Raw genomic sequence first — 57671 nt, forward strand, 5'->3', positions numbered from 1 at the left:
CTTTTTCCTTCTTAATTCTTTCCCACTTCACCTACTCCAATAAATGGAATCGCGCCAGCACCTGTAACTTCAGGTAAAATGCCGTTCCATTTTTCTATGGCTTTTAGGTTGGCTTCGATCTTTCTCAGCTCAATAAGGTCAGGTGAAATATTCATTTTCTGTAACCTTAGCGCCTCAGCTTCTGCTGTGGCAGCAGCGATGGTCTGCTCTGCTTCTACTTTTATCCTGTCCAGGTCTCTCTTTGCCTTCAAGGCATTTTGCTCGGCAGTTTGCTTCGCTTCAATTGCATCTGTGAAGGTCTGGGAAAAGCTAAAATCCATAATCGAAAATGCATCTACTGCGATGTTTGACTCAATTAAGCGAGCTTTTATTGCTTCCTTCATTTCAGAACTGACTGCAGGTCTTTTGGTAATCAATTCTTCAGCCGTATATCGTGCTGATACAGCTTTCATAACTTCTTGAATGGCAGGATCAATGATTCGCTCTTTATATTGTAAGCCAATTGTTTGATAGACCAGATTTGCTTCATCCGGTATCACATGATAGTTGAGGGCTACTGACATAGCTACATCCTGAAGGTCAGAGGATGAGGAAGCTGCCTCGGTGATTACTTTTTGAATTTTCACGTCCATTAGAATTACCGTTTGGACGATAGGTATTTTAAAGTGAATTCCCTCACTTAAAACTTTGTCCTGGACAGCTCCGAAATTCTGAACAATACCTCTTTCCCCTGCCCCAATCTGAACCCATGGTTTAAGGACAAATATCAATACCACTACAGCACCAAAAATTATCAAATTCCTCATGGGACCTTTTTCAAATACATTCCTTATATCACTCATATTTTGATCAGCCATAGTTGTTGTTTGTGTTTTTCTTAAAATATGGGATTCCCCATACTTCTTTTTGTCTCAAAGTATCAAACCATTCTTACACATCATAGTTCCATGTGACAAGATTCATATTTCATTATCCCGGTTTAAACCAAATTGACGTTTTTAATTAGTTTATTCTGCCCAATTAGCACTTGATTTGCAAATTGACGGTGACGTATTGAGCTCTAGATCCGTTGTCATGCAAGTACTTCAAATCCTACCATAGTAAAGTCATCGTTAAAAGTCTTTTTCCCGCTGTAACTAAGACCAAATAATTTTATTTTTTCCAAAAGATCTTGAATTGGAAGATGGGAATTAGCAATCAAAAATGAGGTGAAATTATCTCTGTTCATCATGACACCTTCACTGTCCCAGATTTCAAGTATTGCATCTGTATATAATAGAAATTTGTCGCCTACTTCCAACTGAATTCTTGACTCAGAATAGTTAACCAATTCACTGCTAAATGCCCCGACAAGTTGACCTTCGGATTTTAAAGCGATAACTTCCTTTGCACCAGGTCTGATCACAAATCCTTCTGGGTGACCTGCTTGCGTGTAGGTCAGAGTTTTATCATTCGAATCATACACGGCATAAAACATCGTAACAAAAGAACCTCTAGGCATTTTATTATAAAGCTTCTCATTTGTTGCGGTGACTACTTTGGCGCTGGAGAAAGTTTGAAGAGCTAAGTTTTTAAAGGCGAAGGATGTCATGAAGGTCAGCAAAGCCGCCTGTATTCCATGACCAGTTACATCAGCGATTAGAATACCATAGACTCCTTTGTCAATTTCAATAACATCATAAAAGTCTCCCCCGATTTGATCCATGGGTTCAAAAACTGAGGAAAATCTAATCTTAGAAGATTGGGGTAATAGTGATGGAAGAATAAAATTCTGAACCCTTCTCGCCTGATCAAGCTCAAAGTTGATTTTTTCCTGAAACAAGGCTAAATCCTTATTGGCCGCCTGCAGATCTTTTTGTGTTTCTCTTAATTCAGTAATGTCTGACTGTACTCCCACATAATGGGTGGTTAGTCCATTTTTATCCTTGAGCGGAGTAATCGATAATCTGTTCCAAAATGCAGTACCATCCTTTTTGTAATTCAGTAGTTCTACCGTGGTCTGCTGTCCTTTTTTGACAGATTTTCGAAGAGCTTCCACTGGTTCATTTTCCGTTTCTTTACCCTGCAGGAATCGACAATTCTTCCCTAGCACATCTTCTTTTGAGTAGCCAGTCAACCTTTCAAAACCTTCATTCACAAAAACAAGGGGTCGATCAGGCTGATCCATTGCGCTAATAGTTATTCCTTCATTCGCTGTATTTGTTGCTTTAATCAACAAATCTTCAAACTCTTTAAATGAAACAATTTCGTCAGACCCGATCCTCATATGCGTACCAAAATACGTATAATATCTAAACTGCTAAACTTCTTATTAAAAATTTAATTAGGCTCCTGTGAGTGAAGAACTTCAATAGTAGCAATTGTTTTATGTTTGCCGCCCTCAGGTAGATTCGGAGAATAACAAAATCCCCATTAAACCTAGCTTCCAAACCACATTTGGGTTCTATACCCAAGTACAGCTACAGGAAAATTCACTTTGAAAAAGGATTTATTGAGTCTCAATCATCTCAACAATTTCATTGGCCAAATCCACAATAATTTCATTTCCTCGATTGAGAACCTCATAAGGAGCCATATAGCCCAAAAATGAAAATCGATTGGTATGATTAATTCCCTCTGCTTCTAAAGCTACTATCAATTTTTGCTTGTATTCTTCTGTTTTTTCATCCGAAGTCCAACCGTCAAAGGTGATTGCAGCAACAGTTTTTGCAGGTTCTTCCCGAAATTCGATCTGGGATTGGTTTGGCTGAGGAAGCTCTTCTTTTGTGAATTTCTTTGGCACCATAAACATCATCGTCATGGAATCTTCCAATGAATTATCCACTGGAGAAGTCATCGCTATTTTTTCATTCTCTTCATTTCCTCCGAAAATATATCCGGCTAAAATGGAAAATCCTTTATTAGTGACATCTATATATTTATTTCCCGAGAGTTTGACAGAGGTAAACAAGCTTGCTTTCATAGCTCCGTATTTCAAATGAGTCATGTTCCTTCATGACTTCATAAGGTTAGGTTTCACTATTTTTATGTCCACTCATAGCGAAAAGCTGTATGATAATAAATGCAATAATGATTACGGAATTTGAAATTCCGATCCGGAAAAGCCGGCAATATTAAGGTCAAGTAAAACTCCTACTCTCTGAATCTCCCTATCTCTTATCTCCCAATCCTACCGCCGGTAAGCAAGCTCTGAACCTCAAGTCTCTCAATCATTCTACTGTTAACTGCTTGGATCTGAATAATTCCGGACTGCTTTTTGAATAAGCGGCTCGCAACATAACTGTGGAAGTATAAAGAATAACAACGATCACAAGCCATTTGAGAATATCCAAAGGCAAAGACTTTATAATAAATGCAGCGATCAACACAGCCACCACACCCGGAATTGCCATGGCTATTGCCGCTTTTTTGTTATAGGCACCTTCACGAATAAACCGAATTGAGGCTGGTGGCATCAAAAAAGCACAAGAGCCCATCATAATTGGAAAGGCAACTTGTGGGGACATGCCCAGTGCAAATACCAATGCCATGCATGGGGCATACAAACCAATTCCTGCAGTCATTAATGCACCTAAGAAAAAGTTGCCAACTATCGCAATTATAAGCTTGCCACCTTGGAGTCCAATCGCATCGCCTCCTCCTTGGATCCACTCCATGTTGCGGGCAACCATGAAACTCGCTGTAATCAGTAAAGCATATCCCATCGTCAATCTGATCCTCCTCTCAGAAAGTTTTGAAACAACGCCCGCACCAATAATAGCACCGATAGCAGCTGAGACTAGCATTAGAATGAGCGTTAATGGATCTACTTCAATGATAGTGATGAAGATCAGCGCCTGTAATAAAACAGGAAGTGTATTCGCAACATTCATTGTCCCTGGAATAAGCTTATCCTCGGTTTGTTTTGTGAATTTTAACAAGGCTGTTTGAGGAGCAAACGCCCCGATGCCCAGCACATCAAAAAAGTTGACCACAAATCCGATGATGGAAGTTTTTATCCAGCTGCTTTCTTCTAAACTGTTTTTATGTTTTAGAAAATCTCTCGTTAAGACAATACCAAACCACAGGGTAAGAATGGCAAGTGAAATCCAAATAAAAGTAATCATTGAAAGTGGTACGTTAGAGAAAAGGTAGGATAAAACATCGAGTGGATTGGTTTGTTAGAAATATATAGATTTAGAAAAAGATAAGTGATTTTGTTATAATTCAGACATAAAACGTTGTTATGGTAAGCATAGTTATCCAAAATTTCTTGTCTGCCGTACAGGCCCCCAAAAAAATCTTCGGGGTGTACTCCCTTACCTCACTCAGGAATTTCTAATTCCAATCCAGTAAGACTTGCTGTTTGAGAGGACCAAAAGTCACAGAGAAAATAGCAATGTATAGTCAGTATTTGGATTAATTTACCAACCAATCCCCCCTCCAGCTGTAATTAATAATTACAGCTTTTACCTTTATTTTTCTTTTTCTTTTGCCTTGATCCAAAAGGACGACTGAGCTTTAATAAAATACCCTTTGGGCATTTGTAGCGAAGAACCAGAAAGTCGGGCGGGCAGTATCAAGAGCCCGCAAAGCTCCCATCCTCTGAATCTCATTTCTCCAATCTTTATTTTCCAATCTCTGAATCTCCATTCTCCAATCTCTGAATTTCAATATCTCCTAATCCCAAGATTTCAACGGTGGTATGTTCTTTGTCTAGTATAGCACAATGCAACACAAACACAAACTTATTGCGGGGGTATTAGTTCTCACAGTTCTAGTAGTGATTTCTTTTAAATTTCTTCAGACTGCTTCACCACCTAAAAAATCTCCATCCTTCTCTGCGGGTATGAATGAGAAAATGAGGGAAGCTTTCCTTGAGGTGTGGCAGCATTACACCTCACTTCATCGGTACGGGTTTGAAGTCGTACAAAAAGACTTGACTACTTCGACGATGCAAGCTAGACCAGTGATTGATCTAGGCGATGTTTTTGGTAAAAAACGCCAGTACAGATTAGATGTGGCTGAGAAAGTCCTAGACTCTGGAGAAATTAATGTAGCCGATTTACCAGAGGAAGTATTGAGAGGATGGTTTGCTCATGAATTAGGACATATTGTAGATTATGAGAACCATTCAAATGCAGGCATGATCGCGTACGGAATACGCTATTCCCTCTCTGATGAATACAAGCGCGAACGTGAACATGAAGCAGATAGCATCGCTATCAGGCATGGCTTTAGAGAGGAGATTATAGTGGCCAAAAAATACCTGCTGGAAAACGACTTTATTTCCCCGGCTTATCAGAGTCAGATCAAGAAGTACTACATGTCTGTACGAGGAGCTGAGCTTTGCCCTGATGGCCGCATCCCAATACAACCTAAGCTCGATCTATAAACTCCAGAAGCGATTTCATTTTATCAGCATTCATTACTTTGGGCGTTTTTGTCTGTCCGCCTTTCTTATTGTTTTGGGCTAAATAATCGGTGTACTGATCTTTAGAGATGACTTTTACTGAAATATCTTTTAGTGCTTGTGATCTGGCAACGCTGTAATTCTTATTAGCTGACTTAAGTAGCTCATCTAGTTTCTCAGCTAAACCATCAGAAGCTACGTCGGAGACTAGGACCCACTGATGGATATAATCCCCATTCTCATTCTTTACAGCCGCCACCATGTATTCATTAATGCTAGTTCCGTTAACTTCGGCTAATTCTAAAATAGCTTTGTCCATCTTCTCCTCTGAAAGCTGAGAGCCGACCACATTTAGGAAGAATTTGGTACGTCCTGTGATTTTAATCTGCGGTGGATTCAGACTTTCAAAACGTATCACATCGCCAATGGTATAGCGCCAGGCACCTGCACAGGAGCTCAGCAAGAGAACATATTCCTCCCCTACTTCCACTTCATTTATTCCAAATACCAGCGGGTCGCTTAATAACTCTCCCGATTCGTTGATCCCTCGCTTATCAAAGGGGATAAACTCGAAAAAGTAACCATGATTCAATGCCAACTTCATAGCCATCGTATCTGGTTTACTTGTGTATGCAATAAATCCTTCCGAAGCCAAGTAGGTATCCAAAATCGTAATGGGAGTTTTGCAAATTGCTTCGAAATCTTCCCGGTAGGTTTCAAAGGCTACTCCTCCTGAAGCAAACACCTGAAAGTTCGGCCAGATTTCATGGATGTTATTCAGTTGGTGGCGTGCTATAATTCGCTGTAGCATGAGAAGCACCCAAGAAGGGATTCCGGCTATGGCTCCGATATTCCAATCAGGCGCCTGCTCTGCGATGGCCTCTACGCGTTCATCCCAGTCCTTGATAGCAGCAATTTCCTTTCCCGGTCTGTAGAAAATGTCGTACCAGTCGGGGAAATTACTCACGTTAATTCCTGAGATCTCGCCTTCCTCAAAGCCCTGCTCGTTTTTATCTAGAGTGGATGAACTGCTCAACATTAAAACTTCAGACTCAAAAAGAGTTTCAGGGAAATTGAACTCACGAAGCGAATTTATCAAGGAGCTGCCTACTGATTGCATGGTTGCCATAAACTCATTCGTAATAGGAATTCGCTTACTGCTTTTGCCGGTAGTACCGCTGCTTCTGGCAAAGAAATCCGGTCTGCCTGGCCAAGTGATATCTTCCAAACGTTCCTGCCTGGCCCACCATTGCTCATGCATTTCCTCGTAATTGAATATTGGAACCTCTTTTCTAAAAGCTGAAATCAGATCAGTAGATTTCAATATTTCTTCAAAACCGTAATACTTCCCAAAGGCCGTATTTTTGGCTTGGTTTAACAGTTCTCTAAGTTGATTTTCTTGAGAACTTTGTGGGCTGTCTTCTACTGATTGGAATTTTGCAGTTATGTCTATACCGGCTTTTACGAGCTTTCCTATAATGGCCATATATTTCTATTTGCCATCCAAAAGAACAAACGCCATGCCTTAGGACTGAAACTGGTGTAAGCTGTTATCGGATTCAAATAAGACGAGGTGAGAATAGCCAACCTATTTCAATACTAAACACCCCAATCTCTACTCTCTATTCTCTATTCTCCCAATCTCTAATCTCTTTTCTCTACTCTCCCAATCTATCATCAGCCTGATGTGAACCTATTGTCCACAAATTCCAGAGACTAAGCTTGTTTAGTATTTCATTTTATCGAAGCCATGAATTCATTTTTTTTAAAAAGTTAAGATTTCTTAAATCCAACAATAAGTCCCACTTCGTAGTTAATAAAGAAACCAATCAAATTGGCAGCTTTTATTATGTTCTACCTAACCTCAAGAAAATGAATTACTCAAAACATCTCTTTGGAGGAATTTTAATTTTGTTCTCATCAATTCTTATCAGTTGTAAAGATGATCCAGATCCAATCTTAATTCCGACAGGCAATACGGAAACATTTGACCTAGCATCTGTAGCAGACCCAAGTATTTCCGGAACTGCTGAGTTTATCGAAAATAAGGATAACTCTACAACCATCAATTTACAACTTTCCGGAACTCCGTCTGGTGGGATGCATCCAGCACACATCCATCTAAATACTGCTGCTGAAGGCGGTGATATTGTCTTAACCTTAGGTACAGTGATGGGTGGTAAGGGAACGAGTAGCGTAACAGTTAGCAAATTGGACGATGGTACTCCTATCTCTTATACCCAATTGATAAATTTCGATGGGTATATCAATGTCCACCTTTCAGCTTCAGATCTTGGAACCTTGGTTGCTCAAGGTGATATAGGAGAAAATGCCTTGACTGGTGAAACAAAAACTTATGCTCTAGGAACCGTGGCTGTCCCAGGAATCAGCGGATCGGCTACTTTTAGTCAGCGTGTGAATGATGAGACTTTGGTTAAGATCATGCTTGATGGAACACCTGATGGTGGGATGCATCCAAGTCATATTCACTTAAATACTGCTGCTGAAGGTGGTGCTATTGCTGTTTCTTTTACTCCGATCGATGGCACTACTGGAATGAGTGTCACTAATATTTCAGTCTTGGATGATGACACCCCAATTACCTACGAAGAATTGTTGGATTTTGACGGGTATGTCAATGTTCACCTTTCCGCTGCTGAGCTGGGAACCTTAGTCGCCCAAGGTGATATAGGCCAAAATGAGTTGACTGGAGTGGAAAAAATCTACGAATTAGGAGAAAAAGCCGTAGATGGGATTAGCGGAACAGCTACGTTTAAACAGCGTATGAATGGTGAAGCATTGGCCGTTCTTGAACTGATGAATACTCCTGAAGATGGAATGCACCCTGCTCACATTCACTCGAATACAGCGCTTCAAGGCGGTGGAATAGTATTCACTTTTAATGCAGTGAATGGAGCTATTGGAATGAGTAAAACAAATGTATCTATGCTAGACGATGGGTCCATGATTGGATACGATGATATTTTGGATTTCAACGGATACATCAATGTACACCTTTCATCTGCAGAGCTAGGAACCATAGTTGCCCAAGGTGATATAGGACAAAATGAGTTGACTGGAGAATCTAAGTCCTATGTCTTGGGAGAAAAAGATGTACCGGGGATCAATGGTACAGCCACACTAAGAGAAAGAGCTAATGGCACTACACTGGCAATTTTAGAAGTTCAAAATACTATACCTGACAGTTCTCATCCAGCCCATATCCACGCAAATTCAGCTGCAGTTGGAGGAGGGATTGTTATTAGTTTCACTCCAGTAAATGGTACCACAGGAATGAGCATGACCAATATTGTTGCTTTGGATGATATGACTGCTATTACCTATGATCAATTATTGACTTATAATGGTTATATCAATGTCCACCTTTCCATGGCTCAACTTGGTGTGGTAGTGGCTCAGGGAAATATTGGAAGTAATTCAAATTAGAAATTACTGTCGTCCGACATATTTATGAGAGCACGAATATTAGGCCTCTAATGTGCAATTAGGGGCTTTTTTTCTATTTTTCAAAAAGTACCCCCTATCCTGAGAACAGCAGTTCTGTTTGTGTTTTATTGAGTTCGGTTTGAAATATTCTTTTACTATATGCCTCGCTATTGAGCAGAAACTTCTCCAGACTCACGTAGGAGCACAGATTTTTTGCAGCTACCATCACCATGGTGGAAAAGTCTTCAGCTTCTTTTATTCTCTTGTGTAGTACGGTAAACAGCAGATTTAGAATCAGAGCAACCCATATTTGGATTTTGATTCCGTTCTCACTGTCCGATAAAAAATATTTCAGTTCAAAATTCTGCTTGATCTGCTTGAAAAGCACTTCTATGATCCATCTGTTCTTATAAAGCTGGGCTATCGTCAGCGCCTCATGGCCCATCAGATTGCTGATAAACTCCAATCTTTCACCGCTTTGGGGATCTATATAACTCACCAACCTTACTTCAACTGTCCGAGAAACTCCGTTCTCCCTGTATTTCAGCTGGATAACCTGATCTTTCTCAACGTCTGGGGCATGGGAACAATCAAAATCTCTGATCACCTCATACCGCGCATTGTCTTTTTTGCGGGTCACAAAATACCTGTTGGAGCGGCTCCACTTTTCAAAACAGGAATACCGGTTATACCCTTTGTCAAACACGGCTATGCTGAATTCTTGAAGTTGCATTACTTTTAGAAACACATTTTCATTCGTTGCCGCGGAGCGGATACAGATGAAATTGGGAACGCCTTCTGCCAGATTCATCTGGGTAAATACCTTGGCGCCACCCTTTTTCTTTCCTTCCAGAGGATTTCGGCCAGCCCCCTTTAACACTGCTTTGAAAAGCGTGATGGTCGTAGAGTCAAACACTTCCACTTTTTCTGGGTCAACCTCTCCGCCGATATCCAGCCAGTTGCCCTTCAGACTTATTCTATAATGCACATATAGACGCAGATAAAGCTGCTGAAAAAAGGTATGGCTACGTTTTCGGTTCGCATCGGACAACGTACTTCTGGCAGGCAATTGCTTGATTCCAAAAGGAATAAGACTCTTGGCGATAAAGGAAATATTCTTGCAGACTTCTCTTAAACTGCCGTTTCGCGTCAGCACAGCATAAAACATGTAGATAAAATGGTCCGTTGATTTAAGCTTTTTGTAGTACCTGTCCGAACCTTCCTGTTCAATTACTTCTTTAAAAATCTCTTTCGGAATCAGCGACAAAAGCTGCGCGATAATTGTATGTCCGGAGGAAAAATTATCTTTACTTTGCTTCATGTTGTTATTTCTTGGTAGAAACAACAATATAAAAAAGATGGGACAGCTTTTTAGCTTCCCATCTTTCATTTTGTACTATTCCTAGAGTAAATTGTTAAAGCAATTTTTGTTCTCGGACGACAGTAATTAGAAATAGTAGACAAATAGTTTTGAAAAGCTCAAGTTTGATTACTTGAGCTTTTTTTATGGTAAAATAGCGATGAATTCTTCCAATAATTACCGATTCAGATTGCATATTGCTGCATTTAGTTGCGCAAGCTGCATGGGACTTGAGATGCAAAACTTTTATCCTAGGAATTTCCAATTCCAACTGGATGTACCACTTGTCTCATAGATGCTAACTATCGATAGAAAAATGATGCAATAGGTAGGTGCTGCTGTTCCTTTAGATACAGCTCTATCCCAAGTGCCGTACATAAAGGGACGCCAGCTTTTTTAGATTTGTGGAACAAGGATCATAATATCATATTCCAATATATCCTTAGAGATTTTCTTCGTGGCTATTGGGCGTCCCGATAGCTATAGGAAGCGGTATTATAAACTTTTGGATAAAAATCGAAAAAACCCCACTAACTACCTTTCTAAATGGGAGTCGATCAAGGTCAGTTCGGAATTACTGGTTCCTAATCCAACCTCCCGTAAGCAAGCTCCTTTTTTCTCTAATCTCCATTCTCCTAATCTTTAATCTCCTATTTCACCGATCCAATAGCAACCGCTTCCCCTCCCCTTCGTTTGCTTTCATCCGCCGCTTCCATAAAGGCATAGATCTCCAGTGTTTCAGCTGAATCCACTGGCGATACTCCCGATTTAAAGAATTCAGCAATTTTCACAGCCAAGGGTTCATAGCCCTCATATTTTCCCAGAACCAAGTTTCCATCCGAGCCGAAAGCAGTTCCTCCATATTCATGTTTTCCTGTTCTCGTTCCTCGAAAGGTCCCTATTCTTCCATCTTTCCATTTTCCGATCACCACATCGGCATCCGGTGTATTCACACGGCTCACTGATTCGCATCCCGGCCCCATCACGGTAAAAAGGATTTCCACTCCATGAATTCCATACCAAAACAAATCTGGATGTCCAGCTTCTATGGTGGCTGGACTGAAAGCATCACAACCAAGTACTTTTCCAATTTTCCCATCATACCGCACTGCCTGCGCATTGCTCATATATCGCAGCGAGGAAGCCGAGAATATCGGAACTCCAGCAGCTGCCGCTTCTTGGTAGATCAATTGGGTATCTGCAAAACTCGCCGCTACAGGTTTATCGATGAAAAAGGGCTTTTTTGCCTGAATCACTTTTCTGGCTTGGGCAAGTCTCGGTTTTCCATCATTGGTTTCCAAGAGCACTACATCGACTTTTTCCAGCATCGCTTCAATAGAATCCGTGATCTCCACGCCCAATTCTTTGACTTGCGCGATGTAGTCAGGGATCCGATCCATAGATGATTTGATATCTCTGCTACCATAAGGATAGGCCGCTGTCACTTTAAAACCTGCCAATTCTGGACTTGGATTTTCTCCGTTAAAAAGCTTGGTAAATGCAGGGGAATGGGAAGTGTCCAGTCCAATGATTCCGATTTTGATGTTATCAGCTTTGGAATTTGCTAAGAGCGAAAAGGGCAAAGTACTGAGACTTGCTGCGGCTCCCAGCACAGATGACTTCTTGATAAATGATCTACGGGATGATTTCATAAGTAACTGTTTTTTAATAGAATATTGTTAATCATATAAAGCTTTGATTTTAAAATCCCTCTTATTAATAAACCCTCGAGGTCTTTTCTCGAATCTTTGATTTTGAAATAAAGCTGATCGACCTCGAAGGTTTTGAGTACTGACTGCTTTTTCAATATAAATCACCCTCTGAACAAAAACCTTCGAGGTTGAAAAAAAACCTCAAAGGTTAGCAACTACTACCTGCCAAAAAACAAACCTTTGAGGCCTTTTCTCGAATCTTTGATTTTAGAACAAATCTGATCGACCTCGAAGGTTTTGAATACTGACTGTTTTTTCAATATGAACCACCCTCTGAACAAAAACCTTCGAGGTTGAAAAAAACCTCAAAGGTTAGCACTGCCAACTGCCAACTGAACCCTGCCTACTGACCTACACTTTAAAGAAAATCTTTTTCCGATATAGAAAATATAGAAACAGCCAAACCAAAGCCAATGCTCCAAGGCTTTCCATAACCGATTGCCAGGTTTCTCCCAAGGGTTTGTAAAGACCTTCAAACAACAACCTCGAGGTATATCTGAAATTGACAAAACGGTAAATCATGTAGATCGTCAAACTGTTCATCCCTACAATCACAAAGAAGAAGGACCATTTTTGAAATTTGAGGATATCGATGATCCAGTAAAACATGCCGAGAAAAAGGAAGGACATTCCAGAAGTCAAGAGTATGAAGGAACTCGTCCATAATCGCTTGAAAATCGGGAAATGAAGGCTCCATACCAGCGCAATGACAATACAAGTCAAACTGGTAAGCAGGATTTGCTTGAGTTTTTGGTTTTGAGAAAGTCTGGACTTTTTCAGGATTTCCCCGCCAAAAGCTCCTAAGATGGTGAGACAGATCGCCGGAAAGGTGGTCAGAATTCCTAATTCATCGAATTGACCTTGCAGCAACCTTCCGGGTAGGAAAGTCCGATCAAACCAACCGATTAAATTCCCTTCAAAACTCAGGTCTCCAGCTCCAAAACCTGGAACAGGAATCAGGAAAACCGCCGCATAATACAGCAGTAAAATTGCTCCTACGATCATCAGCCGCTTCATCGAATCAAAATTCAGGTAAAGCACAGTAGTGATAAACCCAGCAATTCCGATTCTTCCAAGTACAGATCCCAGACGGATATGTTCCCAGTCAAAGAAAGGAAATGGTGCATTTTTGTCCAGCATACCCAACGCAATCAGAATCAGCATTCGGATCAAGGCTTTTCGGTAGATCTCCTTTTTCGGAATCTGAGTTTTTAGCGCCTTACTCAAAGAAAAAGGAATGGATACGCCCGAGATAAATAGAAAGAGCGGGAAAATAAAATCATAGAAGGTAAAGCCGATCCACTCCGGATGCTCAAATTGAAGGGCCAGCGCATTCAGCCAATCCATGTTTGTCTTTCCTTCAAGGCTACTAAAAAAAGCATCCGCCCCGCAAATCATCAACATATCGAATCCTCTCAATGCATCGATTGAAATTAGGCGTTTTGATTCGGGAGTTTGGCTGAATAGCATGCGACTTACAGTTTAGGTTCCCAGCCTTTTTCGTATTCTCTTCCCCATAGCTTCATGGCGGCTTTGTCGTTTAGGATTCTGCCTGAACTCTGGTCAATATCCAAAGCTCTTCCTGTTCGGTAGGAAATATTGCCCAGATGGCATAGCATTACACTTTTTACTATTTCTTGATACGGAGAAATTTGCTTCTCTCCTTTCGTAATGGCATTTGTGAAATTCGTGAAATGCGCAATATCCATATCAAATCCGGCGCCTCGCTGATCCACAACTGTATTGCTTGTTGGCTCGGCGCTTTTGATAAGCTTGTTTGCGTTGTCGTAGATTTTGTAGGAATTGTCAAGCAGTTCCAGCGTTCCATTTTCCCCATGGAAAGAAACACCCGAACCCATTTCGTTAATTCCTCTGCGATTGCAGCTTCTGCCTTCCCACAGAATACTTTTGTTGGCGTCGAAATCAAATGACGCAATTTGAGTATCGGGGGTTTGCCAATCATCTTTAAACTGGTAGCGACCACCGCTTGAATAGACTTTTTTCGCATAATCGACATTCAAACCCCAGCGCGCTAAATCCAGAAAGTGAACCCCGTTATTGACTATTTCGCCGGTACCCCAGTTCCAGAACCAGTGCCAGTTGTAGTGAATTAGATTGTCTTTGAACGCTGCTCTCGGAGCCGGTCCCTGCCAAAGTTCGAAGTCTAGCCATTTAGGAACTACGACTTCTTTTCCATAACCAATCGATTGGCGCGTATTGGTGTACCAGGCGCGAGCGTAATAGGCATTGCCGATCACGCCTCCGTGGAGTTCGGCGATCGCTTCCTGCACTCTTGGCCAAGACCTTCGCTGATTGCCCATTTGGACTATTTTTCCATAGGAGGAAGTTGCCTTCGCAAGCAATTCCCCTTCTGCCGGATTATGACTTCCCGGCTTCTCTACATAGATATGTTTGCCGGCTTTCAAGGCCATCAAAGCCATCGGAGTATGCCAGTGGTCAGGCAAAGCGATGGAAATTGCGTCTACAATTTTATCATCCAAAGCTCTTCGGAAATCAGAAATTCCTTGTGGTTTATTGGTTACTCCGGACTTTTCTGCCAGCGCCAAACCACTGCTGACCGCTCGGGAATCGACATCACAGATGTATGCGATCTCTGCATTTGGAACTTTTGCAAAAGCCTGAACATGTTGCGAACCTCGCCCATTCACACCCAGGATCGCGACGCGAACCTTGTCTTGCACCGGATATTGGGACAAAATATTGAATGAATATGCCGAACTCATCACTCCCAAACCGAGACTTCCAGTTGCTACGGTTTTGATAAAATTTCTTCGTTTGACGTTCTTTTGCATAGGTTTTGGTTTTGGGTAAATGATTCAGGGATGATCAGGCGGAAAATACTTCTCGCCCATGTTTGATAGTTTTGAGAACTTCGAGTTCGCCATTTTCATCCTTTCTGCAAAGGATCAAATCGGCAATCGATCCTTCTTTGAAGAGACGATGACCTGGATTTACAAGTTTTTCGGGACGGACAGAAGCCATTTCCCAAGCTTCGGTAAGTGCGGCAAGCTTATTTTTAATCAGGAAAGAAACTCCGCTACGGATATTGGATGCAGATCCGGCAAGGATCGAGGGATTAGATTTGAGGTGTAGCTTGCCTTCCGGTGTCAAGGTAACTTCACCGCCAATGTGTAGGGTATAATCTCCTGCGGGCATTCCCGACAGCGAAACTGAGTCGCTCACAAGCATAAGGTTTTCTTTTTTCACCTTCTGAAAAACCTGAATCACTTCAGCCGGAAGATGAAATCCATCGGCAATAATCGATGCTCCCAACTCATCCTGGGACAATTGCGACCAGATGTAGTTGGGATGGCGGGCAAGGATTGGATGTGCTCCATTTCCAAGGTGGGTTGACAAACTAGCCCCAGCATTGACGGCATCCAATATTTGCTGGTGCGTTGCATTCGTATGGCCAATCGAAACCAGAATACCGTGATCAATGCATCTTTCAATAAAGGGAACGGTATTTTCCCATTCCGGCGAAAGAGTGATCATTTTAATCAAGCCCTTGGATTCATTTTGCCATTTTTGAACCAAGCTCCAGTCAGGAGCACGGACAAATTCTTTGGGATGCGCTCCTCTTGGACCATCTATCGGAGAGATAAAAGGACCTTCAATATGCAATCCTTCAATGCTCATTCTGGAAAACTCATCGCTTTTCCGAAGGGAAACAATCTGAAGAATCAACTGACTAATCTGCTCAGGATCGTTGGTGATGATAGTCGGGAAATGTGTCGTCACTCCCTCCTTATATAAGAGTCGGGAAATCTCGGCCAGATTCATCGGGTCTGATTGAATCTCATTGTAATCGATTCCTCCGTAACCATTGACCTGAATATCTGTAAAGCCAGGCCCGAGAATCAGGTCTTGTTCTAAAAGGTTTTGAGTTTCAGAGATGCTGTCAATGATTCCTTCGGAAAAAGAAATCTCGATCGCTAATCCATCCCGATATGAGTTGCCCTGAATTTTCATATAGAAAACGTCCATTTTCTAACCTTATGCCCATAAGCTGCATAATATACCAGGTAGAGATAGCATGGGAAAAGTACCCAATAAGCAAAGCGGACATTGTACAAGTCAGCTAGATATCCATAGATCAAGGGCATGATTGCGTTTCCGCAAAGTCCCATAATCATGATCGATGCTCCGAGCTTGGTGAATCGGCCCAATCCATCCAGCGCCAAAGGCCAGATTCCTGCCCAAACCAATGAATTCGCCAAACCAAGCAAGACTACAAACCAGATGGAAACATCTGTGGTAATGCCAAAAAGCGTCACCTCGCCGGAAGTGAATAAGATCAAGAGTGTGAAAGTCGTTCCCAACAGCGTGCAAATCCTTAAAATATTGACCTGAGAAATCATTTTTGGAATCAAAGAAATCCCGATTAGATACCCGATAATAGTGAAACCGAGCGTAAATGATGGGAAGACTTTGGCCTCCATCAACCCGATACCAAATGAATTGGCATAGCCAATCACTGTATCGATGGCGATGACTTGGGTGCCCACATGTAAGAAAATAGCGAAGGCTCCCAAAATCAAATGGGGAAATTGTAAGATGGAGGTTTTGCTGGAATTTGCTTCGGCAAGCTCCGCACTTTCATGTTCGGTATCAATCTCTGGAAGCGGGGAAAAACGTACCAGAATTCCCAAGCCTACTAAGACGGTTCCCACGACAGCATAAGGAGTAATTACTCTTCGGATCAGCTCATCCAACACGGCATTTTTCTCGAGCTCTCCCATGGTTTCCAGCTGATTGAAAAGTTCTGTATCCCCTACTCTTAGGACTACCGCAGCAAAGATGATAGGAGCTAAAATTCCTGCGCCTTTATTGAAAATCCCCATGACACTGATCCGCTGAACAGCTTTATCCTTTGGTCCCAAAATAGTTACATAAGGATTAGCGGCCGTTTGCAGCACTGCGAGGCCTGTTCCCAAGGTGAAAAGTCCCAGCAAAAAGACTTCGTAGGTTCGACTCATAGCTGCGGGAATAAAGATATATGCACCCACCGCCATAATGAAAAAGCCAAACATCATCCCCTTTTTAAAACCGACAGCTTTGAGCAGGTAAGAAGCAGGAACCGACATCACCAAGTAAGAAATGTAAAAAGCGAAAGCAACTAGATAAGAATCGAAATTGCTGAGGGTGAACGCGATTTTAAAATAAGGAATTAGGATAGCGTTGATCCAAGAGACGAACCCAAAAACAAAAAAAAGGACACCGATGATCCCGATTGAGATCCAGGTATCTTTTTGGCTTAATGACTCTGCTTTTACGGCTACTGATGTTGAGGGCATAGTTCTTTTGGGATTAAAGCAATAAATCGAATTCTCAATGTTTGTATTCGAATAAGTGCAAGTCCTATTTTAATTATTGGGACAGAAGACCGAAGACGGAAGACCGAAACGCCAAATTATAGATGTGACCCGAAATAGATGTTGGTTTTCCCTACTTACTGGCAGCAAAGCGAATACACGTAATTCTCAGAATGTTCACTTGAGTATCGCTTTAAATACAAAATTTTTCTTTAGCAAAACAAGACTTTTCCGATCAATGCGTAGAAAGCAGTGACGAGGAACATTCGTCTAAAAATAAGTGGTAATTCGGGTGACTTTGAAGGATTGAAGCGGGATGATCCGGGGTGATTGGACCTTCTAAGCAATTTTTTATTGCTAATGCTTTTCGGGTATCCGGCACAGAACAGATAATGGCTTTCGATTTCATGATTTGCCGAATAGACATGCTGATTGCCTGTTGAGGAACTGCCTCCAAACTGGGAAACCAGCCCTCACCGAATTGCTGCATTCGGCAGGCATGATCGAGATCCACCACGATATAGGGATGCTCCGTCTCAAAATCTGCCGGAGGATCATTGAAAGCAAGGTGACCGTTTTCACCAATTCCCACAAAAGCCACATCAATTGGATGTTTGCTGATCAATTCCCCCAGGCGCGAACATTCGACTGAAGGATTAACTTCCCCATTGATTAAAAAATAGGCTTTCAACTGGGGTAAGTGATTGAAGAAACGTTCCAGTAAATATTTTCTAAAACTAGCCGGATGGGTAATCGGCAAGCCTAAATATTCATCCAAATGAAAAACGGACACTTTGGACCAGTCGATGTCTTTTTCAGCAAGCAGCTTATTTAAAGTCTCAAATTGACTGGTGCCGGTGGCTAAGATTATATTGGCAAAGCCTTGATTTTGAATTGCGGCTCGGATCAAGGTGCCACCTTCTTTTCCAGCTAATTTTCCTAATTCTTTTGGGTTTTGGCAGATGGTTAGGTTCATAGGAGTGGTTTTTTGGTTTTTATGGTTGCTCAAATTATAGAAATAATTTTAAAATAAGCTTTTGAACAGCCCTTCTGGAGAAAGAAGACGCGCCACGGCTTCTCCCACGGTTATCAATGTTTTTACCCTTAGGGTCAGTCTTCACCCTTAATGAATAAACTGAGCATGGACCCCAAAGGAGCTTGACCATGGGTCTCCCCGACTCAAAAGTCGGGGTCTTAAAACCTAATATTTATCGAGAGCCCCGAATGCGGCGAAACTCAAAGCAACATTACCTCCCCTGATACTTCTTGAAATTCTCCGCCTGCTCAAAAATCTCCTTGTACACCTCGTCCCGATCTACCGGAGGATAGTCGTTTTCGGCTAGTAGAATAATCAAATCTACTTTCAACTCAGCCTTGATATCATCCCGCTTGCTCCAATCGGTGTATTTGGCTTTGTCATCGACCACATCCTTTACTTGCTTGGCGAGATGTACCAACTTATCCTCAGGATAAGAAAAATCATATCTAACTGCCAATTCTTTCAGAATATCATAAAAAGCCTTCTCTTCGAAATCAATCCCCAGTTCGGCAAAGGAGTCTTTTTCCTTTTTCAGCGCGTAGTACAATTCTATGATCTCATCGGTAAAGTCTTCCAGCACCTCGCTTCGAAGTACATCAGCTTCTTTCCGCTCATTGTACTTTTCTACCAAGACCTGCATCTTCTTGGAGAAATCAACTCCCTTCACCTTATTGATCTTCTTAAATTCATCGATGGCTTTCGCCAAAAGCTTTTGAAGCAGTTTGATCTTGGTATGCGGAAGTTTGATCTTATCAATCTTAGCCAAGTAGTCGGCCTCGAAAATATCTACCTCTTTGGCTCCATCTTCCCCTAGTTTGAAAATCTCCTCAACGCCTTCGCTCAAAATCGCCTCTTGGATCATCTCACGAACCTTCGCATTCATCTGATCGGTATCGGGAGCTTCGCCTTTGGTGAGTTTGAATACGATGGATCGCACCGCTATGAAAAAGTGAATTTTGTCTTTCGCTTCATTGCTAAATGCCTGACTTCCGGAGCAAATATCATAGGCTGCTTTCATCCGCTTCACCAGATTCATAAAGCGCTTTTCCAATTTCTGGGTAAGCTGCACATATTCAGCCGCCATATTTAGCGTGTTCAATTGGGCTAGTGGCGAACCCACAAAGTACTTGCTGTAGTCAAACTTGTGGAAAATCGCTTCCAGCAGATCCACATGATCTTTGACCACAACGATGGATTGCTCGATATCCTCAAAGTTCTGGCTGTCCATCGTAGAATACTGCTTTAGAGCCAAATTCATCTGCTTTTTGATGCCAATGTAATCGATCACCAAGCCTTTTGACTTACCTTCAAACTTCCTATTTACTCTGGAAATCGTCTGAATCAAACTGTGTTCCTGTATAGGTTTATCAATGTACATGGTATCCAAAAATGGTACATCAAAGCCAGTCAACCACATATCCACCACTATCGCAATCTTGAAATTACTCTTCGCATTTTTAAACTGCCGATCCAGCTCCTTTCGGTATTCCTGAGTTCCTAAAGCATCCCAAAGCTCTTTCACATCATCCTTCCCGCGGGTCATCACCATATTGATTCTGGCCATAGGTTTGATCTCTCGGATATCTTTTTCGCTCAACTCCTCTCCTTCTGCTGCAACTAAAATTTCTGCCCAAGCAGGTCGTAAGTCGATGATTTCCCGATACAGCTGATAGGCTATCTCCCTAGTACTGCAAACAAACATTGCTTTCTCCTTGATAGTACTCCCCTCTTCTATGCGTGCTTCGTAGTGTCTGACGAAATCATTGGCAATGGCTTCAATACGTCCAGGATCACCAAGGATCGTCCGCATCTGAGTGATCTGACGCTTACTTTCATCGATCTGGTATTCATTCGCCCCTTCTTCAGCGACCCTATCGTAATATTTCTCAATTTCCTGAAGCTTGCGGTTTTCCAACAATACCTTCGCTGCTCTTCCTTCATAGACTATCCGCACCGTGATCTCATCCATCACCGATTCTGTCATGGTGTAAGTATCGACGATCTCCCCAAACACATCCATCGTCGCATCAATAGGTGTACCCGTAAATCCTACATAAGTCGCATTTGGGAGGGAATCATGAAGGTGCTTTGCAAAGCCAAAACTCTTTTTCACTCCGCTTTCAGTAATTCTAACTTTCTGATCCAGATTGGTTTGACTTCGATGTGCCTCATCCGAAATACAAATCACATTGCTGCGCTCGGTGAGCAATTCAGTGTCTTCGTTAAACTTATGAATCGTGGTCAAGAACACTCCTCCGCTATTTCTGCCTTTCAGCTCGGCTCGCAAATCTGCTCGACTGCCCACACTCTTGATCACATTATCGCCGACAAAGCCCTTGGCATTGGTAAACTGTCCGCTCAACTGATCATCCAGATCGGTGCGATCGGTAATCAGCACAATCGTAGGACTGGCAAAGTCCACGCTTTTCATCAGCAAGCGCGTCAGGAATAGCATGGTAAAACTCTTTCCGCAACCCGTAGCTCCAAAGTAAGTTCCTCCCTTCCCGTCTCCATGCGGAAACTGATGCAGCTTGATATTTTCAAAAAGCTTGGTCGCCGCATAGTACTGAGGATAGCGGCAGAGGAACTTTTCGTCCTTCTTGGAGCTATCCGGCAGGTAAATAAAATTATGAATGATATCAACCAAGCGATGCTTATCCAGCATTCCCTTGATCAGGGTGTACATGGAATCAATGCCATGCACCTTAGTCGAGATACCGGTTCTCGGATCTATCTCCTGATCCAAACCTTCAATCTTGCGCCAGGCATAGAAGAACTCATAAGGCGCAAAGAAATTTCCTGCCTTGGTATTCACCCCGTCGCCAATGATGCAAAAAGCATTGTACTTAAATAAATCTGGAATATCCCGCTTGTATCGGGTAGTCAACTGCACATAGGCAGAATGCAAACTGGCTTCCTCACGGATGGAAGACTTAAACTCAAAGACCACGAGAGGCAAGCCATTGATATAAAGAATCCCATCGGGGATGCGTCGCTCAAAACCTTGAATCTCCAGCTGATTGACGATCTTAAAAATGTTCTTTTCAGGTTCCTCGTAATTGATCAACTGGATGAAAATATCCTTCTTTTTATGATCATCCCGCTTGAGTAAGAAACCATCACGCACCCAATTCATGATCGTCTTATTGCTTTCGTAGAGATCTGAGGCTGGAAGTTTTTCCAATTCCCGAATGATACCAAAGATCTCTATCGGAGTAATCTTCTGAGCAGCATAGGTAGCCTGCAGGTACTTCTGCAAATCCTCACGAATCAGCACTTCCTCCTTACCGCGTACGATTTCATCACCGGGAACATAAGGATATCCCTGCGCTTCCAAAAGCGAGATAAAGGCTTGTTCGAGTTGGGCTTCGGTGAATTTCATCAGGTTATCGCGTTTGGGTTGATCGTCCAAGACATTGTTTGGAGTCGACTGGCTATTCTGCTTATGGTTTCAAAAATGTCCTTTTCGTCAGGTAACTTACCATAAACCAAATCCGAAAAGCCTCCCAAATACGCACTTTTCAGTGCATTCCAGGTGTCATTAGTTTCCTTAAATATAATGGCTTCTTTAGGATGAATGGCTAGCCATTGGTTGTTTGATTTGTACCCTTCTACATCATCTTGAGCCACTTTCTTCAGCATCACTTCAAATTCTTCCCCATCCAAAAAAGCCGATAATTCATCCAATCTAAGCAATTGGTGTAAATCATAGCAATGACGAATTTTTAGCCTCAAATCTTCAATCGGTGTCACTGTATGTGAGAAACGAACTAGGCTCATGATCTTTTCGCAGATGGTGCGTGTGGGGGCTAAAACACAAACTTTAAAAGGCATTAGGTTATATTCTTTCGCCATTTCTTCCTGACCCGTTTCCAGCATCATTTGTGAGATGAAAGAACTGATTTCTCTGTCAGAATGTGGCTCGTGGTAGCCCAACCAAGTTGACTCTAGCATAATAAAATCGCGCACCTGTCCAAAATCTCCCTGAAACTGCTTTGGATAAGCGTGGGCCGTTTTTCGGATCATTCCACGTTTATTCGTGATGCCTTGTACCTCAGTTTCGGGAAGCATAGTTTCTATCGCCTTAGAAATTTTCTTTAATTTTTCTTTCAGCTTATTGCCAGAATCCCCGGTTTCATTTAGAGCGACCATATCAATATCTTCGGAAAAGCGCTCGATTATGCCATAACACTTTGCCAGTGCCGTCCCTCCTTTAAACACTGCGAATGTTTTGGCTACGCTGCCAAAAATCGTATATAGCGCATACGTTACCCAGTAATCTTTTTCTATGTAGATATCCGGAATGTCAAACCGCTGAGCGGTTGCCACGATAGCATCTCTAAAAAGTGATTCACTTTCATGCAATTTCATATGATTATAATTTGTTTTTAAAGGCCATATGGAATCTCGCATCGTTAATAATCATCCCAGTGTGTGACGTTCTCATCATGCCTGTCTACCTCAGGCTGGCTCGATTTCATATCATATTCCAATTTTTTGCCGTACTTAAGTCTCCTGGCTTTAGCCTTATCCCGTAGGAAGATAATGGATTTAAAGACTGTCTGAGTTCTACTGTCCCAGTCATTTTCAGCTCCTCAAAAAGCGCAGCTAAAAAAGCTCTTACTCGTGGCGGATACTGCAAAGCATACCTTTTGATCTCTTCTATTTGCTCTGGCGTAAACTCTTTTAGCCAGAAGATTAATATTTGTATTCCACTTGTGGTATCTAGGTCGGGTATCGTATTCCAGTCTTTTAAGGCATCTAAAAAACCCAAAAGACGATAGTTTTCCTCAGTAACCGACGCATAAGCTTTTACAGGTTTGGCTTTTATTCGTTGTTGGTTTACAAAAATGCGGGCGTTGAACGTGGCTATTTTCCATGTATTGGCTACTTGCCTGGTCAGCCTCATTTGGTTGTACAAATACGCTCCCGTGATGTAGGCTTTCCGCTTGCCATTTTGAAACAAATAAGACTTCATCACTTCCTGATCACTAGGTTGTAGCTCGCCAAACACACTTTGTTCAGGTTTATAAAAAATACCTTTGGAGAGTCGTTTGATTTTCCCTTTGTTCTTGAGTCGTTCCAATGCCTTGGCAGCTGTAGCGTAACTGCTGACAGCAATGCCCAAGTCGCCATAGGAAAAAGTCTCTCCCGCTTCTAGGTTATTGATGGTTGTTTCTATCTGTGCTGCTAAACTCATGGTACAAAAATACTATTCAATCGATAAAATGTCAAGTTTTAAGCGTAAAAAACCTGACATATTCTTAGTTCCCTCCAACTCTTACAAAAGGAATGTCCAGTTTATTAGCTAATAAACTGGACAAATTACTTTTGAATCGAAATAGATAGGTCAAGTTTTTTGGGATGTAGTCGATACTGGTGGCGTAGCTGTTTTTAATTTTTTGGTAGAAATCTTTTCCGACAGGCGAATCTCCCGAATGCGGTCTTGTAGTTCGTTGAAGTAGTTCATAGAGCTGCCCGACTTAAAGCGGTCGTCATTCAGCGTAAAGCCTTTGATGATGAACTCCTTTAAACGCTGGGTAGCCCAAATACGGAAATGCGTACCCTGAAACCGATTTCACCCGATAACCGACCGAGATTATTACATCCAAGTTATACCCGTTTACATCACGTTCTTGAGTTTTATCGGGAATAGCACCGTGCTGAGTGGTTGTCCGGAATTTCCGGACAACCACTGCTTCATCCAATTCACCTTCTCTAAATACATTGCTAATATACTCACTGATGGTTCGCTTGTCCTTTCCAAACAAGGTCGCCATCTGTGACTGTGTCAGCCAAACCGTCTCATTCATTAAGCGAACATCTAGTTTGATGTTGCCGTCTAGGTTTTGGTAGAGGAGGATTTCGCTGTTCACAGGGGGCTTACCGCTTGGTCATTTGGGCTTTGGTGGATTTCATAAACTATTCTTCTGCAATAATTTTCCAATATCCTCGTGTCCCGCCTTCTCTAGCAATTACTCCTTTACTTTTCAAAAAACCCAGATGAGCTTGAGCAGCCGATACATCAATTTTTAGCTAGAGCTCTCTTAGTAAATCGATTATTTTCCTTTATGAATCCCAAAATTTCTCATTGCCTATCACTAAGTTCGCCTACTTGACCACCTATCTGACCACCTATTTGACCACCTACTTGACCACCTATTGTTTCTCTGTAAATAGTAACCTGAACACCTCCATCTTTTTCGATAATCTCTGGTTCAGGAGGTCCAGCTTCTTCGCATTCACTGATAATCTTCAGCGTCCCTCTACCCCATGTATCGATATAGCCAGATTTAAAACAAGCATCAGCAATTTTTGGATTTCTAGGTCTGGAAATATGGTCTAATTGGCATTGAGTGAATTTCATTTGACTTTCTTATAATCTTTCAATGTCCGGTTCGGTTACTACCAACCCTATCTACCAACTCAACTGGGATTCAGTTTATGTGAATATCATTTCTTATCCAATATTTTCCAATATCCTTTTTTAGTACCTATTCTTTCTAACATTTCTTTTTCAGTTAGGGCTTTTAGGTGTTTCTGAATTGCTGATTCATTGATTCCCATTTTCTCAGCAATTTCTCTGCGAGATATTTTAGGATTAGCCAATATAAGTTTAAAAACTTCATCCTGTCTTTGTGTGAGATTTATCTGACCACCTATCTGACCACCTATCTGACCACCTATCTGACCACCTATCTGACCACCTATTGTTTCCCTGTAAATAGTAACCTGAACACCGCCTTCTTTTTCGATAATCTCTGGTTCAGGAAGCCCAGCTTCAGCACATGCACTGATAATCTTCAGCGTCCCTCTTCCCCATGTATCGATATAGCCAGATTTAAAACAAGCATCAGCAATTTTTGGATTTCTAGGTCTGGAATTATGCTCGATTTTTAAGCTTGCCGCATCTAGTCCTTGTGGCAAAGCACCTTCGTTCCAAATGGAAAGCTTATCGTCGTAAACCCGAAGCTGAATAGCAGCTCCCATATAAGTTCTATGCACAAGCGCATTGAGCAGCATCTCTCGAAGTGCCGCCACAGGATATTCTCCCTTTTCTATTCGATACATCCCCACAAAGTCAACGGGGCGGGTAAGGAACTTATAATTGAGCTGAACTTGAACTTCACTGAGTAAGTAAACCAAGTTACCTTCTATTACTTCCTGAAACTTCAGATCGGAACCATCTTTCCCAAAGCGTCCAATTTTGACCAGAATATTTGGGAAGAAACGGCCAGGATCTTTTCCAAATAGAATTAAAGCAGCTCTTTTCATTTTAGTACCTTCTACCAAGCGCAACTTGTCTAAAATCTGCAGTGCTGATAAGCCTGTTGTGTCCGGTAATCTCCCCTTCTCTTTGCTATCTGCTATAAACTGGGCAATGCTCTTTTCGTCGATATCAGTAATGTCGGCAGCTTCCTCAATGACATCATCCCACGTTTTGCCGGCTTTTTTGAGTAAAAATTCATTGAGCTCCACTCCTGTTAACTCCATCTTGGCACTTCCCGAGCGATAGTAATATCTCCCACGAAGCGAAACTGGTACGGAGTAGGGATTGACTTTTATTTCAATGTATTTCAGGAAATTTTCTTCCAGCAGATTAATATCACAGATAATCCCCATGCTATTGCGGACTTTGTTGGGGATATCTTCTAACAGCTTTTGATAGGTAGTCAAACCCACCACCTGGCCATCGTCATCCTTACCAATATAAATCACGCCACCGATGGCATTGGCAAAACCACAGATCCATTTCAGATAGTCGTCATGCCAGCTCTGCTTCCATTCTATATTTTGGCGTTCGCTAATGGGTATTAAACTTGGGCTTCGGTGAATTTCACTTTTACGGTTTCTTTAATTTTTGAATGTCTTCTTCTAACTCTTTCAAGCTGGCTTCCTTTTCAAGTGCTTTTTTTGCTGTTCAGCGTAAAGCCTTTGATGATGTATTCCCTTAACCGCTGGGGTGGCCCAAATACGGAACTGCGTACCCTGAAACCGATTTTACCCGATAACCGACCGAGATGATCACATCCAAGGTTTACCCGTTTACATCACGTTCTTGAGTTTTATCGGGAATAGCACCGTGCTGAGTGGTTGTCCGGAATTTCCGGACAACCACTGCTTCATCCAATTCACCTTCTCTAAATACATTGCTAATATACTCACTGATGGTTCGCTTGTCTTTACCAAATAAGGTCGCCATCTGTGCCTGTGTCAGCCAAACCGTCTCATTCACTAAGCGAACATCTAGTTTGATATTGCCGTCTGGGTTTTGGTAGAGTAGGATTTAGCTATTCATGGTGTGTGAAATTTATCATCAGACCATTCTTTGGGATTATTGATAATGTATTCCGAAATACGTTGATACGATTGTTCATTACGGATGATGTGTTCCCAATAATTGCGTTGCCATAATTTCCCGTTAAACGGTTGCCAATTCAATGTTTTTACACCGCGAATATAGTTGACGGTTGTTATAGATTTATAGGCATCCATCATATCGCCAATGGTTTTCGTAGGGGCAATCCCTTGTGGTTGCCCTATTTGGTTTTCGGCAATGCCAACATTTCGGGCGACCACAAGGGTCACCCCTACGATTTTCAAAATGCCGTGAAAATGGTTGGGCATTATTACGGATTCGTGTAATTCGATATTTTTAAATCGGTCAGGCAAATTCAACCATTCGGTTTCAACCATTTTGCCTGCCTCATTCAAAACAATTTCACCCTTCACAACATCCCCAAACAGACAAATTCTGTCCTGACAACAAATTGTAATAAAATACAAACCGGCTTGGGAATAATCATATCCTTTTAAACGGATAGACCTACGCTGAGGCAAACCCTTGCGTTGGTCCTTACCCATTTTTGGATTAAATTTTGGTTTGTCGTTCAATCTATTAATGAATTACCATCCCCTCCGGAACCCTCACCCTACCACTAATCAACTCCGGTAATAACCTATCTCGAAGTTGGGTGAGAGTTTCTAATTCCCTCTTATTTGAATTCATTTTTAAAATGTTCGACCCGGTGAGCTTTTCGAATTTTGACAATAGTTCATCACCAGAATAAACAATAAGTGATTCAGCAATTACACTTGAATTAATGGCTGGGTACGCTGCACCATCAGCCAAATGTGCAAACAGGTCTATCATTTCTTCTTGAGTGGTAAACAAGTAAGTGAATGAGCGGTATTCCTTTTTTAAAGGTGTTAGAACAGCAAAACCTGTACTACCTGTTAGTCCTTCCTTTCCAACATATGCAAAACTTCTATTACCCGGTCTAACTGTTCCGAAAATTGTATCTCCGATGTTTAAAATTCGTTTTGCTCTACTAGGAGCTTCTTCATAACTATATATGGTCGTTTCTAAAATATCACCATTCTTTGTATTCGATAAATCTACATATTCAACCTGTTGAGGTTTATTCTTATTTGTCCATGAATTTTTGTTGCATGGGGATATGCTTTCTAACTTCTTCACCTCCCACCCTTCCGGCACCCACTTATCCAACACCTCATTAAAAACAAAGCTCGATGGAAATTGTGCCGCTAAGGCAGGATTGGTTTGGAGGAGTTTTTTGGAATTGGGAACAAGCTGTCTTTTCTCCGCCATCGCTTGCAAGGCTTCTGGGATTTCATGGCCTGCCTCTAGCGCATTATCCAGCACGGGATCGAAGTCCACAAACCAGGTTTTAAACAGGGCTTGCGCCATGGCTTCCAGCGTTTGGTTCATCTGCCGGTTTAGGGCAATCTTATCATCTAGCTTCCCTAAAATATAAGCAATGGCTTTTTGTTCGGAGAAAGACGGAAGATTAAGGCCATACTTAATAATTGCGTCTTTGTCACCCCTCGGCATCTTAGTGCCTTTTGCTGTTTTTACTGTGTATTCGATAAAGTTTTTATCAGCTATTATATAGTATAAAAATCTAGAATTTACGTTTTTGCCACCTCTAAAAACTAATACATCATTTGAACATCCACCATCAAATCTGGCATACCATACTTTTTTAAAATATGTCCGAATATTCGAAAATAACACGTCGCCAGCCTTGAACTCCTTAGCTTTTTCTATAGTAGGCATTCCAGAAGCTTTCTCTATGCCCCCCAAATTTGGTAACATGTTATCCGTGGAGATATAAGTTTCTAGATTAAGATTTGAAACTTGAACTTTCTTAGTAACCTGTGTGGTGATTTCGCCGATTGTTGTTGGATTATCATTCATACCCCAATACCTTTAAATTCTCCATAATACTTAAGTTTTCGGCTTGCATTTTTGAGAAAGCAAACCATTTTTTGCCCAGATCCTTGATCGAAGCGCCGATATGGTAGATTTCCTTTTTATCAAGAATCAGAAATCGGTCGTGTGATTTTTCAAATTGAAATAAGTCTATTGGTGGATACTGTGAATTAAATTTATCCAAATCCAGCTTTAGCTGTTTGCTGATACTTTTGGTACAAATAGTACATTTCACCCCTTCTCGTCGCTTTGCCAAAATCGTAAGTACAGAATCATCTAGGTAATTGTCCAGGAGAATAATTGACTTTTCCGCTTTGCGAATCAGGTCAGACACGAAATGATGTGCGTCAAAAACTTGACCATCGAAGAAGATTCCTTGAGAAGGAGTCGGATTCTTACTTTCCAATGCTTTAAAGATCTGTTCGAATTTTTGATCAGATTCTAGTTGTTTCAGTTCTACGCGATCTACTCGCTTTATTAGCAATTGATTAGAGCTTAACTGTTGGCGCATCGTAATAAACGCATTCATAATCTGTATGCTGACTTGAATCGCAATATCAGATCTCAACACCGCAGAAAGCATGGCGACACCCTGTTCGGTGAATGCATAGGGATTAGAGGAGCTATGTTTTAATTTATCGAACCGGTCGCAATTTGCGACCAGTTCAGCCAATTCATTATCGGTGAGTTGAAATAGAAATGATTTGGGAAATCGCAACTTATTTCTTTTGACCTGTTCATTTAGCCGCTTGGTTTCGACTTGATACAATTCAGCTAAATCGCTATCTATCATCACCTGTTGATCTTGAAAGGTGAAAATTCGATTTTCAATATGTTGCAGATCCTTAGTCATGACTAAAATCTGTTGAGCTATCTTCCCCACTGATTGAGGTCACAATTTGTGACCTTGAATAAGCGGTGCGGTCGCAAATTGCGACCACAAAAGCTGTGATCATTTTTGAAACATCACTCATACCCCAAGACTTTTAAATTCTCCAAAATAGCCTGATCCAGTTCCTTGGCTTTGACTAGTTGATCTTTTAGTGTAGCGGTCAGCTCAGCCATTTTATCCTCGAAGTGGATTCCATCGTCTTCCTCATCGGCTACGCCTACATAACGACCGGGAGTCAGGACGTAGTCGTTGGCTTGGATCTCAGAAAGGGTGGCGGATTTGCAGTAGCCGGCTACGTCTTCGTAAGGAACAGATTGCTTCGCTCCTACGTCGCTCGCAATGACGTTCCGCCAGTTGTGATAGGTCTCAGCGATTTGGGTGATATCTTCTTTGGTCAGTTCTTTTTGGGTGCGGTCGATCATCGTTCCGATTTGACGCGCATCGATAAAGAGGGTTTCGCCTCTTCGGTCTCTATAGCTGAGTTCTGGATTTTCTGGATGGGGACGCTGTGACTTATTCTTGGTCAGAAACCATAAGCAAACCGGAATCTGAGTGGTATAAAACAGCTGTCCGGGCAAGGCTATCATACAATCCACCATGTCCTTTTCGATCAGTTCCCGGCGGATATCTCCTTCCCCAGAAGTATTGCTGCTCATGGAGCCATTGGCCAAGACAAAGCCCGCGGTTCCGTTTTCTGAGAGTTTGCTCAGCATATGCAGAATCCAGGCATAGTTGGCATTTCCGGTTGGCGGTGAGGTAAAACCAGCCCAGCGAGAATCGTCCTCCAGTTCGTTTTTCTCCCGCCACTGACTTTGGTTGAAGGGCGGATTGGCCATGATGTAATCGGCCTTCAGATCAGGATGCTGATCTTTGAAAAAAGTGTTGGCAGGCACATCACCCAAGTTGGCCGAAATCCCACGAATAGCCAAGTTCATCTTCGCCAGCTTGTAGGTGACCGCCGTATATTCCTGCCCATAGATGGAAATGTCTTTGGTATTCCCCTGATGGCTTTTGACAAACTGCACCGACTGCACAAACATCCCACCCGAACCGCAGCAAGGATCATAGATTTTGCCTTTGTAGGGTTCCAGCATTTCCGCAATCAGGTTTACGATGCTTTTTGGAGTATAAAATTCCCCTCCACCCTTTCCTTCGGCAGCTGCAAAGCGACCCAAGAAGTACTCGTAAATCCGACCCACCACATCTTCTTCTTCATCCCCTACGGTATCGATGTTATTGATCGTATCCAATAAAGCAGCGAGTTTGCTTGGGTCCAGATTCAATCTTGAAAAGTAATTATCCGGCAGAGCGCCTTTGAGAGAAGGGTTATTCTTTTCGATGGTATGCAGGGCAGTATCCACGATGAGGGCGATATCATCCTGCTTGGAGTTTTCGATGACATGTGTCCAGCGGCTTTCCGGAGCGAGGTAAAAGACATTCTTCATATTGTAGAACTCTTTTATTTCAAGGTATTTCTCCTTGCCTTCGGTGATCAGTTCCTGTCTTCTAGCCTCAAAGGTATCTGAAGCGAACTTGAGGAAAATCAGCCCAAGAACCACGTGTTTGTATTCGGAGCTTTCTACCGTTCCGCGAAGTTTATTGGCCGAATCCCAGAGGGTTTCTTCCATGGACTTTTGATTCTTATTGGGCTTTGGGTCAGCCATTGTTGTGGGATTAGTAATGTTGATTTATGGGTTCCATCCGAAATTTCCACCGAGCCAAAAAACTAAGCTCAGATACCTTTTAAAAAATCTCAGAATTGATGAACGATTAAAGATATAAAACCAGCTTGTTTTAAATAGGCAGTTCATCAAATAATTCGGTTTATTTCTGCTGTTCTGCTGTTCGGGTCCCGAAAGCTTTCTGGGAGTAATCCCGAACCTCTTTCTCAGGAATTTCTAATTCCGATCCATAAAGGCCATTAACTTAATTTTCCTCTCTTAGGTGTAGAATGCTAGCCTATGCGGAGTTTCTCATCTATTAATGCTGGCCTTTTGCTAAAAGTTTTACCAATGCTGTTTTAACTCAATCCTGATTTTTTCTTAAAATAAATTTTTGAGTTTTCCCCAAGTATCTTGTGGATTGATTCTAGGTTTATTTTGACTTTGGATTAAATGTGTCATAGTTCTATTCTGAGCTGCCTTTTCCAGACTTGTATAAAACTCTTTATCCAAATTTTCCCAATTTAATTGAATAGCATAACCGGAGTTCAAATTCCCCTGGAGCCTTTGCGGAATAGTATGATTAGATCCTGGGAGAAACAGGGCCAGTAAACCTTTTGGTTTAAATCTTCTTTTCGCAGGTCCTTTTGCCTTTAAGTTTTGAAGGGAATACCAAATCTCCCAATCAACCCATTTACTCATACCTGTTTGCTCTCCTACTAATACAACCGTCACAGAAGAAGCCCAAATCCGGTATTGGATTATTTTAGCTATGGCAAACTTGGAATTTTCTGCTAAATCCAGTTCTTTGAATCCATAATCCTTCAAATGACCATCATTTAAGCGGTTTCTTAACTCCTTTAGAAAATGGAAATTTGATTTGTGGTGATAGGATATGAAAAAATTCCGTCTCTTATGGATTTCATTTGTCATAATTAAACAAGTATTGTTAGTATGCATGTTAAGATAGGGAATTGTGAAAATCTATCAGCCACTAAGTATTATCCGTACAGTAGTCGGAGGAAACTAGGCTATAATATCTTCAGGATTCTCCTGAATTTTGCTTGTTGGGATTACTCTGCTTTTCGGACCCTGAAAGCTTTCTGGGAGTAATCCCGAACCTCTATCAGAGGAAATTCTAATTCCAAAAATCATTTCCCAGACTGCTTTTTTATGTTTTGGAATTCGGATCAAAACCTCCGTTAAGTGATTCAATCCTTAATTTGAAGCTATCTCTGCAATTGAAACACAGGGATCTCAGCTTCTCCAATCTCATATTCTCCAATCTCCCATTCTCCTATTCTCCAATCTCTCTATTATTCAGTATTTGTAATCCCTCCCAACCAATTTCCCTTTTCAGTTGCAAATACCCCCATTTGACTTAATTTTGACTTTCAATTTTGATCTATGACTGAAGAATCCGCATCACTTAATTTTATCGAACAAATCATTGCAGACGATTTAGCCGAAGGCTTTTCTCCGGACAAACTTCGTTTTCGTTTTCCTCCTGAGCCAAATGGCTACTTACATATTGGTCATGCAGCTTCTATTTGCCTGAATTTTGGCTTGGGTGAAAAACACAATGCCCCAGTTAATCTTCGTTTTGATGATACCAATCCAGCCAAAGAAGAGCAGGAATACGTGGACGCTATCAAAAACGACATCCAATGGCTTGGTTTTCAATGGGCTACGGAGTGTTACTCTTCAGACTATTTCCAGCAGCTATACGACTGGGCGATTCAATTGATCAAGGAAGGAAAGGCTTATGTAGATGGACAATCCGCAGAGGCCATGGCGGAGCAAAAGGGAACGCCTACGACTCCTGGAGTGGCTGGTCCAAATCGTGATAAATCGATGGAAGAGAATCTTGATTTATTTGCGCGGATGAAAGCTGGGGAATTTGAGCAGGGAAGCTATGTACTTCGTGCAAAAATTGATATGGCTTCACCGAATATGCTGATGCGTGATCCTATTTTGTATCGAGTGGTGAAAAAGGCACATCACCGTACCGGAAATGACTGGTGTATCTATCCTATGTATGATTGGACGCATGGCGAGTCGGATTATATCGAACAGATTTCCCATTCCCTTTGTACGTTGGAGTTTAAAATGCACCGGGAATTGTACGATTGGTTTTTGGATCAAATCTATGATCCTACTATACTGAGACCTAAGCAGCGGGAATTTGCGCGTAGAAACCTCAGCTATACCGTGATGAGCAAGCGAAAGCTTTTGGAACTGGTACATAGCAAAACCGTGGCAAGTTGGGATGATCCCCGCATGCCTACGATTTCTGGTTTGAGAAGAAGAGGCTATACGCCTGAATCGATCCGTAATTTCTCTGACCTTTCAGGGATCTCGAAGCGTGATTCTGTGACGGATGTATCTCTATTGGAATATTGTATCCGTGAGGATTTGAATAAATCTGCTACCCGTGTGATGGGTGTGCTGGATCCTGTGAAATTGGTAATTACCAATTACCCTTCGGGAAAAACCGAAATGCTGGAATCAGAAAATAATCCGGAAGACCCAAATTCAGGCGCTCATGAACTTCCATTCTCCGGTGAATTATACATTGAGCGGGAAGATTTCAAAGAGGAAGCTGACAACAAATTTTTCAGATTGACTTTGGGAAATGAGGTACGATTGAAAAGCGCTTACATCATCAAGGGTGAATCCGTGGTGAAAGATGCCGCTGGAAATATTACTGAAATCCTCTGTACTGCAGACTTGGATTCAAGATCCGGAAGCGGAACGGAAGCTAGCACCAGAAAAGTAAAAGGAACGCTTCACTGGGTTTCTATACCCCATGCCATCAAAGCAGAAGTACGGGAGTATGATAGACTTTTTCTTGAAGAAGCTCCAGACAGTCATGAGGACAAGAACTTTATGGAGTTTGTAAATCCTAATTCCCTAAAGGTGATCAAAGGAGCCTATTTAGAGCCTTTCCTTAAGGAAGCCAGTAAGGGTGATAAGTTTCAGTTTCAGCGCTTGGGCTACTTTACCTTGGATAAAGATTCCACCACTGATAAGCTTGTCTTTAACAAAACAGTAGGTTTGCGTGACTCTTGGGCTAAGCAAAACCCTGCTCCGGCTCCACAATCCAATCAGCCTAAACAGCAGCAGCCCAATCAAGGCGGAGGACAACCGCAAGGCCAAAGATCGGCTTTGAATGAGATTCAGAAAATTTCTAAGAAATACACCAACCTATCTGGCGATAAGCTAGCAGCTGCAAGAGCAGATATTGCAAAATTGGCTGTGGAAGTGAGCTATGAGGAGCTGGAACCCCTATTCCAAACTGCCACCAAAAAGGTAGGAACCCGTATCGGTGCTATGATCACTTTGGGAGTTTTGCTGGACAAGGGTCAAAAAAGAAATCCTGAGATCGAAGCCTTTATTGCAGCTGGATTAGCAGATGAGAATGAGGAGTTGGTTAATGAATCGAAGGGAATTTAAAATTAAAAATTTAATATCCCCTTCGATTCATTCTGGGTCACCCTGAGCGAAGTCGAATGGTTAGATCGCATATAAATTGAAAAATCGCTCGTTGCCTAGTTCAACGGGCGATTTTTTTTAGGAAGTAATTCTGATAGTTCAACCCTCTATCAAAAAATACATCTTCCAAATACCTCTATTCTTGATATCAATAGTCCCCCGGTATTCACATTCAAATTGATCTTTGATTATATCGTAGGTGGTTTGAGATAGGTTGATTTTGCCTGGGACGGAGTTTGATTCCATTCTGGAGGCAATATTTACCGTATCTCCCCAGATGTCGTATTGCCATTTTTTGATTCCTACGATTCCAGCTACTATGGGCCCGGTATGTATTCCTATGCGCATTTCGAAATGGGTCAGTCCATTGTCCACTTCTTGATTTACAAAAGCCATCATCTCTATTGCTGCCAAAATCACATCGGTCGCATGGGTTTGATTTTCCTTTGGAAGACCACCGGCACACATATAAGAATCGCCAATGGTTTTGATTTTCTCCAGATTGAATTTGGTGCTGATCCTGTCAAACTCCTTGAAATAGTAATCAATACTTTTGACCAATTGCTCAGGGGATATATGCTCTGCAATCGCTGAGAAGCTCTTGAAATCGGTAAAAATTACCGTTGCTGATTCTATTCTCTTGGCTTTTACAGCACCGTTTTCTTTCAATTCCTCAGCAGTCTCCGCGGGCAAAATATTCAATAGCAGTTCCTCTGATCTGTTTTTCTCCCGCTCTATGATCTGCTTGGTTTCCTTTTCGTAGCAGTATCGCCTATAAACTACAAATGCCAGCAGTGCTACCAAAGCCAATAATAACAACACCCCATAGATGATAAATTGCTGTCTTTTGGTTTGCAGGTCTTTGATCAAAGATCCTTTTTCCAGCAAATCCACTTCGATCTGCTTTTGAGAAACCTCATAGTCCGTTCTGAGATTGGCCATTTTCTGCACCGCGGCTACATTGTTGACGCTATCGCGATAGGTGATGTGATTTTTGTAGTATTCAAAAGCTCTTGGTGTATTTCCACTTTGCTCATAGATCTTCGAAAGCGTCAGGTTTGATTGGCTGATTTGATCTTTGATTCCATAGTGAGTAGCCAGATCAAGACTTCTTTCAGCATAATTCAGTGCACGAGCCTGATCTCCATTTTCCAGATAAATAGAGGACATAAATTCTAAATAGGAGGAAATGGGATAGTATTCATTATATTCCTCAAGGATCGCAATGGCCTTATTGATGCTTACTTCAGCTACAGCATTGTCTCCATTTTTGGCATAGATCATCCCCAGATTTCCGAAGCAATATGCTTCTCCAATGGGATAATTGACCTTTCCGAAAATCACTTGGGCTTCCTTAGTATAGAGCAAAGCAGAATCCAGCTTTCCCATGCTCAGATACTCATCTCCAGCGTTGAAAATGGCAGAAGCCAGTCCTAGAGAGTCATTTCCATTTCTTAAAATTTCAATGCTTCTACCGTAATAGATTGCCGCATTTTGGCTATTCTGACTTTGAGAATAGGTATTTGCTATTGCAATGAAAAGCTTTCCTCTCCCCTCCTCGTATTCCGCTTTTTCAGCATATTTCATGCTTTCGAAGTAATTCTCCAAACCCTGGGAAAGCTCACCTTTAAAAACATAGCCATTCCCCAGATGCAGAAAAGCCTGAAACGTCATGAGATCATCTGAATCCTTCAAGGATTTGTCTAGAAGAATCTGCCCATACTTTATCATGCTATCCGGGTTTGGATCTTCCTTAAGCACAGATACCAACAGTTCTAGATTTTTCTCTTTGGATTGAAAGTAAACCTGTTTCAAGCTATCAAGTAAGTTTTGATGCTTTATAGACTCTCCATTGGATTGAGCATAGCTAAAGGTCAGCCCAAAGAACAGCATAAATAGGGTTAACTGGGTCTTCAAATCAGAAAAGTGAAATTGTGAAAAAATCAGATGACTCTAAGCTTGGGATCGATTGAATAAGTTTTCTCTTTTCCCTTATGATTCACCAAAAATCGGATGGAATAGCTTTCTTCTGGATCGTGCTTTGGTTTTACTTTTCCTACGTGACCGTCAATATGGGTCGTTCCAGAACTGAGTTTGGAGTCGTAGATTTTAAGGATTGATTTACCCTTTTGAGGTTTGATCTTTTTAATAATCACAAAATCTTCTTCGCTTTGCCTGATATGCATCGCCGCACCCACCCAAGCAATTTTTGTTTTTGGATGGATATTACTGGTGAATTCAGCTTCGCTGGGATGGTCATAATGGTTATCACAAAGTAAGATGTGGTTTAAAATCTCGGGCTTATCAGCTTTACTATTGCTGAATTTGAAGATTTTCTGAGTGTCGACATACAATGTGATAATTGTGTCTATCTTTTTGGACATGAGATGAGAGTTTTGTTGGTTAAAAATCTTAAAACGATCGAACAGTCTGGTTTTCGTCGATCATGAAATAATTCGCTTATTCTATAAATAGAAGAGGCAATTCAAAATAGAAAAAATTAGCCAATATCCAATGAACCAATGAATTACAAGTAATAAAAAAAGAGCGTAGCCCCCGTGTTGATTTCGGAACTACGCTCGACTTAGTCTAACTTTTATGATGTACTAGTAGCTTACTAAGGTAAACAGAAGGGAATGTATATACCCATAGCGTCAAATACTACCCAGTCTCTTTCTAGCCTCCTCTACTCTAGTGATCCATTTTTGTTGAGATCTAGGGTTGGTTGATCAGAACTGGTTTTCCAAATCCGAGTTTTTCGAGTCCCTCCAATTGTGTTTTGGCATCGCCCACTACCAGCCATATCATCTTGTTGGGATCCAAATAGCTACCTGCCAATTCCTGAATTCTTTCCACCGTCATCTCCTTTACAATCTTCTCTCGATCCTTCACGTAATCAGCATCCCAACCATATTCACTGATGTTCTCCAGCATATTGAGCTTGGCACCGGCTGTTTCGAAAGCACGTGCATTGCTTTTGATCATAAAACTCTGAGTTGTTGCCAAATCTTCAGGTGAATAGGTTGAAGAAAAGTCTGAGAGAATATCCTGCACCAGTTGGGCAGATTCATAAGTCACATTGCTTCTCACACCACTGCCAATGCTAAAAGGGCCAGCCACTTTTCCCCCTTCGAAAGAAGACCAAATCCCATACGTATATCCTTTACCTTCCCGTAATTCCTGGGTAAATCGGGAAGCAAAACCTCCCCCACCCAAAATATAATTCATCACCACCGCAGGATAATAGTCAGGATCCGTAGAAGCGAGTGCAGGATAGCCAACCTCTAGCATAGACTGCTTCGAATCTGGGATATCGTAAAAGAAAACCTGAGCAGAATCTAGTCTTACCGGTGCGTCGAAAGCCGGAATGCTCACCTCCTTACTTTCCCATGCAGTGGTCAAGTTCTGAAGTGATGCGAGAATATTTACTTTGCCTAAATCGCCCACCACATGCATTCGCGTCACGGATGGGGAAATGAACTTCTCATAATAAGACTTAAGATCATCCAGGGTAATGGCCTCCACCGACTTAATACTGCCCAGGATATTTTGTGCACGAATATTCCCCTCTCCGTAGATCAGTTTGTTGAATTCATTTTGTGCCACCATCTCTGGACTTGCTTCCAGTTGCCGAATACGGCTAATAGTGGATTGCTTGGCTAGTTCAAACTCAACTGAATCCCAGCGCGGCTCTAAGATTATTTCTTTTACCAAATCCATTACTTCATTGTAATTCCTGCTCAGGGTGTTTACAGCAATAGTAGTACTCTCAGTACTGGTATATACATTGACAGAAGCCCCCAATTGTTCTATTGCAACTTCAAGTTCCGCTGTAGTTTTGTTTTCCGTGCCTTTAGTCATTAGTTGCGCCATTAAATTAGCTACCCCTACTTTATTGGGATCATCCAGGAGCTGACCTCCATCAATTACCATATTGAATTGAACTAGGGGCACTTCATGATTCTCTATTCCATAGACTTTCAGACCGTTTGCAAGTGAGTCATCCCAAACTGAGGGGATTTTCACTTCAGGTGTTTTTCCATACGGAGGTTCCGTGGAGCGGTCAAAGCTTGAAGTTGCTTTTTCATAACTGGCTTGGATGGAAGCATCAAAACTTTCCTCAGCTCCCATGACGATTTGCTCTTCTGCGACTTCGGCTTTTTCCGAGCCTTCTAATGCAGCAGTCAGATTTTCTTTGGGAACAAAGCTGGTGGCTATGTAATTCTTGTCTTTGATGTATTGGTTATAAACACGCATGACATCTTCGGTACTCACTGCCAAAACCTTTTGAATATCCTCATTAATGAAGCCTGGATTGTGGGCAAAAATGTTGTACTGCGCCAGCTGAACGCCTTTTCCCAAGACGCTGGAAAGCGCATTGTAAAAGTTTGTTTCCTGTCCGGCCTTGATTCGAGCCAAATCCTTTTCGGAAATCCCTTCCTGCTCAAATTTAGTGAAGGCCTCTTCGATTGCCACCGCTACCTCATCCAGGTCTTTGTCAGCAAAAGCACGGACTGACAATTGGACCTGACCTGCCAACTCAAAGGTTCTGTTGTACATTCTTACATTGGAGGTCAGCTTTTTGTCATCCACTAATACCAAATTAAGCGGAGCCTCTTTTCCGCTGGATAGGTAGTCGGTAAGGACATTCAGGGCATAGGAATCGCTATGATACTGTTCCACTGTTGGCCATGTCATCGTAAGCTCTGGAAGCCGTGCAAAATTATCTACATGATATAACTTCTTGATAGCTTCTACTTCACCCGGTCTTGGTGTGAGCGGTGCTATGGGTTCTCCTTCTGGAATTTCATCAAAATACTTTTTCACCCATGTTTTAGCTTGGTCCATATCAAAATCACCCACTATTGTCAGGGTGACATTGTTGGGGACGTACCAGCGTCTGAAGAACTCCTTGACATCTGGAAGTGCGGCATTTTGAAGGTCGTCTAAAGAACCGATTACCTGCCAATTGTAAGGATGGTCTTCAGGATACAGGTTTTTATCAATCACATAAGAAGTATGTCCATAAGGCTGGTTGTCCACTCCTTGACGTTTTTCATTTTTCACTACCTGCTTTTCTTTAGCCAAAACAGGATCGGTAACTGTATTGATAAACCAACCCAGCTTATCAGCTTCTGCCCAAATCATTTTTTCCAAAGCATCATTTGGAACAGTCTGCAGGTAATTTGTTCTGTCTCGATTGGTGGAACCGTTGGCGCCGGACCCTCCTATTCGGGCTGTCATTTTATCAAGACCACCTTTTCCAAGATTCTCCGATTCAAGAAACAACAGGTGTTCGAAAAGGTGTGCAAAGCCAGTTCTGCCCTCTTTCTCACGTGCGGAACCGACATGAGCCGTAAGTGATACCGCTACGACTGGATCTGAACGATCAATGTGAAAAATAACTTCGAGGCCGTTATCAAGTACAAACTTTTCGTATTCCACTATAAACTCCTGTGGAGTAGTTTCCGAGTTTTTGCCACATCCCACTGCCAAAAGCACTAGGAGGACTAAGGGGGTGATTCTTTTAATCATTGGTATGAAGGTTTTCAATAAACTAAATAATAGAATAAACTGTAGGAAGCTATCATTTTTTTGCTGGGCGGCGTAGCCTAATTTCAGTGACTGAAATATAGCATTTCATATCGGCGAAAAAGCGTCGGCAATTACGTTAAACTAAAAAGGAGAGCTGAAGTCATGTTCTTACTTTTGGATAAGTCAATGATATTAATCTCTCTCATAGAATTCGGACCTTAAACTCCCAGACTAACCCTGGACTCAGAATACAAATCATACACTGCTATCAGCGCTTCGGATCCTTTGGCATCAGGATACGACTCGTAATTCTTTATCTCTTCACGACTTTCCACATAGACAGGATTGTACTTTTCGTCATACACATTCCAGACAATCAACAAAAAGTGATAGCTGATTTTACTCGCTCTCCCCTCCTCCAGCCAGGATTCAAAAAGCTCTTCTGTTATAGATTTAGGATAATCTGGTCCTTCAAACATGTGGGGAGGTGGAGATGGTTAGTTAAGTTCAAAGTTAAGAAATTGACGGGAGATCAAAGATTAATTCCCTTGGGTCTCGGTACTGAAAACGCTACACAAATATGTCCTCTGATGACACTCTTTGATTATTATGGGAATTAGACTTTTTGATTATACGGTTTTCAGCCAATAGCCAGTAAAACACCAAATGGCCTCGGCTAGGCTCGGCCACCGGTTTAAGAATATGTCAGCACGATTCAGTATGGTCATATTAGACTTTCAAAAAATAATGAGTATCTGTGATCTTGCACATATCAATAATATATTTGGTTTTTACAGGTAAAAATCCCCCTAGTCCCCTTTGGGAAGTTGGAGTAGCCGAAACTGATCCTCAAACATTAATTCCAACCATTTGGGTGCAACATAGCGAACAGTCATAAAAAAAATGCCGCAAGATTACAATTGCGGCATTTTTAACTTAAATAATTGGATTTTTATTTTCCGAATGTTTCGTGATCACCCATTTCTGGTTCTGAATCAGTGAGGTTAGCTTTGGCGATCTTGAAGAGTTGTACCAGCTTGTTTTCATCTGCTTTCCAGTGTTCTCCACTTTGGATTTTGATCTCCAGCATAGCCAAAGTCGGATCATCTTTTCCTTTTGGGAACCAAGCGGCTACCCATTTATTCCAATAACGATCGATTAGACTTTTATCCTCCGTTAGATTGGCTTTTCCGGAAAGTGAAACGTAGGTCTGGTCGTCTTTATCTGCAAAAGTCAAACAGACGTCTCGATCACGTTTGATCTCGTATGCTTTCGCGTCTGTTCGGTCCGTAAAGAAATATATCGTGCCGTCATATTCATCTTGGACCAAACTCATGGGTCTCCCCCGTAGTTTTTCCTCCAAATCATCGTGAGTGACCAGCATTCCAAATTTGATTTCTTTGATGAGATTCCAGATAAGTTGTTTGTGTTCAGGACTTGACATGGTTATAGTTTTTTAAGTGATTTAATTGCTTAGTATTTTATTTGAGCATTAGTTATTCAGAACCGGCTAGAACAATTGATTTGACATTGACGAATTCTTTCATTCCGAATCCTCCGTGCTCTCTACCAAATCCGGAATCTTTTACTCCTCCGAAAGGCATAGCTGGCTTGGCTAATCCAAACGTGTTGATAAAGATCATACCTGTGTCAAAATGATTGGCGGCTAGCTTCGCTGCACGTTTTTCATCCTTAGAGAAGATTCCCCCTCCTAGCCCAAATCGGCTATCATTGGCAATTCGAAAAGCATCTGTTTCATCTTTCGCTTTGATCAATGCTGCTACTGGACCAAAGATTTCCTCCTCATAGGCAGGCTGACCAGTCTTTACAGAGCCAAGCACTGTTGCTGGATAGAAATAACCCTCGCCTTCAGGTATTTTTCCACCACAAAGAATTACCGCACCTTTTTCCACGCTTTTCAGCACCTGCTCATGCATAGTTTCACGAAGATCTTTTCTAGCCATCGGGCCTAAATCTGAATCTTCTGAATTGGGATCTCCCATTTTCAAATTGCTCATGGCCTCGACAAATGCCTTCTTGAATGGCTCATAGACCGAATCCACCACTATAAATCGCTTAGCGGCAATACAGGTTTCTCCATTATTATAGACTCGACCTTTGACACACATTTCAACAGCAACTTTCAGATCAGCATCCTCCAGTACGATGTAGGCATCATTGCTTCCCAATTCAAGTACAGATTTTTTCAAGGCTGCGCCTGTCTTTTCGCCAATGGACTGGCCCGCATCCGAGCTTCCGGTAAAAGTCACGCCTCGAACCAATTTGTGCTTGATCACTTCATCTGACTGATCATGATCTATGATCAATTGGCTGAATAAATGAGCTGGAAGTCCTGCTTCATGAAGAATCTTCTCAAGCATCGCCCCGGTTCCGGTGACATTGGAGGCATGCTTCATCAATACCCCATTTCCGGCAACCAAACTTGCGATTGCATACCGCATGACTTGATAAACGGGATAATTCCAAGGCTGAATTCCGTAAATCACTCCTAATGGAGAGAATGAAATAATTCCTCTCTCGCCATCTTCGAGCTCTCTTTCGATATCTTCGAATTCTGAGGGTGCCTTTTCTGCGGAATATTCACAAATCGCTGCGCAAAGTTCAATTTCCTGATAGCTTTGAGTAAGTAACTTCCCCATTTCATCCGTCATCAGAGAAGCCAATTCTTTCTTGTTGTCCATTAAGGCTTTTCCAATAGCCTTAATTACTGTAGCTCGCTCGGAAACTTCCTCTTGTTTCCATTCCAAAAATGCTTCATGGCATTTTTGGATCACATTGTTGAGTTTATCAGCAGACATGTATTCGTAGGATTTTATTTCTTTCCCATTGAGAGGATTGATCGTGGTTATTTTCTCTTTTTTTTCTGTAGTCATAGTGTAGTTATTTTATAAAAATTGGTTTGGAAAAAATTTATTGCTGCTCTGATGGCATGATGTATATGTTATTGACATTTACACGACTAGGTTGAGAAAGTACATAGTAGATCGCTTCAGCAATATCTTCAGCTTCCAGCGTAGTCATATCTTTCATCCCCTTTAATTTTTCTTTAATATCCTCATCAGTAATGGTATCCATCAATTCCGAATCGGTAGCACCGGGTTCTATCGAGGTCACGTTGATCCCATATTTAGGTGCAAGCTCTTGTCTCAAACCTTCCGAAAGCATTTTCACTGCAGACTTGGTCGCACAGTACACTGCCCCGCCCGGGAAATAGCGATGGGCGGCAGAGGATGAAATGTTGATAATATTGCCGCCTTTATTTTTGATCAATTCCGGAAGCACGGCAGTCAGTCCGTTGAGGACACCTTTAATATTCACATCCACCATGGTATCCCATTCCTCTGTTTTGAATTTTTCAATAAAAGAAAGCGGCATCAAACCGGCATTGTTGACTAATCCGGTAACAGTTCCAAATTTGGATTTTGCTTTTTCCACTACGTTTTTTAACTCATCTATTTTAGTTACATCAGCAGCAACTGCGAGAGCTTGGCCACCTGATTTTTCAATTTGAGTTTGGATATCATCAAGCTTTTCTTCACGTCTTGCCGTAAGCACAACTTTGAAGCCTTCACTAGCCAATTTGAGTGCTGTAGCCTTTCCGATTCCGCTCGATGCTCCTGTGATGATGATTATTTGATTGTTATTATCCATGATTGTTATTTTAAAATGAAAAAAATATGCTACCAGTTTATTGCAAACAGGATTCCAAGAGTTGTTTACTTCCTTAATGGAAAAGAGAGCCCGATTCACATTTTAGCACAGTAGAAATTTTGCCACAGGCTGGGCATTTATTGTCCGTTGCTTTCGATCTTAAATAGTATTTTAAAGACCAAATGGGGGAAAAAGGGCAATTCAGAGAGGACCAAAAAAAGGATTGGTATTTGCAAAAAAATAAGATGAGGACATATTTAAACTAGTAGTACATCATTTTTAAAATAGAAACTATGAGCACATTCAAACTTTCATCGATGCCTTCCCAACAAGGAAAAGTCGCAGTGGTCACCGGAGCAAACATTGGCTTGGGATATGAAACCGCTTTGGGACTCGCAAAAAAAGGTTCCAAAGTCATTTTAGCATGTAGAGATTTCGAGAAAGCAGAAAAAGCGATGCAAAAAATCTTAAAATCAGTTCCCAAGGCTGTTCTTGAAATTATACTTGTTGATTTGAAAAATCTGGATTCTGTTCATGGCTTTGCGGAAGAATTTCTGGTCAAATATAATCGTTTGGATTTTTTGATTTTAAACGCCGGAATCATGGCAACTCCCTTTTCCAAAACTAAGGATGGGTTTGAAAGTCAGATGGCCGTCAATTATTTCTCTCATTTTCTCTTAACCAATCTACTTTTTCCAGTAATCAAAAAGACAAAAAATGCCAGAATAGTCAGCTTGAGTAGCATTGCGCACAAGAATGGGAAAATTGATTTTGAAAATCTAAATTCTCAAAAATCCTATTCCAAATGGGGTGCTTATGGGCAAAGTAAATTGGCCTGCCTGATGTTTGCGTTTGAATTTCAGCGAAGAATCGACCATGAAAAATTGGAGATTAAATCGCTTGCTGCCCATCCGGGAATGTCGAGCACAAATCTCGGTCAACATCTTCCAAAAATTGCACAATTTTTCTTTGGCCCGATTTCTTCGTTGATTGGTCATGATGGAAAAGCTGGAGCAAAGCCAACATTAATGGCCGCTTTGGAGCCCTCTTTGGATGGTGGAGAATACATTGGACCAAATGGATTTATGGAAGCAAAAGGGGATCCCGGCCGAGTGAAATCTTCAGATCGATCTCAAGATATCAGCGTGGCTCAAAGGCTATGGACTGTTTCTGAAAACTTAACGGGAAAAGAGTTTGATTTGAAATAATAGCTGATTCCTGCAATCCTCAAAATTCGATAACTGACAACCGATCAGTTATCAGATAGTTGGTATGGATGTCAAAACTCCAATTACCAAATCCTGATCCTTTCCTCTGCTGATTTATAGTTTTTATCTCCAGGTTGGATGGCAAAAGAAGCGTAAAAAGGATCAAAATTCATCAGTGGACCATTCACACGCCATACTGCTGGAGAGTGGGAATTTGTATTCACATAGGTGCGCATAAACTCATCGCGGGTTTTCACTCTCCAGATTCTAGCTATGGATAAACAGAATCTCTGATCAGGAGTAAATCCATCGATTCTAGTGGTATCCTGTCCTTGCTCAGTCATCTTGAATGCGTCGTAAGCAATGTATATCCCGCCATTGTCGGCAGTATTCTCACCGATAGTCATTGCGCCTTTCACATGCACTGAATCCAGTACCGTGAAGGTGTCGTATCGCTCGATCAACTGCTGGGTTTTGCCCTTAAACTTCTCATAATCTGCATCTGTCCACCAGTTTTTCACATTGCCGTCTTTGTCATATTGTGCTCCCTGATCATCAAAAGCATGCGTAAGCTCATGACCTATGACCATACCTATGCCGCCATAATTAATTGCATCATCAGCATATAGATCAAAATATGGATACTGAAGGATTCCTGCCGGAAAAACTATTTCATTCAACGATGGATTGTAGTACGCCGTCACTGTGGAAGGAGTAGTCCCCCACTCTAGCTTGTTTGGTGCCTTGCCAAATTTGTCCAGTTCATAGCGGCTTTGATCTTGGCGCAAAGCAAGTACATTTTCAAAATACTTATTTCGATCTATAGTCACATCGTATTCTCTCCACTCATCCGGATAGCCTATTTTCTTGGTAATCGCATACAGCTTTTCTTTAGCCTGAGTTTTTGTACTATCGCTCATCCAGTCCAATTGATTTATTCTGTTTTCAAAGGCTTTTTGAAGATTGTTCACCAGATCCAACACACGCTTTTTCGCATCTTCATTGAAGTATTGCTTTACATACAACTGCCCAAGTGCATAGCCTAATTGTCGATCTACTTTCTGTACCATCTGCTGTGGCCGAGTCAATTGAGTGGATTGTCCTGAAATCACTTTTTCATAGGCAAAAGAAGCATCCTCAAAAGGTTTGCTCAATACTTCAGCATAGGAGGCAAGTGTATGAGCCTTGACATAAATTTTCCAATCTGAAAGTGGAACGGATTTTAACATCTTATTCAATGATTCATAATATGCCGGTTGGCGGACATCTACGGAATCTGCATCCAATCCCAACTGGTCTAACATGGAAGGCCATCCAATATTGGGCTGCTTTTGGTTTAATTCGGCCACAGCCATTTTATGGTAATTCTCTTTAACTACCCGGCGTTCGATGCGCGTTTTATGGGATTCCGCTAGTTTCTTTTCAATAGAGTATATCTTCTCCGCGCTACTTTTTGCTTCAGATTTATCACTTCCTGTGAGTTGAAAAAGAGTAGAAAGGTAATCTACATAAGCTTTTTGAATGGCTAAAGTGGAAGAATCTGTCTTGAAATAGTAATCCCTATCTGGCAAACCCAACCCAGTCTGACTGAAATGGGCGATGTTGATACTGCTGTTTTCTGCATCCGGAGAGATTCCCAGACTAATAAGAGATTGATTGTTCGACTTGATCTCATCAGTTATGAAACTCATCAAACTGTTCAGGTCATTGGTTGCTTCAATTTCAGCCAAAATTGGTTTGATAGGTTCAAAGCCACGCTGATCGATGGCCGCTATGTCCATACCTGAAGCGTAAAAATCACCCACTTTTTGTTCTATACTACCAGCTGGGTTTTCCGTGGCTGAGACTTCTTCCAAAATATTCTCCAGAAGCTGTTTTTGAGGAATATTCAAAAATGAATAGGAACCTACACCCGACTGATCATCAGCTATTAGCGCAGAGTCGTACCATAGACCGTTGACATGCATAAAGAAATTATCACCGGGCTTGATCGAAGAATCAATCCCATCAACGCTCACAAACTGTTTCTTTGCTTCTGGGTTTTCGGATGAATTTTGCTGGCCACATGAAACCAAAAGCATCAGGGAGGCGAAAAGTACATTTCTCATAGTTAGTGTGGGTGTTTTGCAAAAGTTAAATGAAAAAATTGAGTTGACAAGTCGCATTTATATGACCGTCGATTTGACTTCTACCAATGATCAATTGAACAATTGTGTGGTTTCTCTAGTATCTTCATTTTACTTCCTTTCTTATCATGACTAAAGCCTTTTACCCATGAAAAATTTCTCAATGAAATCTGTCCCTTCACTAAAAGGCAAAGTTGCCTTAGTCACCGGTGCCAATATTGGTCTTGGATATGAAACTGCGTTGGCTTTGGCTAAAAAAGAAGCTACTGTAATTCTTGCCTGCCGTACTCTAAGCAAAGCACATCAGGCGATGAAGAATATTCTCAAGGAAGTGCCCGGAGCTGATTTGGAGATTATATTGCTTGATTTGAAAAGTCTAGATTCTGTTCGGGAGTTTGCAACAGAATTTGCCAAAAAATACGATAGCCTTAATCTCTTAATAGCAAATGCTGGAATTATGATGCCACCTTTTCAAACCACAAAAGAAGGATTTGAAAGTCAGTTTGGAGTGAATTACCTCGCACATTTTTTACTGGCGAATCTTCTATTTCCTATTCTAAAGAAAACCGAGAAATCCCGTTTAGTGATGCTGAGCAGTTTGGCACATAAGAGTGGAAAAATAGATTTCGAAAATTTGAATGCAGGTAAAAGCTATTCAAAATGGAAGGCCTATTCCCAAAGCAAATTGGCTTGCCTGATGTTTGCCTACGAACTACAGCGTAGAATGGAAAAAGCTGGAATTAGCACAAAAGCTGTGGCAGCTCATCCCGGCCTTTCCGATACCAATTTAGGACAGTTCTTGCCCAACTTTGCAATGAAGTTATTTAGCCCATTGACATCCATTATAGGCCAAGAAGCCAAGTCAGGAGCACTTCCCACGCTAAGAGCAGCGTTGGATCCAGAAGTGAAAGGAGGAGAATATTACGGGCCTTCAGGCTTCAGAGAAGTTAAAGGAAATCCCATAAAAGTCAGCTCCTCTTCTCGATCTCATGATATGAAAATTGCCACTAAGCTTTGGGCAATTTCAGAGAAATTGACTGGTGAAAAGTTCGCGATATAGTGTCAATTATGAGCGACTTCTGTCATCGGACACGCGCCATTCCAATATGTTCACTTTTTCAAACCATGCAAATACGCTATGCTCCTTGGAACCTGCTGGTAGTAAATTGGACTTTCGTCTTCTAGGTAGAAGTGTTGAACTCCTGCCTTTTTTGCAGCTAAAATAATTTCCGGGAGATCAAGTTGGCCGGTTCCCAGCGTGACATCGTTTTCAGTTGGAGTTCCGCCAGACATATTACCCACTATGCCTTTTCGCAAATCTTTAAGGTGCATGAGCTTGAAGCGATCTCCGTATTTGGTAAGTAAAGCTGCTGGATCAGCTCCCGGGAAGAACGTCCAAAGTATATCCATTTCGAAGCTTACATAATCGGGGTTTGTTTCCTGAACGATCAAATCGAAGAGGGTCCCATCTCCATGTGGCTCAAATTCATAACCGTGATTGTGATAGCAGAAAGTCAGTTCATAATCTTCCTTTAGCACCTTCCCTACCGCATTGAAATCAGCGATCGTTTGCTGTGCATCTTCCAGCGTAAAAGCTGCCGTGTGAGGAACCCATGCCACTCGCACGAATTCTGCTCCCAGTGTTTGAGCATTTTCCGCTACAGTTGCCGTCTTTTCCATCAGGTCTTTGTAGCCTACTCCGAAGGAAGAGCAGTGCATCCCGCGCTTATCCAACTCTTTTTTAATATCTGAAGCAGTATGTCCAAATAAGCTTGAAAACTCCATATCAGTAATTCCCATGGCTTGAAGCGTATCTAGTGTAGCTGGCAGATCTTTGGAAAGGCTATTTCGATAGGTATAAGAAACCATCCCTGGCATTTCTGGGAACAGTGCATCTTGAACTTGCGCGAAAAGTGGAGTGGAAAATAACAACAAAAAAATGGTTAATACTGGCAATGATTTTTTCATGGTTTTTGGGAATAAAGTTGTGATTTAGCGAATCTGCACGAATCGAGTTTTAAAGTACATGCATTTGACTGAAATGTATATTCCATAGCACATATTTTCTCCGTTAATTTAAGCAATCGATTTCAGCTCCTGACATGTAAAGCCAACCAAGGATCGGAATTCCAAAAACAGTTTTTCTGCAGAGAGAGGTATTCTGCAACTCTCCCATCGAAGTATTTGATCTCAATTCCAGGATAGGAATTCCTTAACGATTTATAAGCCCCCACAAAATCAGATTGACTGCGAAAACCTGATTTAATTAAGTGGATCACAATTTCTCTTTGCGAATCCTTACTTATTAAAAAGTCCTTCATCCAATTGTCCAGTGATTTTTGTTTTTTGGACACAATCTCTTCATAGCTGGTGATCCCAAATGGTGGAATTGGTCCATAATGATCAACTATCGTATGTTGAGAACATTCTGACGTGAATGGGCCAAAGCTACTTTCCCAGTTATTCATCTTATTGATTGAAGGCAGATTCACATTCATTAGTGCCAGAGTATCGTACCAGAATCGTTTAGAACGTGGCAAAAAACGATGATTTCGAAGTGGAATACTTTTCTCCCTAGACCAATTTTGCATAAAGCTAAAAAGTGGATGGTTGAACGTAAGTACATCGTGATGTGAAGTGAGATGGTCTGGTTCGCGCCCGAAAACACGCTTGAACTTTTCATATTGAGCCAAGAATTCTGTCTTTACTTGCTCCACATAGTCCGGTTTCTCAAAATTCCTGTTGAATTTACGGAAGTCCAAAAACTTCTTTTCGCTATCTATCAAAAGCTGAACTTCTTTAGGCTCAGAAATAGGTTCTCCGGAAGTAATCGTGAAATGTAGCCCAATGTGAGTGGTTTTGTATAGAGAATGTTCTGGATCTTCTTTTGGAAAATCCATCAGACTTTGACAAAAATCACTCAAATAGCTGTCATTATGATCATCAGGACGATTGACCAAAACCGCAATTGAATTGATCCAGCCTTCGCGAAGCGCTATTTTGGCGCCCACGTCTATCTCTTCCACAATCCCAATGTCATCAGCAGTCACAATAATTTTTTTCTCGATAAGTGGTACTTCCGATGTGGTGTATATAGACTTGCTCCATACAAAACTATGGTTGCTCAGCACATACCAGATACTAGAATCAAGGTATTCTTCTCCGACGATAGCATGCGATATCTCAACCTCAGATCCTGGAGCTAATACTTTTGATTTGGGAGCATTGACAGACGGCCTTTCCAATCTCACGTTTACAAATTGACTCACGATGCCTTTGAACGTTTCCATCACCCTACCGCTTTAGTGTTATTGACTACTTGGTCAGAAGAGTCAGAGGATTTCCCGGCAGAAACCGGAATATTCACCGAGTTGCGTACCTGCACCAGTTTGTTCAGTAAGTCAAACCAAAAAGGAGCGCCAAGGGAAATCGCGAAAGCGGTGATCAACCACCCTAATATAGTCCAACCAGTAAATTTCGCCTCTTTACTGACACCCAAGACATAGTTGTATTTGCTTATCTCAGTATTCACTGAATCGATGAATTGTCTCTGCTCGGTAAAAGAAACCGAACTGACTCCATTGGGATTATTTGCGATATAGCCTTTTGCGCCTTCAACAAGCATAGTCCTCATTTCTTCATTTTTCGATAGTTCGGTAGTGAGCCTAATCGTATCCACATTGAAGAGTCCTGCTATTATAAACCCAAGGATAAAAGTCAGGAAAGTCAATTTCCTTTTATACCAACCGGCGACTCTATCCATCTGATCATCATACCAGTTTTCGATCAATGACTTGAATTTCTCCTTGTCATTAGCCGCTTGCTGCCAAAGGTTTTTCAGCTGGTATTTTGTCTCTGTTCCTATCGATAATCCCTCGATTTCCCATGGATGCTCTTTATTTGTTCTCTGAAATAGTTCCTGCTTCAGATAATCCAGTTTTTCTGTGAGTGAATCAATCTCGACTTTATCGGAAATGGCTGTTTGGGTGCTTTCCTTCAATTCCTGTTGAAGGGCCCTAATATCAGAAGCTAATTTGCTTGAATCATATTCAGGGATGATTCCAAGGGTAGCGGAGATATTATGGATATCATCGAGGTAAGCTCCTTTCCCCAACAAGTCAATTAAAGTACTCCCAAACCTGTCCTTAGCGATATAGGATGGTTTTGAGTTGATTCCCTTGCTTCCCAGATATTTGATAGAAGGATGCTTGTAAAAAGCCTTCGTGAGTGGATTGATAGTATTCACCCAAAACAGGTTCAGAAAAGTGTGGTTGATTCGAGTTGACTGATGATCATCGGCCAACAAGCGATCAATTCCAGTAATTAGATTTTTGGATCTGGAACTGAAGGAAGATGTGATAGCCTCAATAATAGTCATCGCAAAGAGACTATAGAGCAAATAGAGAAAAACTAGACTTATAAAAACGTCTAAAACAGCTAAGCCGGTCATAGGATATGGTGTTTAAAAATTTTGTGAAAAAGTATTCGAAACAAATCAATTACAAAATAATCTTTTTCAGAAGAAAACCCATATAACTAATTGTTTTTCAAGATCATCAGGGATTATAAATTAAGGTTTAAGTAGCAATAATCTTTCATAGTATTCTTACTTGAATCTTATGCTTGGTTAGAAAGATCAAACCTTGTTGAAGCAAATGGTTGATCCCCGGCTTCTAAGTCACAATCTGGAATTGGAAAATTTCAAAAAAATATAAATTCATGGTTTCGACTTAGTTTTTAAATCCAATACCAACGACTCCTTTTCTTACTTTAATATCCGATTAGCCCAAGGAATTAAGTGCTGCGTATTTGGCGCATAAGTATATCCTACATCATGCTGTCTCCAGGCCAAAAGTACCATTCAGTATATCGGTATTATAAGGAGGCAATTTTTCATTCAAATAGTCATCTGATACTCGCAGATCAGTTGATCCAAGTAGTTTGTAATCGACATCAGCTGCAATCACAGCCATATAATTGCCCTTTTGATCCAGCCATTTTGAATCACCTTTTTCAGGAATTCCATAGCTCATTGATGAAGTCGACTGGAGTGGGCTATTTATTCAGATCTATTCCAGAGGTTTGAGTACTCACAAAAACTCCGATAACCATCGATTGGTATAATAGAATTATCTTCTTAATGTAAAGTTTCAGATATAAAGTTTTAAACTTTAGTCAAACCTCTAGCTATTCGTATTATAGCCAAATAGGTGAACGCTGAATTTCAAACATTTTAGAAACAAAGTATCTTTTGCTCGACTACCAAGCCAATCGACCAACACTTTTCTAAAAGTCCATGGAAGCTACTTATCCAACTAGTTCCTCTACTCTTCCCTCATAATCGAACTGCAAGTCTTCGTGCAGGCCAGAAATGAGCTTAACCGCTTTTCCCAATTGCATCTGATACATATTATCCAAAACCTGATTTCTGTGTCTGAGAAAGCCATATTCCCGAAGCTTTTCGCAGAAAAATAAAAGCACTTCGATCTGATCAGTTTTGACTTTACTCAGCTTGAGCAACTTGTTCATTTTGCGACGTAGCTTTTGCGCAGCTTTCTTAGCATAATAAGAATGATCACCTCTTGCCATTTGAAAATCCTTCTCCAGTTCTTCCTGCACCATTTCTAAATACAATAAGGGATTGTCCTTCTCGCTGAGTTTGAAAAATAAATAGGATTTATTATCTCGACTGAATTTGCTCAGATCCGTCACCAAATTTATCAGTTCCTTCTCATTGAGGTGGCTGAGTTCTTTCTTAAGTTGAGCGAGACTGGGGATTTGCATGCCGCAAGTTAGGGTATGCCTCATATTTTTACTAAAATCATCGCCGTAGAAATTAATCTTCTTGAATAAGTTGGAGAACTTCTATTTATTAGGCTATCTCTATTTTTATGAAAGAAATTCTATCCATTATCCAAGCATATGAGTCCTGCCGGGTTGAAGCCAAAAAAGTAGCTTTGGCCACGGTCGTTCAGGTGGATGGTTCGGCTTACCGTCGTCCCGGCGCTCGAATGCTGGTTTCTGAGGATGGGGAATTGACAGGAGCAATCAGTGGAGGATGTCTGGAAGGCGATGCGCTGCGCAAAGCTCAAACGGTGATCTTCCAGCAAAAATCTATGCTGGTTACCTACGACACCACTGATGAAGATGATCAGAAATTCGGAGTTGGCTTAGGTTGCAATGGAATTATACATGTATTAATAGAACCTATTGATTATCATAATACTATAAACCCCATTGAACTCTTGAAAATCGCGATTCAAGATCGAATTTGCAGTAGATTAATTACTGTGTTTTCAGTGAAATATTCCAAACAAGAACAAATCGGTACAAAAGTTCTTCTGAAGGAAAATCAGGTATTCGGAGATAAGGATAGTCTCGACAAATCACTTTGGAAACAGATTCAAGCTGAAATAAATGCGAATGATTCTAACCATCATATCATTCGTAAATATGAGACTTTTGATGATGTTCAGGTATTCATTGAATCTATCAAACCCGCTATTCGAATTTTTCTTTTCGGAGCTGGAAATGACACAATTCCAGTAGCTAGAATTGCAGATTTATTGGGTTTGGAGTTAATACTAATTGACGGCAGAAAGAACTTGGCAACTGCCAATCGCTTTCCTTCAGCAATTAAAATCATAACAGGGTCTGGGGATGAAGTAGTGAAGCAATTGGAAACGGATAGTAACTCTGCAGCCCTTTTGATGACACATAATTTTGAATATGAAGCTCAGGTTTTAGAAGATTTGCTGCCACTGGGTTTACCCTATGTAGGTATTTTGGGACCGAAGAAAAAGTCCGAAAAACTAATTGACAGACTAGAGAGGAAAGGAATTGCTGTAAATCAAGCTGCTATCTATTCTCCCATGGGTTTGGACATAGGTGCCGAAGGCGCCGAGGAGATTGCATTGTCCATTTTGGCGGAGGTGAAAGCGGTTTTGGCTAAAAAACAAGCTACCTTTCTGCGGAATAAGAACGGCCCTATACACGAAGAAAATCAATGAAATCGAGCATGACGAATACCTCACACGTTGAGATGATTGTCAACCATGCGAGATTCCATATGTCCATTGAAAAACTATTATAACCATATGAAAACAGGAATCATCATACTTGCAGCGGGAGAATCAACAAGACTTGGCTACCCAAAGCAAATCGCCAAATACAAAGAAAAGACGTTGCTTCAGCTGGCCATAGACGCCGCAAACGACTGCAAAGCAGACAAGCGCGTGTTGGTACTTGGCGCAAACCGTGATGAGATCAAAAAGACTTTTCCAGGTGCTAGCATTCCAAATATTCCAAATCCACACTTTGAAAAAGGCATGTCTTCCAGTATCAAAGTCGGTCTTGAATACATGCTCAAATTTGATCAACCTGATCAGGTAATTATCATGCTTTGTGACCAGCCTTTTGTAGATGCCAAGATTCTGAACAAGCTTATTGCCACGCAAAAGAAAGAATCTAAAGGCATCGTGGCTTGTGAGTATTCCAAAACTGTTGGAGTTCCTATACTTTTCGGAAAAGCCTATTTTAAGGAATTGATGGAGCTAACTGGAGACGAAGGAGCCAAAAATATTGTATTGGCAAACGAAGATGATATGGCGAGTGTTTCCTTCCCAAAAGGCAAAGTGGATATTGATACTGAGGAGGATTTGCGGGACTTGAATTTGTAGGGAAAATAAGTCTCGCGCGGCGGAGTTACGGCGCAGTTTTTTTCTTAAAGCGGCGGTGCGACGCAACGTTCGCTTTACCTTTGAGGTTTTTTTTGACCTTGAGGGTGCTGAAGTAAATCGCCTTGTCAAGTACGTACCTAGAAAATCACGTTCATTTGGTAGCATTCACCTAAAAACGATTATTCTTAGTTTGGGAAATATCTATTTTTAATTCTCCATAGTTTAAGATAGCTAAAAGCTAAATAAGTGCGCCGTTGCGCCGTCGCGAGACCTAATACCCTCGCAACTCCCCCACCACCTTCTCCACCCATCCCACCGCATCGAGTATATCCTGTTCCGTGGTATTTCTCCCCAAACTGAACCGAATGGATGCTCTTCCCAGATCAGCATCCAAACCCATTGCTTGAAGAACGTGGGAAGGTTTTGGGGAAATGCTGGTGCAGGCCGAACCTGAACTCACGGCTAGTTTCTGACAAATTTTACGAAGTAAATCCTCACCTTCTACTCCACCAAAAGCGATATTTGTGACATGTGATAGCCTGTCCTGACTTCCGTTCAAAAAACTGTCTGGTAACCTTAAAAGACCGATTTCAAGGAAATCACGCAGTTTTTCCAAACGCTTGGATTCCTCTTTCATTTCATACAATCTCATTTCTGCAGCCTTTCCAAAGCCTACAATTGCAGGAACATTCAGCGTTCCACTTCGAAAACCTTTCTCATGCCCTCCCCCGTGAATTTGAGCAAGAGGCTTGGGTAAAGAATGATTATGTCTGATGTACAAAGCTCCAATTCCTTTTGGGCCATAAAGCTTGTGTGCTGAGATAGCCATCAGATGAATTCCACCCACAGAAACAGGAATCTTACCGGCAGCCTGTACAGCATCAGTGAAAAATATTATTCCTTTTTCCTCTGCCAATTTTGCAATCTCAGTTATGGGGTGAATGACGCCGGTTTCATTATTTGCCCACATCAAAGCAATCATCTTTGTATGTGGCAAAATGCTTGATTGTAATTCCTTAACGCTTAATTTTCCATGATTGTCAACAGGCAAGTAAGTTACTTCTGCACCACTTTCTTCAATGGATTTCATGGTGTCCAAAACCGCCTTATGTTCAGTTTGGCAAGTGATGAAATGTTGCTTTTCCCCTTTGAATAATTCGAAAGTGCCTTTGACCGCAAGATTTATAGCTTCCGTTGCTCCGGATGTAAAAATGATTTCCTTCACCTGTGCTCCTATCAAATTGGCTATCTGTTCCCGCGCTGCCTCAACTGCATTTTCAGCCACCCAACCATAGGCGTGTGATTTGCTGGCAGCATTGCCATAGTGCTCACCAAACCAAGGAATCATTGCTTCAATCACCTCTGGAGCGCAAGGCGTGGTGGCATTGTAATCTAGGTAAATGGGGTAATTCATGGGTTTTAGAGAATTTGAAGTAAAAATTAAATTGTCAGGCTGCTTATTTCTTTAAATTAAAAGTATACTTTTATGAAAAAAAAGCAGGTGAGATTTTTTGTACTAATTCTTATACTTGGGTTCTCCTACTCCGAGCTCCAATCTCAAGTGAAAACTAATGATTTAAATAGTATTTTCTCAGGGTATAGAAAAACAGTAAGTGAGATTCGTCCAACTAATTGTCCAATGTATCCTAGCTGTTCAACTTACTCCGAAATTGCCATAGAAAATAAGGGGGCTTTAGGAGTTATACTGACAACAGACCGTTTATTGCGTTGCGGTCATGAGTTAAACCTATACTCTACTATAAGTTATGGAAAATACAAAGACATTGAATTATTGGGTATAGTAGATACTTTGAAAGAAAAAAAGATTGAAAATCAATTCATTTACAAAGATTTTTCAGAAGACAAAGATGAACAAGAAATTTTTTTTCTTCACTTAGTTGAGAAGGAAATGCATCGAGAGGCGATTTTGGAATACGAAAGAATGAAATTTTTGAATAAAGAAAATGACTATATTTTTCAAGTTGAATACAACTATTTTAGATCATTATTTGCTTTAGGGCTGTATGAGAAGATAGTGCAGGAAATTCCCAAAAATAACTTTAGCACTACTCCCCTTCTGAATATTAAATTATCAGAATCTTATTTCAAATTAGAAAATCTAACAAGTGCAGAATTAACACTTGCCCAAATTGAAGATCCTCAATTCTTCAACAAAAAAAATGAATTTTTAGGTTATGTCTATGCCCATAACCAAAAGTATATAGAGGCCAAAATGGTATATGAAAAGATATCTTCTGATTATGTTTATATTGACTATGTTTCAAAGAACATAAGTATACTGAATGAATTAATGTTATTCAAAAAAAAATCGAGAACTTTAGGAGGTATTCTTTCTGTTTTTCCAGGTGGGGGATATTTCTATTCCAAGCAGATGACTACTGGACTTACATCATTGATTCTAAATTCCCTTTTGGCATTTGCCACAGTTTCTTCCTTCAAGCAGAACAACTATGGTGTAGGTGTCTTATCTGGAATAGTTGGATCGGCATTCTATTTTGGAAACATATTAGGTGGTGTAAAAGCTGTAGATAGATATAATTCAAATTTTTTAGATTACAATATTAATAAAATGAAGTACTCCTATAATAATTAAAATCAACAAAAAAAAATCATGATCAAGAAAATTCAAAAAAGTATTGCTGTGAAAGTTATTGCAATCTTATTATTGCTTAATTTCAATGTCGCTACATTGCTAGCCTCTGGCTTTGATAAGGTAATTCTTACTGCAGGCTCTGTAATTTCTTTAGAAAATCCTACTGAAATAAATTCTGAAAACCTGTTAGTGGGTCAAAGTATCGATTTCATTGTGCAAAGTGATGTAAAAGTCGATGGTAAGGTAGTGGTTAATAGAGGATCTAT

Annotated in this window: 48 protein-coding genes (1 of these 48 running past the window's edge); 9 read left to right on the forward strand and 39 right to left on the reverse strand. The window is 41.2% G+C overall.

The features are described from left to right. Positions 1–11: 11 nt before the first annotated feature. The 4 genes from BVH04_RS06740 to BVH04_RS06755 all read right to left on the reverse strand — a co-directional run bounded on the left by BVH04_RS06740 (position 12) and on the right by BVH04_RS06755 (position 4106). Entirely contained in the window at positions 12–857 is an 846-nt protein-coding gene (locus tag BVH04_RS06740) for a prohibitin family protein (RefSeq protein ID WP_086540716.1), read from the reverse strand. 215 nt (positions 858–1072) lie between these two features. Further along, complete coding sequence (locus BVH04_RS06745) at positions 1073–2266, reverse strand: PP2C family protein-serine/threonine phosphatase (protein ID WP_086540717.1); 1194 nt, start codon at positions 2264–2266, stop codon at positions 1073–1075. Between the two features lie 222 nt (positions 2267–2488). Further along, complete coding sequence (locus tag BVH04_RS06750; protein ID WP_205635808.1) at positions 2489–2986, reverse strand: SOUL family heme-binding protein; 498 nt, start codon at positions 2984–2986, stop codon at positions 2489–2491. Between the two features lie 223 nt (positions 2987–3209). Further along, the gene (locus tag BVH04_RS06755; protein WP_086540718.1) at positions 3210–4106 is read right to left on the reverse strand and encodes a sulfite exporter TauE/SafE family protein; all 897 of its coding nucleotides are present in this window, start codon (positions 4104–4106) and stop codon (positions 3210–3212) included. 602 nt (positions 4107–4708) lie between these two features. Here BVH04_RS06755 and BVH04_RS06760 point away from each other — a divergent pair. After that, positions 4709–5374, forward strand: coding sequence for a hypothetical protein (locus BVH04_RS06760; protein ID WP_240510854.1), 666 nt, complete (start codon positions 4709–4711; stop codon positions 5372–5374). On the opposite strand, the gene BVH04_RS06765 is transcribed toward BVH04_RS06760, so the two are convergent. Next, positions 5358–6878, reverse strand: a complete 1521-nt coding sequence (locus BVH04_RS06765) for a GH3 family domain-containing protein (RefSeq protein WP_086540719.1) — start codon at positions 6876–6878, stop codon at positions 5358–5360. The genes BVH04_RS06760 and BVH04_RS06765 overlap by 17 nt on opposite strands. Positions 6879–7264: 386 nt before the next feature. Here BVH04_RS06765 and BVH04_RS06770 point away from each other — a divergent pair, with 386 nt between their 5' ends. Further along, the gene (locus tag BVH04_RS06770) at positions 7265–8839 is read left to right on the forward strand and encodes a CHRD domain-containing protein (RefSeq protein ID WP_086540720.1); all 1575 of its coding nucleotides are present in this window, start codon (positions 7265–7267) and stop codon (positions 8837–8839) included. Positions 8840–8933: 94 nt separating this feature from the next. Here BVH04_RS06770 and BVH04_RS06775 read toward each other — a convergent pair whose 3' ends face one another. From BVH04_RS06775 to BVH04_RS06865, 20 genes are all read right to left on the reverse strand, one after another. After that, complete coding sequence (locus BVH04_RS06775; protein ID WP_086540791.1) at positions 8934–10160, reverse strand: IS4 family transposase; 1227 nt, start codon at positions 10158–10160, stop codon at positions 8934–8936. Between the two features lie 689 nt (positions 10161–10849). Then, positions 10850–11851, reverse strand: coding sequence for a Gfo/Idh/MocA family protein (locus tag BVH04_RS06780; RefSeq protein ID WP_086540721.1), 1002 nt, complete (start codon positions 11849–11851; stop codon positions 10850–10852). Between the two features lie 411 nt (positions 11852–12262). After that, on the reverse strand, positions 12263–13381 hold the full coding sequence (locus BVH04_RS06785; RefSeq protein WP_086540722.1) for an acyltransferase family protein: 1119 nt from the start codon (positions 13379–13381) through the stop codon (positions 12263–12265). Between the two features lie 5 nt (positions 13382–13386). Beyond that, on the reverse strand, positions 13387–14724 hold the full coding sequence (locus tag BVH04_RS06790) for a Gfo/Idh/MocA family protein (RefSeq protein WP_086540723.1): 1338 nt from the start codon (positions 14722–14724) through the stop codon (positions 13387–13389). 34 nt (positions 14725–14758) lie between these two features. Then, entirely contained in the window at positions 14759–15904 is a 1146-nt protein-coding gene (locus tag BVH04_RS06795; RefSeq protein WP_086540724.1) for an N-acetylglucosamine-6-phosphate deacetylase, read from the reverse strand. Further along, positions 15901–17229, reverse strand: coding sequence for a sugar MFS transporter (locus BVH04_RS06800; protein ID WP_086540725.1), 1329 nt, complete (start codon positions 17227–17229; stop codon positions 15901–15903). The genes BVH04_RS06795 and BVH04_RS06800 overlap by 4 nt, the downstream gene beginning before the upstream one ends. A 253-nt stretch (positions 17230–17482) precedes the next feature. Next, positions 17483–18223: a glucosamine-6-phosphate deaminase gene (locus BVH04_RS06805; RefSeq protein ID WP_086540726.1), complete on the reverse strand. Its 741-nt coding sequence runs from the start codon at positions 18221–18223 to the stop codon at positions 17483–17485. A gap of 271 nt (positions 18224–18494) precedes the next feature. Next, a complete protein-coding gene (locus tag BVH04_RS06810) occupies positions 18495–21668 on the reverse strand; it encodes a type I restriction endonuclease subunit R (RefSeq protein ID WP_086540727.1) in 3174 nt (1057 codons plus the stop codon). Continuing rightward, positions 21668–22657 carry a nucleotidyl transferase AbiEii/AbiGii toxin family protein gene (locus BVH04_RS06815; protein ID WP_086540728.1) on the reverse strand — a complete coding sequence of 330 codons (990 nt, stop codon included), beginning with the start codon at positions 22655–22657 and terminating at the stop codon, positions 21668–21670. The genes BVH04_RS06810 and BVH04_RS06815 overlap by 1 nt, the downstream gene beginning before the upstream one ends. Positions 22658–22763: 106 nt before the next feature. After that, positions 22764–23486 carry a DUF6088 family protein gene (locus BVH04_RS06820; protein WP_086540729.1) on the reverse strand — a complete coding sequence of 241 codons (723 nt, stop codon included), beginning with the start codon at positions 23484–23486 and terminating at the stop codon, positions 22764–22766. 150 nt (positions 23487–23636) lie between these two features. Then, positions 23637–23837: a RhuM family protein gene (rhuM, locus tag BVH04_RS26050; RefSeq protein WP_317045487.1), complete on the reverse strand. Its 201-nt coding sequence runs from the start codon at positions 23835–23837 to the stop codon at positions 23637–23639. Then, positions 23782–24162: a RhuM family protein gene (gene rhuM, locus BVH04_RS26055; protein WP_240510855.1), complete on the reverse strand. Its 381-nt coding sequence runs from the start codon at positions 24160–24162 to the stop codon at positions 23782–23784. The genes rhuM (BVH04_RS26050) and rhuM (BVH04_RS26055) overlap by 56 nt, the downstream gene beginning before the upstream one ends. Before the next feature lie 212 nt (positions 24163–24374). Next, positions 24375–24653: an ATP-binding protein gene (locus BVH04_RS25745; RefSeq protein ID WP_086540730.1), complete on the reverse strand. Its 279-nt coding sequence runs from the start codon at positions 24651–24653 to the stop codon at positions 24375–24377. 86 nt (positions 24654–24739) lie between these two features. Beyond that, the gene (locus tag BVH04_RS06835) at positions 24740–26122 is read right to left on the reverse strand and encodes an ATP-binding protein (RefSeq protein WP_317045488.1); all 1383 of its coding nucleotides are present in this window, start codon (positions 26120–26122) and stop codon (positions 24740–24742) included. 202 nt (positions 26123–26324) lie between these two features. Next, complete coding sequence (locus BVH04_RS25750) at positions 26325–26522, reverse strand: hypothetical protein (RefSeq protein WP_205635809.1); 198 nt, start codon at positions 26520–26522, stop codon at positions 26325–26327. A 59-nt stretch (positions 26523–26581) separates the two neighbouring features. After that, positions 26582–27181, reverse strand: coding sequence for a transposase (locus tag BVH04_RS06845; protein ID WP_240510856.1), 600 nt, complete (start codon positions 27179–27181; stop codon positions 26582–26584). 4 nt (positions 27182–27185) lie between these two features. After that, entirely contained in the window at positions 27186–28508 is a 1323-nt protein-coding gene (locus BVH04_RS06850; RefSeq protein WP_086540733.1) for a restriction endonuclease subunit S, read from the reverse strand. After that, complete coding sequence (locus BVH04_RS06855; RefSeq protein WP_086540734.1) at positions 28501–29376, reverse strand: ORF6N domain-containing protein; 876 nt, start codon at positions 29374–29376, stop codon at positions 28501–28503. Before BVH04_RS06855 ends, BVH04_RS06850 begins: the two co-directional genes overlap by 8 nt. A gap of 113 nt (positions 29377–29489) precedes the next feature. After that, on the reverse strand, positions 29490–31079 hold the full coding sequence (locus tag BVH04_RS06860; RefSeq protein ID WP_086540735.1) for a class I SAM-dependent DNA methyltransferase: 1590 nt from the start codon (positions 31077–31079) through the stop codon (positions 29490–29492). Between the two features lie 378 nt (positions 31080–31457). Further along, positions 31458–32036: a TIR domain-containing protein gene (locus BVH04_RS06865; RefSeq protein ID WP_086540736.1), complete on the reverse strand. Its 579-nt coding sequence runs from the start codon at positions 32034–32036 to the stop codon at positions 31458–31460. A 447-nt stretch (positions 32037–32483) separates the two neighbouring features. Here BVH04_RS06865 and BVH04_RS06875 point away from each other — a divergent pair, with 447 nt between their 5' ends. Beyond that, entirely contained in the window at positions 32484–34532 is a 2049-nt protein-coding gene (locus BVH04_RS06875) for a glutamine--tRNA ligase/YqeY domain fusion protein (protein WP_086540738.1), read from the forward strand. A gap of 138 nt (positions 34533–34670) precedes the next feature. Here the strand turns inward: BVH04_RS06875 and BVH04_RS06880 are convergent, their stop codons facing one another. The 7 genes from BVH04_RS06880 to BVH04_RS06910 all read right to left on the reverse strand — a co-directional run bounded on the left by BVH04_RS06880 (position 34671) and on the right by BVH04_RS06910 (position 43778). Further along, positions 34671–36488, reverse strand: coding sequence for an adenylate/guanylate cyclase domain-containing protein (locus BVH04_RS06880; protein WP_205635810.1), 1818 nt, complete (start codon positions 36486–36488; stop codon positions 34671–34673). A gap of 26 nt (positions 36489–36514) precedes the next feature. Then, a complete protein-coding gene (locus BVH04_RS06885; protein ID WP_086540740.1) occupies positions 36515–36955 on the reverse strand; it encodes a hypothetical protein in 441 nt (146 codons plus the stop codon). Positions 36956–37286: 331 nt separating this feature from the next. Then, the gene (locus BVH04_RS06890) at positions 37287–40106 is read right to left on the reverse strand and encodes a M16 family metallopeptidase (RefSeq protein ID WP_205635811.1); all 2820 of its coding nucleotides are present in this window, start codon (positions 40104–40106) and stop codon (positions 37287–37289) included. 218 nt (positions 40107–40324) lie between these two features. Next, complete coding sequence (locus BVH04_RS06895) at positions 40325–40585, reverse strand: hypothetical protein (RefSeq protein ID WP_086540741.1); 261 nt, start codon at positions 40583–40585, stop codon at positions 40325–40327. Positions 40586–41058: 473 nt separating this feature from the next. Beyond that, positions 41059–41550, reverse strand: a complete 492-nt coding sequence (locus BVH04_RS06900; protein ID WP_086540742.1) for a pyridoxamine 5'-phosphate oxidase family protein — start codon at positions 41548–41550, stop codon at positions 41059–41061. 52 nt (positions 41551–41602) lie between these two features. Further along, complete coding sequence (locus BVH04_RS06905; protein ID WP_086540743.1) at positions 41603–43000, reverse strand: NAD-dependent succinate-semialdehyde dehydrogenase; 1398 nt, start codon at positions 42998–43000, stop codon at positions 41603–41605. 37 nt (positions 43001–43037) lie between these two features. Further along, positions 43038–43778, reverse strand: coding sequence for an SDR family oxidoreductase (locus BVH04_RS06910; protein WP_086540744.1), 741 nt, complete (start codon positions 43776–43778; stop codon positions 43038–43040). A gap of 293 nt (positions 43779–44071) precedes the next feature. Here BVH04_RS06910 and BVH04_RS06915 point away from each other — a divergent pair, with 293 nt between their 5' ends. Continuing rightward, on the forward strand, positions 44072–44986 hold the full coding sequence (locus BVH04_RS06915; RefSeq protein ID WP_086540745.1) for an oxidoreductase: 915 nt from the start codon (positions 44072–44074) through the stop codon (positions 44984–44986). An 83-nt stretch (positions 44987–45069) separates the two neighbouring features. On the opposite strand, the gene BVH04_RS06920 is transcribed toward BVH04_RS06915, so the two are convergent. Continuing rightward, on the reverse strand, positions 45070–47094 hold the full coding sequence (locus tag BVH04_RS06920) for a M13 family metallopeptidase (RefSeq protein ID WP_086540746.1): 2025 nt from the start codon (positions 47092–47094) through the stop codon (positions 45070–45072). Between the two features lie 166 nt (positions 47095–47260). Between BVH04_RS06920 and BVH04_RS06925 the strand changes: the two genes are divergently transcribed. Next, positions 47261–48172: an oxidoreductase gene (locus BVH04_RS06925; RefSeq protein ID WP_086540747.1), complete on the forward strand. Its 912-nt coding sequence runs from the start codon at positions 47261–47263 to the stop codon at positions 48170–48172. Between the two features lie 50 nt (positions 48173–48222). Here BVH04_RS06925 and BVH04_RS06930 read toward each other — a convergent pair whose 3' ends face one another. The 5 genes from BVH04_RS06930 to BVH04_RS06950 form a co-directional block, all read right to left on the reverse strand. Then, positions 48223–49080: a sugar phosphate isomerase/epimerase family protein gene (locus BVH04_RS06930; protein ID WP_086540748.1), complete on the reverse strand. Its 858-nt coding sequence runs from the start codon at positions 49078–49080 to the stop codon at positions 48223–48225. A gap of 122 nt (positions 49081–49202) precedes the next feature. Beyond that, complete coding sequence (locus BVH04_RS06935) at positions 49203–50402, reverse strand: ChbG/HpnK family deacetylase (protein ID WP_086540749.1); 1200 nt, start codon at positions 50400–50402, stop codon at positions 49203–49205. Next, positions 50402–51562: a hypothetical protein gene (locus BVH04_RS06940; protein WP_140160539.1), complete on the reverse strand. Its 1161-nt coding sequence runs from the start codon at positions 51560–51562 to the stop codon at positions 50402–50404. Before BVH04_RS06940 ends, BVH04_RS06935 begins: the two co-directional genes overlap by 1 nt. 382 nt (positions 51563–51944) lie before the next feature. Next, positions 51945–52145, reverse strand: a complete 201-nt coding sequence (locus BVH04_RS06945; RefSeq protein WP_086540751.1) for a hypothetical protein — start codon at positions 52143–52145, stop codon at positions 51945–51947. A gap of 274 nt (positions 52146–52419) precedes the next feature. Continuing rightward, positions 52420–52920, reverse strand: coding sequence for a hypothetical protein (locus BVH04_RS06950; RefSeq protein WP_240510857.1), 501 nt, complete (start codon positions 52918–52920; stop codon positions 52420–52422). A gap of 83 nt (positions 52921–53003) precedes the next feature. Between BVH04_RS06950 and BVH04_RS06955 the strand changes: the two genes are divergently transcribed. Both BVH04_RS06955 and BVH04_RS06960 read left to right on the forward strand, forming a co-directional pair. Next, entirely contained in the window at positions 53004–54122 is a 1119-nt protein-coding gene (locus BVH04_RS06955; RefSeq protein WP_086540753.1) for an XdhC family protein, read from the forward strand. A gap of 87 nt (positions 54123–54209) precedes the next feature. Then, on the forward strand, positions 54210–54791 hold the full coding sequence (locus tag BVH04_RS06960) for a nucleotidyltransferase family protein (protein ID WP_205635812.1): 582 nt from the start codon (positions 54210–54212) through the stop codon (positions 54789–54791). 271 nt (positions 54792–55062) lie between these two features. Here BVH04_RS06960 and BVH04_RS06965 read toward each other — a convergent pair whose 3' ends face one another. Next, the gene (locus BVH04_RS06965) at positions 55063–56205 is read right to left on the reverse strand and encodes a cysteine desulfurase family protein (protein WP_086540755.1); all 1143 of its coding nucleotides are present in this window, start codon (positions 56203–56205) and stop codon (positions 55063–55065) included. Positions 56206–56352: 147 nt separating this feature from the next. Between BVH04_RS06965 and yidD the strand changes: the two genes are divergently transcribed. Together yidD and BVH04_RS06975 are read left to right on the forward strand one after the other, a co-directional pair. Next, positions 56353–57405, forward strand: coding sequence for a membrane protein insertion efficiency factor YidD (yidD, locus tag BVH04_RS06970; RefSeq protein ID WP_205635813.1), 1053 nt, complete (start codon positions 56353–56355; stop codon positions 57403–57405). Between the two features lie 18 nt (positions 57406–57423). Further along, positions 57424–57671, forward strand: partial view of a hypothetical protein gene (locus BVH04_RS06975; protein WP_086540757.1) — the 5' end (the start) only. 280 nt of this gene lie beyond the right edge of the window; only the first 248 of its 528 coding nucleotides appear in the window; its start codon is at positions 57424–57426; the stop codon falls past the right edge of the window.

The sequence above is a fragment of the Algoriphagus antarcticus genome, from assembly GCF_002150685.1.
Lineage (GTDB): Bacteria > Bacteroidota > Bacteroidia > Cytophagales > Cyclobacteriaceae > Algoriphagus > Algoriphagus antarcticus.

Bases quoted from the DNA above. Each gene is read 5' to 3' on its own strand.
- BVH04_RS06740 (WP_086540716.1), bottom strand. From the start codon at position 857: ATGGCTGATCAAAATATGAGTGATATAAGGAATGTATTTGAAAAAGGT.
- BVH04_RS06745 (WP_086540717.1), bottom strand. From the start codon at position 2,266: ATGAGGATCGGGTCTGACGAAATTGTTTCATTTAAAGAGTTTGAAGAT.
- BVH04_RS06750 (WP_205635808.1), bottom strand. From the start codon at position 2,986: ATGACTCATTTGAAATACGGAGCTATGAAAGCAAGCTTGTTTACCTCT.
- BVH04_RS06755 (WP_086540718.1), bottom strand. From the start codon at position 4,106: ATGATTACTTTTATTTGGATTTCACTTGCCATTCTTACCCTGTGGTTT.
- BVH04_RS06760 (WP_240510854.1), top strand. From the start codon at position 4,709: ATGCAACACAAACACAAACTTATTGCGGGGGTATTAGTTCTCACAGTT.
- BVH04_RS06765 (WP_086540719.1), bottom strand. From the start codon at position 6,878: ATGGCCATTATAGGAAAGCTCGTAAAAGCCGGTATAGACATAACTGCA.
- BVH04_RS06770 (WP_086540720.1), top strand. From the start codon at position 7,265: ATGAATTACTCAAAACATCTCTTTGGAGGAATTTTAATTTTGTTCTCA.
- BVH04_RS06775 (WP_086540791.1), bottom strand. From the start codon at position 10,160: ATGAAGCAAAGTAAAGATAATTTTTCCTCCGGACATACAATTATCGCG.
- BVH04_RS06780 (WP_086540721.1), bottom strand. From the start codon at position 11,851: ATGAAATCATCCCGTAGATCATTTATCAAGAAGTCATCTGTGCTGGGA.
- BVH04_RS06785 (WP_086540722.1), bottom strand. From the start codon at position 13,381: ATGCTATTCAGCCAAACTCCCGAATCAAAACGCCTAATTTCAATCGAT.
- BVH04_RS06790 (WP_086540723.1), bottom strand. From the start codon at position 14,724: ATGCAAAAGAACGTCAAACGAAGAAATTTTATCAAAACCGTAGCAACT.
- BVH04_RS06795 (WP_086540724.1), bottom strand. From the start codon at position 15,904: ATGAAAATTCAGGGCAACTCATATCGGGATGGATTAGCGATCGAGATT.
- BVH04_RS06800 (WP_086540725.1), bottom strand. From the start codon at position 17,229: ATGCCCTCAACATCAGTAGCCGTAAAAGCAGAGTCATTAAGCCAAAAA.
- BVH04_RS06805 (WP_086540726.1), bottom strand. From the start codon at position 18,223: ATGAACCTAACCATCTGCCAAAACCCAAAAGAATTAGGAAAATTAGCT.
- BVH04_RS06810 (WP_086540727.1), bottom strand. From the start codon at position 21,668: ATGAAATTCACCGAAGCCCAACTCGAACAAGCCTTTATCTCGCTTTTG.
- BVH04_RS06815 (WP_086540728.1), bottom strand. From the start codon at position 22,657: ATGAAATTGCATGAAAGTGAATCACTTTTTAGAGATGCTATCGTGGCA.
- BVH04_RS06820 (WP_086540729.1), bottom strand. From the start codon at position 23,486: ATGAGTTTAGCAGCACAGATAGAAACAACCATCAATAACCTAGAAGCG.
- BVH04_RS25745 (WP_086540730.1), bottom strand. From the start codon at position 24,653: ATGAAATTCACTCAATGCCAATTAGACCATATTTCCAGACCTAGAAAT.
- BVH04_RS06850 (WP_086540733.1), bottom strand. From the start codon at position 28,508: ATGAATGATAATCCAACAACAATCGGCGAAATCACCACACAGGTTACT.
- BVH04_RS06855 (WP_086540734.1), bottom strand. From the start codon at position 29,376: ATGACTAAGGATCTGCAACATATTGAAAATCGAATTTTCACCTTTCAA.
- BVH04_RS06860 (WP_086540735.1), bottom strand. From the start codon at position 31,079: ATGGCTGACCCAAAGCCCAATAAGAATCAAAAGTCCATGGAAGAAACC.
- BVH04_RS06865 (WP_086540736.1), bottom strand. From the start codon at position 32,036: ATGCATACTAACAATACTTGTTTAATTATGACAAATGAAATCCATAAG.
- BVH04_RS06875 (WP_086540738.1), top strand. From the start codon at position 32,484: ATGACTGAAGAATCCGCATCACTTAATTTTATCGAACAAATCATTGCA.
- BVH04_RS06885 (WP_086540740.1), bottom strand. From the start codon at position 36,955: ATGTCCAAAAAGATAGACACAATTATCACATTGTATGTCGACACTCAG.
- BVH04_RS06890 (WP_205635811.1), bottom strand. From the start codon at position 40,106: ATGATTAAAAGAATCACCCCCTTAGTCCTCCTAGTGCTTTTGGCAGTG.
- BVH04_RS06895 (WP_086540741.1), bottom strand. From the start codon at position 40,585: ATGTTTGAAGGACCAGATTATCCTAAATCTATAACAGAAGAGCTTTTT.
- BVH04_RS06900 (WP_086540742.1), bottom strand. From the start codon at position 41,550: ATGTCAAGTCCTGAACACAAACAACTTATCTGGAATCTCATCAAAGAA.
- BVH04_RS06905 (WP_086540743.1), bottom strand. From the start codon at position 43,000: ATGACTACAGAAAAAAAAGAGAAAATAACCACGATCAATCCTCTCAAT.
- BVH04_RS06910 (WP_086540744.1), bottom strand. From the start codon at position 43,778: ATGGATAATAACAATCAAATAATCATCATCACAGGAGCATCGAGCGGA.
- BVH04_RS06915 (WP_086540745.1), top strand. From the start codon at position 44,072: ATGAGCACATTCAAACTTTCATCGATGCCTTCCCAACAAGGAAAAGTC.
- BVH04_RS06920 (WP_086540746.1), bottom strand. From the start codon at position 47,094: ATGAGAAATGTACTTTTCGCCTCCCTGATGCTTTTGGTTTCATGTGGC.
- BVH04_RS06925 (WP_086540747.1), top strand. From the start codon at position 47,261: ATGAAAAATTTCTCAATGAAATCTGTCCCTTCACTAAAAGGCAAAGTT.
- BVH04_RS06930 (WP_086540748.1), bottom strand. From the start codon at position 49,080: ATGAAAAAATCATTGCCAGTATTAACCATTTTTTTGTTGTTATTTTCC.
- BVH04_RS06935 (WP_086540749.1), bottom strand. From the start codon at position 50,402: ATGGAAACGTTCAAAGGCATCGTGAGTCAATTTGTAAACGTGAGATTG.
- BVH04_RS06940 (WP_140160539.1), bottom strand. From the start codon at position 51,562: ATGACCGGCTTAGCTGTTTTAGACGTTTTTATAAGTCTAGTTTTTCTC.
- BVH04_RS06945 (WP_086540751.1), bottom strand. From the start codon at position 52,145: ATGAGCTATGGAATTCCTGAAAAAGGTGATTCAAAATGGCTGGATCAA.
- BVH04_RS06950 (WP_240510857.1), bottom strand. From the start codon at position 52,920: ATGAGGCATACCCTAACTTGCGGCATGCAAATCCCCAGTCTCGCTCAA.
- BVH04_RS06955 (WP_086540753.1), top strand. From the start codon at position 53,004: ATGAAAGAAATTCTATCCATTATCCAAGCATATGAGTCCTGCCGGGTT.
- BVH04_RS06960 (WP_205635812.1), top strand. From the start codon at position 54,210: ATGAAAACAGGAATCATCATACTTGCAGCGGGAGAATCAACAAGACTT.
- BVH04_RS06965 (WP_086540755.1), bottom strand. From the start codon at position 56,205: ATGAATTACCCCATTTACCTAGATTACAATGCCACCACGCCTTGCGCT.